The sequence below is a fragment of the Sphingomonas sp. Leaf407 genome, assembly GCF_001425385.1.
Taxonomy (GTDB): domain Bacteria; phylum Pseudomonadota; class Alphaproteobacteria; order Sphingomonadales; family Sphingomonadaceae; genus Sphingomonas.
In genome coordinates this window covers 168,257-224,570 of record NZ_LMQO01000001.1, presented here as the reverse complement: position 1 = coordinate 224,570, position 56,314 = coordinate 168,257, and the positions used below count along the sequence as shown (strand labels likewise).

The 56,314-nt window shown below is 64.6% G+C and carries 59 protein-coding genes and 1 tRNA gene (2 of these 60 cut by a window edge); 28 read left to right on the top strand and 32 right to left on the bottom strand.

The annotated features are described in order from the left end of the window. The 4 genes from ASG37_RS01065 to ASG37_RS01050 all read left to right on the top strand — a co-directional run. On the top strand, nt 1-468 hold the final stretch of the coding sequence (locus ASG37_RS01065; protein ID WP_055755432.1) for a radical SAM protein. Its footprint begins 663 nt before the window's first position; only the last 468 of its 1,131 coding nucleotides appear in the window; its start codon lies beyond the left edge, outside the window; the stop codon is at nt 466-468. Between the two features lie 26 nt (nt 469-494). Continuing rightward, on the top strand, nt 495-1,481 hold the full coding sequence (locus ASG37_RS01060; protein ID WP_268795733.1) for a glycosyltransferase: 987 nt from the start codon (nt 495-497) through the stop codon (nt 1,479-1,481). 82 nt (nt 1,482-1,563) lie between these two features. Continuing rightward, nucleotides 1,564-2,799: a GTP-binding protein gene (locus tag ASG37_RS01055; RefSeq protein ID WP_055755430.1), complete on the top strand. Its 1,236-nt coding sequence runs from the start codon at nt 1,564-1,566 to the stop codon at nt 2,797-2,799. Next, a complete protein-coding gene (locus ASG37_RS01050; RefSeq protein ID WP_055755429.1) occupies nt 2,796-3,380 on the top strand; it encodes a DUF1826 domain-containing protein in 585 nt (194 codons plus the stop codon). Before ASG37_RS01055 ends, ASG37_RS01050 begins: the two co-directional genes overlap by 4 nt. A gap of 194 nt (nt 3,381-3,574) precedes the next feature. On the opposite strand, the gene ASG37_RS01045 is transcribed toward ASG37_RS01050, so the two are convergent. From ASG37_RS01045 to ASG37_RS01030, 5 genes are all read right to left on the bottom strand, one after another. After that, a complete protein-coding gene (locus tag ASG37_RS01045) occupies nt 3,575-4,825 on the bottom strand; it encodes an arsenic transporter (RefSeq protein WP_055755428.1) in 1,251 nt (416 codons plus the stop codon). Further along, nucleotides 4,822-5,949 (bottom strand): metallophosphoesterase family protein, encoded by a 1,128-nt coding sequence (locus tag ASG37_RS01040; RefSeq protein ID WP_055755427.1) that lies wholly within the window; start codon nt 5,947-5,949, stop codon nt 4,822-4,824. The genes ASG37_RS01045 and ASG37_RS01040 overlap by 4 nt, the downstream gene beginning before the upstream one ends. Beyond that, nucleotides 5,946-7,196 carry an MFS transporter gene (locus tag ASG37_RS01035; RefSeq protein WP_055755426.1) on the bottom strand — a complete coding sequence of 417 codons (1,251 nt, stop codon included), beginning with the start codon at nt 7,194-7,196 and terminating at the stop codon, nt 5,946-5,948. Before ASG37_RS01035 ends, ASG37_RS01040 begins: the two co-directional genes overlap by 4 nt. Before the next feature lie 1,132 nt (nt 7,197-8,328). Then, nucleotides 8,329-8,679 (bottom strand): hypothetical protein, encoded by a 351-nt coding sequence (locus ASG37_RS17505; protein WP_156348994.1) that lies wholly within the window; start codon nt 8,677-8,679, stop codon nt 8,329-8,331. 1 nt (nt 8,680) lies between these two features. After that, nucleotides 8,681-9,145, bottom strand: coding sequence for a hypothetical protein (locus tag ASG37_RS01030; RefSeq protein ID WP_055755425.1), 465 nt, complete (start codon nt 9,143-9,145; stop codon nt 8,681-8,683). On the opposite strand from ASG37_RS01030, the gene ASG37_RS18215 reads away from it, so the two are divergent. Next, nucleotides 9,086-9,466, top strand: coding sequence for a helix-turn-helix domain-containing protein (locus ASG37_RS18215; protein WP_414887721.1), 381 nt, complete (start codon nt 9,086-9,088; stop codon nt 9,464-9,466). The genes ASG37_RS01030 and ASG37_RS18215 overlap by 60 nt on opposite strands. Here ASG37_RS18215 and ASG37_RS17500 read toward each other — a convergent pair. The 3 genes from ASG37_RS17500 to ASG37_RS01010 form a co-directional block, all read right to left on the bottom strand. Continuing rightward, on the bottom strand, nt 9,459-10,877 hold the full coding sequence (locus ASG37_RS17500) for a hypothetical protein (protein ID WP_156348993.1): 1,419 nt from the start codon (nt 10,875-10,877) through the stop codon (nt 9,459-9,461). The genes ASG37_RS18215 and ASG37_RS17500 overlap by 8 nt on opposite strands. A 407-nt stretch (nt 10,878-11,284) precedes the next feature. After that, complete coding sequence (locus ASG37_RS01015) at nt 11,285-11,470, bottom strand: hypothetical protein (protein WP_055755422.1); 186 nt, start codon at nt 11,468-11,470, stop codon at nt 11,285-11,287. Continuing rightward, a complete protein-coding gene (locus tag ASG37_RS01010; protein ID WP_055755421.1) occupies nt 11,467-12,039 on the bottom strand; it encodes a recombinase family protein in 573 nt (190 codons plus the stop codon). Before ASG37_RS01010 ends, ASG37_RS01015 begins: the two co-directional genes overlap by 4 nt. Before the next feature lie 260 nt (nt 12,040-12,299). Here ASG37_RS01010 and ASG37_RS01005 point away from each other — a divergent pair, with 260 nt between their 5' ends. The 5 genes from ASG37_RS01005 to ASG37_RS17215 are packed head-to-tail and all read left to right on the top strand — an operon-like array spanning nt 12,300 to nt 20,814. Continuing rightward, nucleotides 12,300-14,495, top strand: coding sequence for a type I restriction-modification system subunit M (locus tag ASG37_RS01005; RefSeq protein ID WP_055755420.1), 2,196 nt, complete (start codon nt 12,300-12,302; stop codon nt 14,493-14,495). Then, nucleotides 14,492-15,778, top strand: coding sequence for a restriction endonuclease subunit S (locus ASG37_RS01000; RefSeq protein ID WP_082447907.1), 1,287 nt, complete (start codon nt 14,492-14,494; stop codon nt 15,776-15,778). Before ASG37_RS01005 ends, ASG37_RS01000 begins: the two co-directional genes overlap by 4 nt. After that, entirely contained in the window at nt 15,775-16,362 is a 588-nt protein-coding gene (locus ASG37_RS00995; protein WP_055755418.1) for a hypothetical protein, read from the top strand. Before ASG37_RS01000 ends, ASG37_RS00995 begins: the two co-directional genes overlap by 4 nt. A 7-nt stretch (nt 16,363-16,369) precedes the next feature. Then, nucleotides 16,370-19,456, top strand: coding sequence for a type I restriction endonuclease subunit R (locus ASG37_RS00990; RefSeq protein WP_055755417.1), 3,087 nt, complete (start codon nt 16,370-16,372; stop codon nt 19,454-19,456). Further along, nucleotides 19,453-20,814, top strand: a complete 1,362-nt coding sequence (locus ASG37_RS17215) for a phospholipase D-like domain-containing protein (protein ID WP_082447906.1) — start codon at nt 19,453-19,455, stop codon at nt 20,812-20,814. Before ASG37_RS00990 ends, ASG37_RS17215 begins: the two co-directional genes overlap by 4 nt. Before the next feature lie 156 nt (nt 20,815-20,970). Here the strand turns inward: ASG37_RS17215 and ASG37_RS00985 are convergent, their stop codons facing one another. Further along, the gene (locus ASG37_RS00985) at nt 20,971-22,572 is read right to left on the bottom strand and encodes a DUF6538 domain-containing protein (protein ID WP_235525118.1); all 1,602 of its coding nucleotides are present in this window, start codon (nt 22,570-22,572) and stop codon (nt 20,971-20,973) included. Nucleotides 22,573-22,680: 108 nt separating this feature from the next. Beyond that, nucleotides 22,681-22,770: transfer RNA gene (locus ASG37_RS00980), tRNA-Ser, on the bottom strand. Nucleotides 22,771-22,910: 140 nt separating this feature from the next. Here ASG37_RS00980 and hspQ point away from each other — a divergent pair. Continuing rightward, on the top strand, nt 22,911-23,276 hold the full coding sequence (gene hspQ / locus ASG37_RS00975; protein WP_414886715.1) for a heat shock protein HspQ: 366 nt from the start codon (nt 22,911-22,913) through the stop codon (nt 23,274-23,276). Nucleotides 23,277-23,309: 33 nt separating this feature from the next. Here hspQ and ASG37_RS00970 read toward each other — a convergent pair whose 3' ends face one another. Further along, nucleotides 23,310-25,880, bottom strand: a complete 2,571-nt coding sequence (locus ASG37_RS00970) for a TonB-dependent receptor plug domain-containing protein (RefSeq protein WP_055755414.1) — start codon at nt 25,878-25,880, stop codon at nt 23,310-23,312. 257 nt (nt 25,881-26,137) lie between these two features. Between ASG37_RS00970 and rplU the strand changes: the two genes are divergently transcribed. From rplU to ASG37_RS00955, 3 genes are all read left to right on the top strand, one after another. Then, a complete protein-coding gene (rplU, locus tag ASG37_RS00965) occupies nt 26,138-26,464 on the top strand; it encodes a 50S ribosomal protein L21 (protein ID WP_055755413.1) in 327 nt (108 codons plus the stop codon). 30 nt (nt 26,465-26,494) lie between these two features. Next, a complete protein-coding gene (gene rpmA / locus ASG37_RS00960; protein ID WP_055755412.1) occupies nt 26,495-26,764 on the top strand; it encodes a 50S ribosomal protein L27 in 270 nt (89 codons plus the stop codon). 154 nt (nt 26,765-26,918) lie between these two features. Next, complete coding sequence (locus ASG37_RS00955) at nt 26,919-27,440, top strand: GNAT family N-acetyltransferase (protein WP_156348990.1); 522 nt, start codon at nt 26,919-26,921, stop codon at nt 27,438-27,440. 209 nt (nt 27,441-27,649) lie between these two features. On the opposite strand, the gene ASG37_RS00950 is transcribed toward ASG37_RS00955, so the two are convergent. Next, the gene (locus ASG37_RS00950; RefSeq protein ID WP_055755411.1) at nt 27,650-27,847 is read right to left on the bottom strand and encodes a hypothetical protein; all 198 of its coding nucleotides are present in this window, start codon (nt 27,845-27,847) and stop codon (nt 27,650-27,652) included. A gap of 38 nt (nt 27,848-27,885) precedes the next feature. Next, a complete protein-coding gene (locus ASG37_RS00945) occupies nt 27,886-28,734 on the bottom strand; it encodes a metal-dependent hydrolase (protein WP_055755410.1) in 849 nt (282 codons plus the stop codon). Nucleotides 28,735-28,780: 46 nt separating this feature from the next. Between ASG37_RS00945 and ASG37_RS00940 the strand changes: the two genes are divergently transcribed. The 11 genes from ASG37_RS00940 to ASG37_RS00890 all read left to right on the top strand — a co-directional run bounded on the left by ASG37_RS00940 (nt 28,781) and on the right by ASG37_RS00890 (nt 38,966). Further along, a complete protein-coding gene (locus ASG37_RS00940; protein ID WP_055755409.1) occupies nt 28,781-29,368 on the top strand; it encodes a TetR/AcrR family transcriptional regulator in 588 nt (195 codons plus the stop codon). Then, the gene (locus ASG37_RS00935; protein WP_055755408.1) at nt 29,362-29,844 is read left to right on the top strand and encodes a GNAT family N-acetyltransferase; all 483 of its coding nucleotides are present in this window, start codon (nt 29,362-29,364) and stop codon (nt 29,842-29,844) included. The genes ASG37_RS00940 and ASG37_RS00935 overlap by 7 nt, the downstream gene beginning before the upstream one ends. 51 nt (nt 29,845-29,895) lie before the next feature. Then, complete coding sequence (obgE, locus tag ASG37_RS00930; RefSeq protein WP_055755407.1) at nt 29,896-30,936, top strand: GTPase ObgE; 1,041 nt, start codon at nt 29,896-29,898, stop codon at nt 30,934-30,936. Then, complete coding sequence (gene proB / locus ASG37_RS00925) at nt 30,921-32,063, top strand: glutamate 5-kinase (protein ID WP_055755406.1); 1,143 nt, start codon at nt 30,921-30,923, stop codon at nt 32,061-32,063. The genes obgE and proB overlap by 16 nt, the downstream gene beginning before the upstream one ends. Nucleotides 32,064-32,068: 5 nt before the next feature. Further along, nucleotides 32,069-32,959, top strand: a complete 891-nt coding sequence (locus ASG37_RS00920) for an NAD-dependent epimerase/dehydratase family protein (protein WP_055755405.1) — start codon at nt 32,069-32,071, stop codon at nt 32,957-32,959. 33 nt (nt 32,960-32,992) lie between these two features. Further along, complete coding sequence (locus ASG37_RS00915) at nt 32,993-33,238, top strand: acyl carrier protein (RefSeq protein ID WP_055755404.1); 246 nt, start codon at nt 32,993-32,995, stop codon at nt 33,236-33,238. Between the two features lie 18 nt (nt 33,239-33,256). Further along, nucleotides 33,257-34,516, top strand: coding sequence for a serine palmitoyltransferase (gene spt / locus ASG37_RS00910; protein WP_082447905.1), 1,260 nt, complete (start codon nt 33,257-33,259; stop codon nt 34,514-34,516). 93 nt (nt 34,517-34,609) lie between these two features. After that, a complete protein-coding gene (lptF, locus tag ASG37_RS00905; RefSeq protein ID WP_200909684.1) occupies nt 34,610-35,803 on the top strand; it encodes an LPS export ABC transporter permease LptF in 1,194 nt (397 codons plus the stop codon). Continuing rightward, nucleotides 35,803-36,894, top strand: a complete 1,092-nt coding sequence (gene lptG, locus ASG37_RS00900; protein ID WP_055755403.1) for an LPS export ABC transporter permease LptG — start codon at nt 35,803-35,805, stop codon at nt 36,892-36,894. Before lptF ends, lptG begins: the two co-directional genes overlap by 1 nt. 96 nt (nt 36,895-36,990) lie before the next feature. Next, entirely contained in the window at nt 36,991-37,749 is a 759-nt protein-coding gene (locus tag ASG37_RS00895) for a sterol desaturase family protein (RefSeq protein ID WP_082447975.1), read from the top strand. Nucleotides 37,750-37,817: 68 nt separating this feature from the next. Further along, nucleotides 37,818-38,966 (top strand): hypothetical protein, encoded by a 1,149-nt coding sequence (locus ASG37_RS00890; protein ID WP_055755401.1) that lies wholly within the window; start codon nt 37,818-37,820, stop codon nt 38,964-38,966. A gap of 6 nt (nt 38,967-38,972) precedes the next feature. Here ASG37_RS00890 and ASG37_RS00885 read toward each other — a convergent pair whose 3' ends face one another. The 9 genes from ASG37_RS00885 to ASG37_RS00845 form a co-directional block, all read right to left on the bottom strand. Further along, nucleotides 38,973-39,215 (bottom strand): hypothetical protein, encoded by a 243-nt coding sequence (locus ASG37_RS00885; protein ID WP_055755400.1) that lies wholly within the window; start codon nt 39,213-39,215, stop codon nt 38,973-38,975. A 63-nt stretch (nt 39,216-39,278) separates the two neighbouring features. Beyond that, nucleotides 39,279-39,521, bottom strand: coding sequence for a hypothetical protein (locus ASG37_RS00880; protein ID WP_055755399.1), 243 nt, complete (start codon nt 39,519-39,521; stop codon nt 39,279-39,281). 21 nt (nt 39,522-39,542) lie between these two features. Continuing rightward, nucleotides 39,543-39,821 carry a hypothetical protein gene (locus tag ASG37_RS00875; protein WP_055755398.1) on the bottom strand — a complete coding sequence of 93 codons (279 nt, stop codon included), beginning with the start codon at nt 39,819-39,821 and terminating at the stop codon, nt 39,543-39,545. 300 nt (nt 39,822-40,121) lie between these two features. After that, nucleotides 40,122-40,874 (bottom strand): transporter, encoded by a 753-nt coding sequence (locus ASG37_RS00870; RefSeq protein WP_055755397.1) that lies wholly within the window; start codon nt 40,872-40,874, stop codon nt 40,122-40,124. Then, a complete protein-coding gene (gene xth / locus ASG37_RS00865) occupies nt 40,856-41,626 on the bottom strand; it encodes an exodeoxyribonuclease III (RefSeq protein ID WP_055755396.1) in 771 nt (256 codons plus the stop codon). Before xth ends, ASG37_RS00870 begins: the two co-directional genes overlap by 19 nt. Before the next feature lies 1 nt (nt 41,627). Further along, nucleotides 41,628-41,963 carry a HesB/IscA family protein gene (locus ASG37_RS00860; protein WP_055755395.1) on the bottom strand — a complete coding sequence of 112 codons (336 nt, stop codon included), beginning with the start codon at nt 41,961-41,963 and terminating at the stop codon, nt 41,628-41,630. Nucleotides 41,964-42,299: 336 nt separating this feature from the next. Then, nucleotides 42,300-43,490: a M23 family metallopeptidase gene (locus tag ASG37_RS00855; protein ID WP_055755394.1), complete on the bottom strand. Its 1,191-nt coding sequence runs from the start codon at nt 43,488-43,490 to the stop codon at nt 42,300-42,302. A gap of 252 nt (nt 43,491-43,742) precedes the next feature. Further along, nucleotides 43,743-44,204: a peroxiredoxin gene (locus ASG37_RS00850; RefSeq protein ID WP_055755393.1), complete on the bottom strand. Its 462-nt coding sequence runs from the start codon at nt 44,202-44,204 to the stop codon at nt 43,743-43,745. Next, nucleotides 44,201-46,876, bottom strand: a complete 2,676-nt coding sequence (locus tag ASG37_RS00845; RefSeq protein WP_055757149.1) for a bifunctional [glutamine synthetase] adenylyltransferase/[glutamine synthetase]-adenylyl-L-tyrosine phosphorylase — start codon at nt 46,874-46,876, stop codon at nt 44,201-44,203. Before ASG37_RS00845 ends, ASG37_RS00850 begins: the two co-directional genes overlap by 4 nt. Nucleotides 46,877-46,980: 104 nt before the next feature. Here ASG37_RS00845 and ASG37_RS17495 point away from each other — a divergent pair, with 104 nt between their 5' ends. Further along, nucleotides 46,981-47,157, top strand: a complete 177-nt coding sequence (locus ASG37_RS17495) for a hypothetical protein (protein WP_156348989.1) — start codon at nt 46,981-46,983, stop codon at nt 47,155-47,157. 51 nt (nt 47,158-47,208) lie between these two features. On the opposite strand, the gene ASG37_RS00840 is transcribed toward ASG37_RS17495, so the two are convergent. The 3 genes from ASG37_RS00840 to ASG37_RS00830 form a co-directional block, all read right to left on the bottom strand. Continuing rightward, nucleotides 47,209-47,844, bottom strand: a complete 636-nt coding sequence (locus ASG37_RS00840; protein ID WP_055755392.1) for a sigma-70 family RNA polymerase sigma factor — start codon at nt 47,842-47,844, stop codon at nt 47,209-47,211. Nucleotides 47,845-47,938: 94 nt separating this feature from the next. Further along, nucleotides 47,939-48,076, bottom strand: coding sequence for a hypothetical protein (locus tag ASG37_RS17870; RefSeq protein ID WP_055755391.1), 138 nt, complete (start codon nt 48,074-48,076; stop codon nt 47,939-47,941). A 41-nt stretch (nt 48,077-48,117) separates the two neighbouring features. Then, nucleotides 48,118-48,921, bottom strand: a complete 804-nt coding sequence (locus tag ASG37_RS00830) for a response regulator (protein WP_055755390.1) — start codon at nt 48,919-48,921, stop codon at nt 48,118-48,120. A gap of 201 nt (nt 48,922-49,122) precedes the next feature. On the opposite strand from ASG37_RS00830, the gene ASG37_RS17955 reads away from it, so the two are divergent. Beyond that, complete coding sequence (locus ASG37_RS17955; RefSeq protein ID WP_156348988.1) at nt 49,123-49,353, top strand: NepR family anti-sigma factor; 231 nt, start codon at nt 49,123-49,125, stop codon at nt 49,351-49,353. 71 nt (nt 49,354-49,424) lie between these two features. Beyond that, entirely contained in the window at nt 49,425-50,951 is a 1,527-nt protein-coding gene (locus tag ASG37_RS00820) for a sensor histidine kinase (RefSeq protein ID WP_055755388.1), read from the top strand. 3 nt (nt 50,952-50,954) lie between these two features. On the opposite strand, the gene queE is transcribed toward ASG37_RS00820, so the two are convergent. From queE to ASG37_RS00785, 7 genes are all read right to left on the bottom strand, one after another. Next, the gene (gene queE, locus ASG37_RS00815) at nt 50,955-51,590 is read right to left on the bottom strand and encodes a 7-carboxy-7-deazaguanine synthase (protein ID WP_055755387.1); all 636 of its coding nucleotides are present in this window, start codon (nt 51,588-51,590) and stop codon (nt 50,955-50,957) included. Continuing rightward, nucleotides 51,587-52,285 carry a 7-cyano-7-deazaguanine synthase QueC gene (queC, locus tag ASG37_RS00810; protein ID WP_055755386.1) on the bottom strand — a complete coding sequence of 233 codons (699 nt, stop codon included), beginning with the start codon at nt 52,283-52,285 and terminating at the stop codon, nt 51,587-51,589. The genes queE and queC overlap by 4 nt, the downstream gene beginning before the upstream one ends. A 190-nt stretch (nt 52,286-52,475) precedes the next feature. Beyond that, on the bottom strand, nt 52,476-52,886 hold the full coding sequence (locus ASG37_RS00805; RefSeq protein WP_055755385.1) for a hypothetical protein: 411 nt from the start codon (nt 52,884-52,886) through the stop codon (nt 52,476-52,478). A 25-nt stretch (nt 52,887-52,911) separates the two neighbouring features. After that, nucleotides 52,912-53,826: an Hsp33 family molecular chaperone HslO gene (locus tag ASG37_RS00800; RefSeq protein WP_055755384.1), complete on the bottom strand. Its 915-nt coding sequence runs from the start codon at nt 53,824-53,826 to the stop codon at nt 52,912-52,914. A gap of 224 nt (nt 53,827-54,050) precedes the next feature. Further along, nucleotides 54,051-54,968, bottom strand: coding sequence for an ornithine carbamoyltransferase (argF, locus tag ASG37_RS00795; RefSeq protein ID WP_055755383.1), 918 nt, complete (start codon nt 54,966-54,968; stop codon nt 54,051-54,053). Between the two features lie 48 nt (nt 54,969-55,016). Beyond that, nucleotides 55,017-56,207, bottom strand: a complete 1,191-nt coding sequence (locus tag ASG37_RS00790) for an aspartate aminotransferase family protein (RefSeq protein WP_055755382.1) — start codon at nt 56,205-56,207, stop codon at nt 55,017-55,019. A 97-nt stretch (nt 56,208-56,304) separates the two neighbouring features. Continuing rightward, nucleotides 56,305-56,314: the 3' portion of an ABC transporter permease gene (locus ASG37_RS00785; protein WP_055755381.1), read on the bottom strand. The gene runs 827 nt beyond the window's last position; the window shows 10 of its 837 coding nt (coding positions 828-837); its start codon lies beyond the right edge, outside the window — the gene reads right to left on this strand; it ends in the stop codon at nt 56,305-56,307.

Here is a 56,314-nt window from a genome sequence, read left to right as displayed (position 1 = left end):
GTCGACGTCGTCCATTACTCGCTGCCCTATTTTCAGGAGGGGCCGGAGCGCGAGTTGCAGTTCCGGCCGGAGGACAAGCCGGCGATCGACCGCGTCATCGACCATCTGCTGAAGCTGAAGGCGGCCGAGCCCGACCTGCTGACCGAGTCCGCCCCGGCGATCGCCGCGTTCGCCGACTGGGCGATGGAGCAGCAGGGGATGCGCATCCCGTGCGATGCCCGCAAGCTGTTGTGGGTCGGGGCCGACGGGTCGGTGATGCTCTGCTACGTCACCTTCCCGCTCGGCAATCTGCATGAAAAGCGGCTGGCGGACATTCTCTACACCCCCGAACATCACCGCGCGGCGCGCGATGCGTTCCAGCTCAACTGCCCCAATTGCCATTGCGAGGCGGGCGCACGGGTCGAGAAGCACGCCCCGTCGTTCCGCAAATACCGCCGCGACGCGGCCGATCGGCTCGCGCGAACGTGATCCGCGTCGCGCACGTCCTGCCACATATGGCGGTGGGCGGACGTGAGCGCATCGTGGCCGATCTTTGCCGATCCGCGCCGCGCCACGGGGTGATGCCGGTCATCGTCACCTTCGACGCGGCGACCGGCGCGGTTGTCGAACCGGAGGCCCCGGTCGTTTCGCTCGATCGCCGGTCCGCGACCTTCGCCCGGTCGCTGCACGAAACGATCGCGGCGGAGCGGATCGACGTCGTCCATGCACATGGCCATGTCACCGCCGCGCTGTTGCCAAGCCTTGCCGTGCCGGTCGTTACGACGCTGCATGTCGCGCTGGGCAGCGGCTGGCGCTGGCTTCCGGCGATCACGGCCGGGCTTCGACGCAGCGCCGCGATCACCGCCGTTTCGGACGATCTCGCCCGCCGCTTTCGCTGGGCCGGGCGTCCGATTAGCGTGATTGCGCCGGGGATCGATCTTGCCCGCTTCGCCGGCGTGCAGCGGGTCGGCGACGGCGGCTTCACGCTCGGCATCGCCGCCCGGCTCCACCCGGTCAAGCGGCACGGCGACCTGATCGCCGCATTGCGCCTGCTCGACCGGCGGGGCCAACGTTACCGGTTGCTGATCGCCGGCGATGGCCCAACCGGCGACGCGATCCGTGAGGCAGGCGCGGGGCTCGACGTCACGCTGCTCGGCGCGGTCGATGATGTCGCGGGGTTTCTCGGCCGGCTCGACGGCTTCGTGCTGCCGTCCGATCATGAAGGTACGCCGGTGGCATTGATCGAGGCGATGGCCGCCGGCCTGCCCATCGTCGCCTCGGCGGTAGGTGGCATCCCGGCGCTGGTCGGCGATGCCGGCCTGCTCGTCCCCCGGCGCAGCCCGCGCGCGCTGGCGGAGGCGATCGAGCGACTGGCGACCTCGCGTGACTTGCGACACCGCCTCGGCAGCGCGGCGCGCCAGCGGGTTGCGGGCCATGGGCTGGACCGGCAGGCGGACGCCTATCGCGCGGTATATCGGAACGTCGTGCCCCACCGCGATTGAACCCGACCGGTAATCGTCGACGTGGACAGCGGTCGATCCATCCGCTATGTAATGTTGTAACATTACTATCTGGACTATCGCTATGGGTATCTCTGCTGCCGTGGACCGCCGCCTCCCCGTTACCGTATTGTCGGGCTTTCTGGGGGCGGGCAAGACGACGTTGCTCAACCATATCCTCGCCAATCGCGAGGGACGGCGGGTGGCGGTGATCGTCAACGACATGAGCGAGGTGAACATCGACGCCGACCTCGTCCGCGGCGGCGAGGCGGCGCTGTCGCGATCCGAGGAAGCACTGGTCGAGATGACCAACGGCTGCATCTGCTGCACGCTGCGCGACGACCTGCTGGCCGAGGTGCGCGCATTGGCCGAGGCGGGACGGTTCGACTATCTGGTGATCGAAAGCACCGGCGTTTCCGAACCGCTACCGGTGGCCACGACCTTCTCGTTCCGCGACGAGGAGGACGTGTCGCTCGGCGACGTCGCGCGGCTCGACACGATGGTGACGGTGGTCGACGCGGTGAACCTGCTCGCCGATTATTCGAGCCAGGATTTCCTTGCCCAGCGCGGCGCGGCGATGGGCGACGAGGATGATCGCAGCCTCGTCGGGCTGCTGGTCGAACAGATCGAGTTCGCCGATGTCGTCGTGGTCAACAAGGCATCGTCGGTTTCCCCCGAACAACTGGCGATCGTCAAGAAGCTGGTCGCCAGCCTCAACGCCGATGCGCTGATCGTTGCCGCCGACCATGGCCGGGTCGACCTCGACCAGGTGCTGGCGACCGGCCGGTTCGACGAGGAGATGGCGTCGCGCCACCCGCTGTGGGCCAAGGAACTCTATGGCTATGCGCAGCATCAGCCGGAGACCGAGGAATATGGCATCGAGAGCTTCGTCTATCGCGCGCGTCGCCCGTTCGATCCGGCGAAGTTCCACCGCTTCCTGACCGATGGCGAGCTCGACCATGTCGTGCGCGCCAAGGGGCATTTCTGGCTGGCGACCCGCCCCGACTGGGTCGGTGAACTGGCAGTGGCGGGCAGCCAGACGACGACGTCGCGCATGGGCAAGTGGTGGGCGGCCCTCCCCAAGCACCACTGGCCCGACGACGGCCGGTTCGAGGAGTTCGTCGCCCGCCACTGGGATGGCATCTGGGGGGATCGGCGGCAGGAACTGGTGTTCATCGGCATCGGCATGGATGAGGGACGCATTCGCGATCACCTCGACGTCTGTCTGGTCGCGGCGGACGGCTTCATCCCCGAACGCTGGCGGGACCTTGCCGACCCGTTCCCGCAATGGGGCCAGCCGCAGCCGGAGCTGGCGGCATGACCGTGACGACGCTGCCCCGGCAGGTCGTCGCCGGCACCGATGCCGCCGCGCTCGATGCGATCGCCCGGCCGGAAGTCGCGCTCGTGCTCTGGTCGCGCGGACTCGACCCGGCGCTCCGCGATGCGCTCGACGGGCTCGACTATGCGACGATCGACGACGTCCGGCTCGATTGCCGCGCGGGCGATGCGGTCGACGGCGACCTGCGGGCAGCCGGCTATGGCGACATGCTCGCGGATGTGCTGGGGCGGGACATTGCGATGCTCGTCGCCCGTCATGCCGCGCTGACCGGCGAGGACCGGCTGCGGGTCCGGCTCGACGTGATCGAGACCGACTCCTGCCGCCGGTTTCACGCCGATTACGTCACGCTGCGGCTGTTATGCACCTATGCTGGGCCGGGGACGCAGTGGTGCGACGCCGACGAACCGGACGCGGTTCGCGATGTCGCGACCGGGTCGGTCGGAGTGTTCAAGGGCCGGCTGCTGCTCGACCCGCCGAGCGTCCTGCACCGGTCGCCACCGATCGTCGCGACCGGCGGCCGTCGCCTGATGCTCGTGATCGACCCCTGCCCCATCGTCCCCTGAGGAACGCGGCCAGCATGAGGCAGCGGGGTTCGTCACTCGGCGGCAGCGGAAGCCTGACGCCACGACCGTGCGGGTCGATCGGACCGAACCCGGCCGGCGTCTGACAGTAATTCCGCACAAGAATCGAAGCGATCGGGAACGATGGCCGTTTGCCGGCAACTCGCGCCGCTCCGGCACGCCGATGGGTGGTCGCGTCAGCCCAGCGCGATCCGCGTGCCGAGCGCCGCCACAAGCGCCAGCGGCATCGCGACGGCCCCGACCTTCAGGAAGCGCCAGAAGCCGACGTCCTGCCCCTCGCGGCGGATTGCCTGCAACCATAGGATCGTCGCCAGACTGCCGGTGATCGACAAATTGGGGCCGAGGTCGACGCCGATCAGCAGCGCGTCGACCACCAACCGCGGCGGCTGCGCCTGTGCCACCGCGGTACTGGCGACCAGCCCGGCGGGCAGGTTGTTCATCAGGTTCGATGCGAAGGCGAGGATCGTGCCCGACACTGCCGCTGCCCGGACCGGATCGGACGAGGCCGCGCGCAGCGCCGCCGCGACCTGTCCGATCACTCCGGTCAGGTCGAGCGCCTCGACCAATATGAACAGCCCGGCGACGAGCGGCAGCACGCTCCACGACACGTCGCGCAGCAACGTGACCGGCGACGAGCGGGCGATGGCGCAGACCACCAGCGTCGTGGCGATCCCGGCGATCGCGGTCGGCAGCCCCAGTTCGATGTCGAGCGCCGACACCACCAGCAACACCGCCGCCGTGGCGACGATACCGACGAACGCGGCCTTGCCCCCCAGTGTCAGCGGCGTGCGCTCGACGGTGCTGATGCACGTTCCCGCCAACCGGTCGCGCTCCAGCCAGCGCAGGACGAGGAACGTCACCCCGATCGCCGCCAGCGACGGCCAAGCGAACGACGCGAACCATTGCCCGAGCGGCGGCATCTTCCCGCCATACAGCACGAGGTTGGCGGGATTGGAGATCGGCAGGACGAAGCTGGCGGCATTGGCGATCAGCGCGCAGGCGAACAGCAGCGGCAACGGATCGGCCTTCGCCTTCTTCGCGGCGGCATAGACCGCCGGGGTCAGCACGACGGCGGTCGCGTCGTTCGACAGGAAGGTGGTGGTGACGATGCCGGTGACATAGACCAGCGCGAACAGCCGGGTGGGCGACCCGCGCGCATGGATCGCAGCGGTCGCCGCCACCCAGTCGAACAGTCCTTCGGCGCGCGCGACCTCGCTCAACAGCATCATGCCGATCAGGAACAGATAGACGTCGCCGCCCTTCGCTACCGCCCCCAGCGCCGCCGACACCGGCAGGAGGCCGAGGATCAGCAGCAGCGCGGCACCGGCCAGTGCCCAGACCGCTTCGGGCCAGCGGAACGGCCGCGCGATCACCGCCGCGGTTGCAGCCGCACAAATTCCCCAGGTCGCCCCGGTCGCGAGGATCACCAGTGTCGTCCGTTCTTGTTGGGGCCGAGTTGCGTGCCCATGATACCATGGTCGGGCCATGCGCCGATGGTGTGGAGGTCGCGGCCGGAAGCGATCGGCGCACCGCGCCGGGGAGTATCGGCCTCGCCGCGCACCAATATCCCGATCACGTCGCGGTCGTCGCCGGCGGTCACGGCGATCCGGTGCGCGCCAGCCGCCAGTTCGACCGCCGCCGACCATAGCCCGCCCTCGCCGGCCGCGACCATCGGCGTGTCGGAGCCGCCGTCGACCGACAACAGCACCGGGCCATCGGTATCGCCGAACAGCCTGGCGACGATGCTGACCGTGCCGGGGCGCGGCACCTGCGTCGGATCGGCGGGGCGCGTCACCAGCCGGATGTCGGCGGGGGCGACGATCTGCACGAACGGCCAGGCGCCACCCGTTTCCTTGAACCGCCAGCTCGGCACGCGGTCGTGGAGCGTGACGATCGAGAAGCCGGGCCGGCCGTCGCCTTCCTCGATCTCGCCGGTCGACCGGGTCGCGCCATAGACGACGCGGCCGTCGTTCAGCAGTTCGTTATAATGGGTATGGCCGGTGTCGACGAACGCGACACGGGCATCGGCGAGGAAGCGGGCGATCTCCTCGCCATCCGCCGCAAGGTCGCCGGGATAGGCGTGCATGAAGACCACCGGCACCTGCCCCGCCGCCTCCGCCCGCGCCAGTTCGGCCCGCAAGCGGTTGCGGTGGTGCATGGTCAGGCGGAAGTCGGGGCCGCCCGCGCCAGCCGACACGATGTCGAGGAAGATGCAGCGATGACCGGCGATCACTTCCACCTCTGGCCGGTTTTCCACCGGAAAGGCCGCCTCATACCGTGCAAGATCGCCCGTTTCGTAATCATGGTCGCCGGGGATCACGCGGTACGGCAGGCGCAGCGACGCCAGCGTATCGGTTATCACGCGATATTGTTCGGCGGTGGCATGGTTTGCATTGTCGCCGGGCAGGTAGACGAAATCCACGCCGTCACCGACATGGTCGTTGATCTCGGCAACGATCGCCGCCAGCCGGTCGCGACTTTCCCAGCCGCCCGCCTCGTCCATATGCAGGTCGCCGATATGGACCCAGCTCAGCACCGCCGGCTGGGTCATTTGTGCGTTTCCGGCATCGCGATCAGGTACAGGACGAAGCCGACGGCGGCGATTCCGGCCAGCGTCAGGAATCCGGCGCTATATCCCGCCCACACGATGATCGATCCGGCGAGCGTCGCCGACAGTGCCGCGCCAAGCCCGAAGACGCTCGACACCACTCCCTGGCTGACATTGAACCGGCCCGACCCCTTGGTCAGATCGGCGACGATCACCGGGAACAGCGCGCCGAAGATGCCGGCCCCGATCCCGTCGAGCGCCTGCACCCCGACCAGCCACCACGGATCGTTCGATACGGTGTAGAGCGCACCCCGGATCGCGAGGAAACCGAACGCGACGAGGAACATCGGCTTGGTGCCCCAGCGTTCGGTGTTGCGGCCGACGACGATCGCGACCGGCACCATCACTAGTTGCGCGGCGACGATGCACGCGGCGGTCAGCGACGTCGCCTTGTCGGTGCCGACGGTGCGCCCCAGCAACTGGCTGACCGACGTCAGCATCGCCGCATTGGCGAGGTGAAAGGTGAAGGCGGCGAGCGCGAAGATCATCAGCGGGCGATTTTCGAGCAGCGTCTTCCACCCGCTCGGCTCCTCGCACCCCGCTTCGGGTTCGCAGTCGAGGCCACGCGCGACGGCGTTGTCGATGTCGTCGTTGTTCAGCCGCGCCGACACCACGACGCTGGCGACGGTCAGCGCCGCCATCAGCCAGAAGACGACGACCGGTCCGAACGACCAGGCAAGCACGCCTGCCAGCCCGGCCGACACCGCGTTGCCGGCATGGTTGAACGCTTCGTTGCGACCGACGCGCTTGGCGAACAGCTTGGGCCCGACCAGTCCCAGCGTGATCGCCGAGATGGCGGGGGCGAACACCGCACCCGCCGCCGCCGCGATCGACTGGGTGATCGTCACCATCGTGAAGCCGGAAACGATCGGCAGCGACAGGCTGCTCGCCGTCACCAGCAGCGCGGCGGCGATGACGATGCGCGGCTTGTTCTTCGCCCGATCGATCAGCCCGCCTGCCGGCGTCTGCGACAACAGGCCGACGATCCCGGCGATGGTCAGGACCAGCCCGACCGTCGCCTCGTTCCAGCCATGCGACGGCCCGCGCACCACCAGCAGATAGATCGCCAGATACGGACCCAGTCCGTCGCGCACATCAGCGAGAAAGAAATTGAGCGCATCGAGCGTACCGGTCGGCGTCGTGCCCCGCGAGCTTCGGGCGGTGCCGGAAGGGACGATTGCCGTTGCCATTACGTCTCTCCGACTTGTCTACACATCGATGGCGACGACGCTTCTACCGAAGCGCCGCCCAAATCCGACCAAACAGGATTTGGCTCAATGCTTGCGCAAGACTTCCTGATGGAAGTCGTGCATGGGCTTGGGTGTCCGAACCTAGTTGAACCCGCATGGTCCGCAGCTAATCGTGCAACATACCGCATCGGTTCCGAAGCAATATGGAAATAATGCTATGCCGGCTTGGTTACGTTCTGGGTATTCCCGAAAATAAGCTGCAATATTATACAATGCACGTAAATGGAAAACGGGTATTTTCTGTTTAAAATTCTTGATAGCTTCAATTTAAATCACTTTTATCATAACATTACTTACCGATCAAAATCGAAACGCGCGGGTAAGTCATATAATTATTTCATAAATATTTTTCGATATTACAAGCCACCGAAAATTATCGCGCATTCGTGCGTGATATTTGGTTCAGAGAATGATGAAGATAATTTCCGACCAAAACGGTTCGCAGTCAACCCGAACCATGTAGAACAATGCTCGTCAGGACATCGTTCTCCCAAGTATATAGCTTGGCAGAATACGATAGACTGCTGGCTGTTCGCTGGCGATCTCCCGCATCGGCGAATGGCAAGTCAGCAACACATTTTCGATCAGGACCCGATCGGCCTCATTGCTCCTTGCACGGCTTGCGCAAGGACGTGGCACGTCGCCCGACGAAGAAACAGGCCGGCCAACCGGCAAGGCCGCATTTTTACCGAAGACCAGAACAACCGCATGGTTGACCGTTCTATGGCGAAAGCGAATCGCCAAGATTGGCCACATGCCTGACGGGCTAGCGAGAGATCGCCGAGCCGCCGGATTTCATGCGTGTAGTGGCGGAGAGGGAGGGACACTCAACAGTTTCCTAAATATTATTATTTTACAATGGCATAAAGCTCAGCCCATCATGCTGTTTGTAGGGGTTTTTGTAGCATCTAGCTTGGCCAGAAAATTGAAAAATCTAGCAGAAGACATGACCCATACCCTCTCTCACTCTCTACGATCTTCACTCCACCGAGATGATCGCCAACATGCAAAAAGCAGCGTTATGTTCTTTATTCGCTACGATGTTCACGAAGGGGAACGCCCCTCGCTTGGCCTACAAGCAGCCTCTGACGCGAGGAACGATCCCGCTCTTGCTTCCACCACCACCCCATAGCGTGACATCCGTACCGCCTCCATTTCGGGGGGACAGTCTTGCAAGCGTGAACTGCGTTTTGACGTAGACCGAACCGCCAGCCGGGAAGGCCCCGGCGTTCATGTCATGATGCCAAAGCGCGCTAACGACACAAAGGGTCAGTTCATCCGGGGTCTTCGTCGAGGAGCCTTCCCAAAACGGTTGCTCCCGCATGATCGCGAGAAGCCCTTCTTTGTTCGGATCAATCGGCGGCGCGTCGTACTTCGAGGCAGACTGCGATGCCAACGCAGCGGCTAAGAGGATGGCAATCATGTTAGAGGCCCGCCCCTGCCCGCGATACCAGCGGCGCATACTGCAACTCGCAGAAGCTATCGCCGTCCAAGATGATGACGATCCGATTATTGGACGGCCTATCGGCCCACATCAGTCTTTCGACCGAGCCAGGATCGCGCTCCACCGGCTCTCCATATTTTGCCAAAAGATCGCGCCGCAAATCGAGGCACCGCCGCTCCCCCGTAGGTGACAACGTGACCTTCTGGAGGCCAATGGCGTCGAACCAGAAACTGGCGCGAAATACGCGGTCACCCGTGCTGTAATCCGTTTCTACATCACGGGTGGTGTCACCCTGCACGGACTTGTCGCCCGCCGCCGCCTTCGCTTTGCCATTACCAGCCGCGATTACCTGTGCAGGTGTCATTCCCCACTTGGCATACTGCCAATGGGCCTGCGCGGGCGTCGCAGCCAGCAGAGCCACACCGGCGATAATCAGGTTTCGCATAGTTCCTCCCAACAAAACAGTTGTATCCCATGGTCTACAGAGCGCTCGGTTGCTGGCAACAAATATGTAGACTATCGGCTGTCGTTCTATCGGAGACACTGTGGTCCATCGTCGCCGATGGACATCAGGGAGCGATTTGGCCGGAACGTGAAGTCGCTGCGCGAGGCAGCGGCTATCTCACAGGACGAGTTTGCGGATATGGTCGGCGTTCACCGGACCTATATGAGCGGGATAGAGCGTGGAAAGCGTGCGCCGACGATCATCGTCGTCGAGAAGCTAGCACTCGCGTTGAAGGTCGATCCGGGCGTTCTGTTTAAATAGCGCGGGTCATGTCTGCACCGGATTGGCCCGATATGCCCATTAGCATCCGTTCACGCAGGGACCGATAAACGCCAACCAGCCTATACCGAGCGATCTGGGATGGGCTGTATCTGTGACGTATCCGCCCTTTCTCGATCACGCCTGCCCGCTCCAGATAACGGATGGCAGTTATACTGATCTGGGGGTTGATCCCTATCGCCAATCCACCATCGACCAACAGCCTTTCCGTCAGCAAGTCGAACAGCTCTGCCGACCCATTCGCTGCACGAAAGATGGCCCGCATGACATAGGCGAGATCGCCGATGCTAGGCAGGTCCGGTTCATCGAAAAACTCGAAGAGCTCGGTCCATCGAATTAGCCGGGCAGCATCTTGGCGCTCGACGGTCAGCAAAATGTTGACCAAACGCGCCATGTGCGGGGGGCAGCTTGCACCCCTATTTCCAATCGCATCCGACCCGTAGCGACCTCGCCGCTGACGGCGCACCTCAAAACGGATGCGGGAAGGCGTCTTGGCATAAACGGATAGAGTATGCCGACCATCAACCGTTGATGAGATCGCGGCGGTCAACGCCAGACGATCACCATGTCGTTCCAGACTGGGCTGCTCCTGATATGCCGGGTACAGCGTAACACGCGAAGCGGTGTCCGCGTCGAGTATGGACACAGCGGCTCCCCTGACAGCGGGTATAGCGTTCCGGTGGAACCTCTCGAAATAGGTTTCGATTTGCGGAACCGCGACTTGTCCCCAACTCAGTCGGATCACGCCGTCCGGCGATGCGATAACTTGATCGCTTCCGTCGAACCCGAACCCACCGTCGTATTCCGACAGCGTTCGGCTTAGCAGGATCTGCAACTGCGCGATGTAAGTGGGAATGAACGTGGCAAACGGATCATCACCAAGGAGGCTGCGGACAGGAGGACGATCCGGCAAATAGTTGTCTGAGCCATCAAGGCTGCGCGGGATGCCAGATGGTTCGACCGCGACGCCGAAGAAAGTCAGGACATCCATTGAGAATATCCGCGCCCGAAAATCCTCCTGATCGCCAAACCTCGCGATCAACGACGCGAGGGTGCGCGTGGGGTTCGCTGACAGCTCAGCGACGATTGCTCCCTCCGTCTCGCTGCAACGCGTTGCCGAAATCTTCAAGGACAACGTCAGCAAGGAGGATTGGACAGTCTCGACAGTGACAGCCCCCCTATTCGCATCATGATTGCGTAGCCATGGCAGTGCAGGGTCGGACAACCGGTTAGCAAAAAAGGCGCGGCCATCCGCCAGCGTCGTGCGCCACTGCCCTGTCAGTTTCAGTTGCAGCTTGTCGATGCCCCATTCGCGCGTTTGTGGCGGGAAGTTACGGTCGAAGCCGGGCAGTGAAGATGCGCGATCACGGTGCCTTGCCCTTACGATCCTCACCGCTGGTGGTCGCAATCGGATTTCCTTCCTGCCGTTAAGTGCTCGCGCCCCACAATAGTAAGGGCATCGCCGCCGACGCCAGACGCGAAATCACAAACGCTGACGCATGGGCGTGACAGCGAGATCATGCACCCACGTTTTTGCGCCAAGCTCCCGCAGGAAGCGTTGCCAATAGTCCGGGCGGCGGAAGCGGATGTGCACCGCGTAATGGCATCGTCGACAGATTGGATATGCGGACAGGGGAGCCGTGTAGTCCTCAAGGTGCCAATGGTGAGACAGCCCCAGGCCAGCACGGCACACCGAACAGGAGGAAGAAGGACGCAACCCGCCCTCTGCCAGCGCCTGACGGATAGCGCGACCACCGGCCCGACGTTCGGCAGCGGTAAAGCCGTTGTAGCTGTGCCCGCTCATCGGTTTAGAACGACGGCGGCGGCGATTTGACGCGCCAGAAGCCGAGTGTTCGTTCGCATGCGTGCGACCAACGGCTTCACCTCATCAAGCGGCAGCTCGGGGGCCTGCCCCTCAACTGCAACCGCGTACATGCCCCCCAGCGCGGCGGCGATAGCCGAGAAGGCAATGGCAACCCGGTTCACGCTGCCACTCCCGGCTGATTGGCAAGGATGCGGTAAACCGATGCCCGGGAAATGCAGAGCTTGGCCGCAATGGCGCTTGCACCCACACCTGAGTTTGCGAGTGCGCGAACATCTTGAGCCTTGGCCCGAGCGGTCGGTGCCCGACCTCGGTAGCGCCCCTCAACCTTCGCTTTGGCGATGCCCTCGCGCTGTCGGGCCAACATGATACTCCGCTCGAACTCGGCGACGGCGGCGAACATGGTCAGCAGCATCCTGCCGCTCGGCGATTTCGTGTCCATTTCCGAGCCGCCAAAATCGAGAACGCGAAGCGCGACCCCTTTACGCTCCAACGTCGAGACAATGGACAATAGATCGGTCGTCGAACGCGCCAACCGATCAAGCCGGGTGACGACCAGCGCGTCGCCTTCGCGCACGAACTCCAGCGCCAAATCGAGTTGATCGCGGGCAGCGACCGACGAAACCTGTTCAGAGAACACCTTCGTGCAACCCGTTGCAACAAGCTGGCGCTGCTGCGCCTCCAGTCCGGCGAGCTGCTCCGCCGTGCTGGTCCGGGCATATCCAATCAACATGGTCGATCCCCTTTGTTTACAAGAGGATAGCCGCCTGCCGAGCGCAGTCCAGACCTGCGTTATTGTTTTATATGGATTTTCATTGACTTCTAAAACCTATGAGACAGCGTTTCATTGGCGAGGATCGGACCTGTGTGAGACAGCGATCATCGTTCGCCATGCTGTCTCACTGGAGCAAGGGCATATGGGAAACTCGATGATCCACTCGTGACACCGCGTTGCTCGAATGGCAGAGCCTCTCCCCAATATGGGGATAAAATTTGCTTACTGAACGCCACAAGCTCGTCGCTGGTAAAATTTGGGAAATCGCAAACCGACTGCGTGGCCCGTATCGCCCCCCGCAATACCGCCTCGTCATGCTGCCGATGGTAGTGCTGCGCCGGTTCGATTGCGTGCTGGAGCCGACCAAGGAAGCCGTGGTCGCGGAGTATGCGCGCCTAATTGCGGCCGGGACGCCCGAACGCGCCATCCCCAAGCTGCTGAACAAGATCGTCGATCCGGCGCGTCGTCGCCAGCCGCTCTACAACACCAGCCCCTACACCTTCGCCAAGTTGCTCGACGATAGCGAGAACATCGCGCCAAACCTCGTCGCTTATATCAACGGCTTCTCGGACACCGCCCGCGCCATCTTCGATCGCTTCAAATTCAGCGAGCAGATCGAGAAGCTCGACGCCAGCAACCGGCTCTTCAACATCGTGAAAGCGATGGCCGATGTCGATCTGCATCCCGACGCGGGCATCGACAATCTTCAGATGGGCTATCTGTTCGAGCATCTCGTGATGCGCTTCAACGAGCAGGCGAACGAGGAGGCCGGAGACCACTTCACCCCGCGCGAGGTCATCCGGCTGATGACCCACCTCGTCTACACCGGCGAGGAGGATGTCTACAAACCGGGCGTCTACCGCGAGATTTACGATCCGGCTTGCGGCACCGGCGGCATGTTGTCCGTGTCGGAAGAAACCATCCGCGCGGGCAACGAAAAGGCCAATCTGGGCCTCTACGGACAGGAATATAACGACGAAAGCTGGGCAATCTGTTGCTCGGACATGCTCATCAAGGATGAAGACACCGACAACGTCGTCCTCGGCGACACGCTGGGCGACGGCAAGACGCGCGACGGCTTCCCGGAAAAGAAATTCCACTACATGCTCGCCAACCCGCCCTTCGGCGTGGAGTGGAAGGATCAGCAAAAGGTCGTCGCCAAGGAAGCGGAAGAGCTTGGCTTCGGTGGCCGCTTCGGCGCTGGCCTGCCCGCGATCAACGACGGCTCGCTGCTGTTCCTGCAACATATGATGTCGAAGATGCACCCCAGCCCCACCAAAGGCGGCGAAGGGTCAAAGATCGCGATCATCTTCAACGGATCACCGCTGTTCAGCGGCGATGCCGGGTCCGGCCCGTCCAATATCCGACGCTGGATCATCGAAAACGACCAGCTCGACGCGATCGTCGCGCTGCCCGATCAGCTTTTCTACAACACTGGCATCTTCACCTACATCTGGCTTGTTACAAACCGGAAGCCACCGGAGCGGCGCGGCAAGGTCCAGCTCATCGACGGCACGCGCTTCTTCGACCGAATGACGAAGAGCCTCAATAACAAGCGCAATGAGTTATCCGTGAAGCCTGGCGGGCATATTGATCAGCTAACGGAAATTTACAGTAACTACCGCGATGGAGAGACTGCACGGGTCTGCACTGACATAAGGGCTGGAACCTGGGAAAACCGCGTCGTCAGCCGCATCTTTGAAAACCGCGAATTTGGCTTTCTGAAAGTCACGGTCGAACGCCCCCTGCGCCTGAATTTCGAGGCGACGACAGAGCGGATCACGCGGCTAAACGAGCAATCGGCCTTCATCAATCTGGCCGTGTCGAAGAAGCGCAAGGACGCCAAAGCCGCCGAAGCAGAGGAAGCCGAAGGCCGCGCGTTGCAAGAAGCCATCCGGGCGATGCTCCGCACGCTCGCGGGCAACGGGCTATACAAGGACCGGGGCCGCTTCGAGGCGGCGCTGGAGGCCGCTGCGAAGCGCGCGAAACTCAAGCTGCCCACGCCAATCAAGAAAGTAATCTTCGCCGCCCTGGGCGAGCGCGACCCCACGGCGGAAATCTGTCGCGACAGCAAGGGTCGGCCGGAGCCGGACAGCGAATTGCGCGACACCGAGAATATCCCCCTGCCCCTCGGAACCGCGCTGCCCCTGCCGATGAACTTCGGGCCGGAGATTCCCAATCACGATCTGGTCGCGGCGATGAAACCCGCCATTGATGCCTATATCGCTGCCGAAGTTCTGCCTCACGTCCCCGATGCTTGGGTGGACTATGCCAAGACCAAGATCGGCTACGAAATCCCGATCAACCGGCATTTCTACGTCTACAATCCGCCGCGCCAATTGGGTGAAATTGAGGCGGACATTACGGCACTGGAAGGTGAGATTGCAGGCTTGCTCAAGGGTCTGGTGGCGTGAACGCCTCGCCCGCAGTCGTAAATGGGCAGCCCTTGCCAGATGGCTGGAAGGCGATAGCTGTCAGGTGGCTGTCTCGTCGCTATTCCGGGGGCACGCCAGACAAGAACTTTTCCTATTACTGGAATGACGGAACCATCCCCTGGCTCAACTCTGGCGCAGTCAATCAAGGTGTCATTCGCCAGCCGTCGGATTTCATCACGAAGGAAGGCCTTGCCAATTCCAGCGCCAAATGGATGCCGCGTGGATCGGTTGTCATGGCCTTGGCCGGACAGGGCAAAACCAAAGCGATGGTCGGCTATCTCGACATCGAAACGACGGGCAACCAGTCACTCGCGGCGATCGTCCCAAGCGCGATTGAAGGTAAGTTTCTATATTGGTGGCTCACAAGCCAGTATCGCCACATTCGCAATCTCTCCAGTCAAGACGGCCGGGATGGCCTGAATTTGGAGATGCTCGGCAGCATCCGCTGCCCTGTTCCCTCACCGGAAGCGCAAAAACGTATATCCGCCTTTCTCGATGAAAAGACCGCAAAGATCGACGGGCTGATCACGAAGAAACAGGCGCTGCTGGAACACCTCGTCGAAAAGCGGCAGGCGATCATCACCCAAGCCGTCACCAAGGGCCTTGATCCCGCCGCGCCTATGAAAGACAGCGGCATCGACTGGCTCGACCAAATCCCCGCGCATTGGGAGGTGAAGCGCCTATCATTCGTGTCTCAGGTAATCGACTGCAAGCACAGGACGCCAGAATATATCGACGATGGCATTCCGCTTGTAAGCACTACCGAGATTTCTCCGTATGCAATCGACTATCACACCAAGCGACAGGTCAGCGACGATGAATTTACAATGATGTCGGAAGGTGGACGACGGCCTCAAGTTGGCGACATCATCTACAGTCGCAATGCGTCCGTGGGCTCCGCCGCCCTTGTGCGGGATGATCGGACGATATGCTTGGGACAGGACCTGTGCCTTATCAGGCCGTCTATCATCCGCCCCGAATTTCTTGAGCATTTCCTGAACTCAACAGCCTGCTTGGTACAGTTGCGGAGCTATCTTGTCGGTGCGACCTTCAAGCGGGTCAATGTCGATGTAATTAAAAAGTACATGCTTCCTCTGCCGCCGCCGGAGGAGCAAACGGCTATCGCTGAACAGGTCAGCGTCGCTATCGCGAAGGCCGAAGCGATCGAACGCAAAGTTTCAATGAGCATTTCTGCATTAAGGGAATACCGATCCGCCGTCATCACGTCCGCAGTCACGGGACAGATAGAGGGGCTTCAATGAGCCTCGACGCATCGAGCTATTTCGATCATCTGCGTGCCTATATCTCGGACGATTACGTCATCGACAATGGGTCTACAGGCTATTTGACACTGACAGAAAAATACTTTCGCGAAGGGGAAACAAAGAAATCGACCCGCAGGGTTACGCTGCCCTTCAATGGGAAAGCTTTTGCCATAAAGTTGGATGGCCGCAAGGAAGCCCTGTTTCATTTCCTCGATGACAACGGCAAGCAGTGGTCAAAGCGGTGCGATTTCATCATATTTCAAAGCCATCGCCGCTGCATCAATGCCTATCTAATCGAGTTCAAGACCAAGAGCCTTGATGCTAGCTCAATCATCGATCAGCTTAAATCTGGCGCACATTGGTGCGCCAGCCTCCGCAAGATCATCAACCATTATACCGGCGATGACCGCAGCATTCGCGTCCGAAAATTCGTGTTCACGGAAAACGAAAACCCTGCAGCCTATCTCGATCCCGCCGGGCAGTATCTGGCCCGCGATCCATCCATTCGTCATTATCATTATGATCAGCTCGCTGGGCTGACACTCGACACGCTAGAGAATACGTCTGTCAGGACGGTTTGAGGGGACTATGGCGGGCCACACCGAAACCGATTTTGAACGAGCCATTGAATATGGCCTCATCATGAACGATCGCTATCGGAAGGGCGACCCCAAGACGTTCGATCCGGTAACGGCGCTGTTCCCCGACGATGTGATCAGCTTCATCCGCGCCAGTCAGCCTGTGCGGTGGGGACAGCTAGAGGCGATGCTCAAGGATCGCACCGCCGCCATGATCATCGACAGCCTGACCAAGGAGCTGGCGAGCAAGGGCAGTCTGGGCGTGCTGCGCCACGGCTTTAAATGCTACGGTAAAACGCTGCGCCTCGTCTATTTCCAGCCCAATTCCGGGCTAAACCCGGAGAGCGCCGCTCGCTACGCAGCCAACCGGCTGACGGTCACACGGCAGGTGCGGTTCAAATCCGACGTTCTGAAACAACCGGACGGTCGCGCTCGCGAATGCGTGATCGACGTGGTGCTGGCAGTAAACGGACTGCCGGTCGTCACGGCGGAACTAAAGAACCCCCAGACCGGCCAGCGCGCCGAAGATGCCTGCACCCAGTATATGCGGGATCGGGACGGCCGTGATCTGCTGTTCCGCTTCAAGGAACGCGCCTTGGTGCATTTCGCCGTAGATCCCGACGAGGTGTGGATGGCGACGCAGTTGAAGGGGGAGGAGACCTACTTCCTGCCCTTCAATCGCGGGCACAACCACGGCGCGGGCAATCCGCCGGTCGATGGCAATTGGAAAACCCATCATCTGTGGGATGAGGCGCTTCGGGCTGACAGCCTGCTCGATATTCTCCAGCGTTTCATGCACCTGGATGTCAGCGAACGAACGGTGGAGACGTCCACTGGCTTTCGGACGGTCCGCAAGGAAGTGATGATCTTCCCGCGCTATCATCAACTCGACGCAGTGCGGAGCCTGGTCGGCCACGCGGCGGCGCATGGATCGGGACACAATTATCTGATCCAGCATTCGGCCGGGTCGGGCAAGTCGAACAGCATCGCGTGGCTGGCTCACAGGCTAGCGACGCTCCACGACGCCGAGGATGAGAAGGTGTTTCATTCGGTGGTGGTGATCACCGATCGCCGCGTCCTCGACCAGCAATTGCAGAACACCATCTATCAATTCGAGCATAAGACCGGCGTGGTCGAGAAGATCGACGAGAATACGCAGCAACTCGCCAAGGCGCTGTCGAACGGCACGCCGATCATCATCTCGACTATCCAGAAATTCCCCTTTATCTCACAGGCGATCAAGACGCTGGAGGCCAAGGGCGAAGGCGTGGCGATAGACACTCGCGATCGCCGCTTCGCCGTGATCGTGGACGAGGCGCATAGCTCGCAATCCGGTGATACGGTCGCGGCGCTCAAGGGCATTCTCAACAAGGACGGCATTGCCGACGCCATTGCGGCTCAGGCGGGCGACGAGGAGGATGACGATCTTTCCGAAGAGGCCAAGGCCGCGATCCGCCAGCAGATGCTGCAACGCGCCCGCCAGCAGAACTTGAGCTTCTTCGCCTTCACGGCGACCCCCAAGTTCAAGACCAAACTGGTGTTCGACGAACCGGGTCCGTCCGGCTCCGCGCCATTCCACGAATATACGATGCGGCAGGCGATTGAGGAGGGCTTCATCCTCGACGTTCTCCAGAACTACACCACCTACAAACGCTTCTTCGGACTGGTGAAGCAGGTCGAGAATGACCGCGACGTGCCGAAGAAGAAGGCGGCGAAGGCGCTGGGGCAGTACCTGGAACTGCACCCGACCAATATCGGGCAGGTAGTTGCGATCATCATCGAGCATTTCCGTCTGCGCGTGATGCATGAACTGGGCGGCCGGGCGAAAGCGATGGTCGTCACCGGATCGCGCCTATCCGCCGTGCGCTACAAGCAGGCCTTCGATCGCTATATCCGCGACAATGGCTATCAGGGCATTCGCGCGCTGGTCGCCTTTTCCGGTACGGTAGAGGACCCGGCCGATCCCGGTTCCGCCTTCACCGAAGTGGGCATGAACGACGGCTTGCCCGAACGGGAATTGCCGGAGCGGTTCGCGGGCGAGGATTACCGTGTGCTCATCGTCGCGGAGAAATATCAGACCGGGTTCGATCAGCCGCTGCTCCAGACCATGTATGTGGTGAAGAAGCTGGCGGGCGTTCAGGCGGTCCAGACGCTGTCCCGCCTCAACCGCACTGCACCCGGCAAGACACGCACGTTCGTCCTCGATTTCAACAACGAAGAGGCCGACATCTATAAGGCGTTCAAACCCTATTACGAGACGACGCCCGTTGGTGAAAATGCCGACCCCCAACGACTGAATGAACTGCATCACAAATTGCTGCAACCTGCCGTGTTCACCCCCGCCGATGTCGATGAATTTGCGGAGGTCTGGTTCAAGCGACGGCGCGATCATACAGGGCAGGATCACCGGACGATGAACGCAGTTCTCGACCGCTCGGTTGATCGCTTCAACAGGCTGGAAGAGACCGCTCAGGAGGAGTTTCGCGGACAAATGACCGCGTTCAACAACCTCTATTCCTTCCTCTCGCAGATCATGCCCTATTTTGATGAGGGGCTGGAGCGGCTCTATGCCTTCCTTCGCAACCTATCGCCCAAACTTCCCCGGCCGGGCGATGGATCTAAATTCACGCTCGACGACGATGTCGCGCTAAAATTCTTCCGGCTCAGTCAGGTGAACGACGGCACCATTGATTTGACGCAGGGCGACGCACTGCCGCTCAAGGGGCCGACCGATGTTGGCACCGCTCGCGAGAAGGATACCGAAGTTGCCCTGTCATCGCTGGTCGAGAAGCTGAATGAGCGGTTCGGGACCGATTTCACCGAAGCAGACCAGCTCTTCTTCGATCAGGTGCGGGCTACGGCTGAGCGCGATGAGAAAGTGGTCGAGGCCGCCCAAGCCAACAACTTCGCGAATTTTTCCGCCTTCTTTGGCCGCATCCTCGAAGATTTGTTCATCGACCGCATGGAGGGAAATGAAGAGATCTTCGGCCGCGTGATGAAGGACCGGAGCTTTCGAGGTGCCGCTCAGGACCACATCGCGCGCGAGGTCTACGAGCGCATTCGTAAGACTGAAGCGCCGCAGGTGGGTGAAGAATGAAGCTCGTTCTGGGCGGCATCAATGGCATCTATCTTCGCAATTTCATCGAGCAGGCCAGTCAACCGGTCGATGGCAAACTACAAACCGAAGCTGTCTGGGCGGCGGTCGCTTACGCGACAGACACGGGGCTTCTTTTCGATTGGTGTTGGGACAAAGGCGTGCCGCTTCGCTTCTGGGGGCGGCTGGACGACGAAGTCGCCGTCACTGTCGGCGTTCTCAACAGTTTCCTTTCTCGGCGATCACCGAACTTCGTCTGCAAGCTTGTACAGCATCATCATGCGAAGGTGATTTGGTGGCGCGGGTTCGGGGTATATATCGGATCGGCAAACCTGACGTCGAAAGCTTGGTATAAGAATGTCGAGGCAGGCTGCTTCTTCCCAGAAGCAGAGATCGACGACGAATTAGACCGCCAGATTTCTGACCTGTTCGCTCAGCTTGATGCACAAGCTACGCCGCTGACCGAGGAGCTTCGGGATTGGATGATCGCGCGAGCCAAGAAGCTGGCCGCGACGAAGTCTGATCCAAGCCCCTTCTGGCAGCACCCGAGTATCAAGCAGTGGTCGGGCCTAGTTCGGACAGCCCCCAAGGCGGCAAGTAATCGACAACGGCAGGCGTTCTTAAATGAATGGCGCTCGACGCTTCAAACGCTTCGAGACATTGGTGCTACTGTCAGCCAGATTGGGAACAGGCCAGCGTGGGTTAATCCAGAAGCAGCGGCGGGCGCTCAAGCCGATCAATTTCTTCATGCGCACTACTACATGCGCACGTTCGATGGCCGTCGAGCTGACTTCGAACGCTACTATGAGCAATTCCGCCTCAATCCGGCGAAAGGCCTTAACGAAGCGGTGGAATGGTGGAAGGCGTCTGCCAGATTGGAACAGGAGGCGATTGCGATCAACGAGACCGCGCCTCGTTTGCGCGACGCGCTTCGTTCCGACAGCCTAGCTCGAATGAAGTTTGCCGAGTTTCGAAAGGTTGCGGAGCACATTCATGCGATGCGTGAATATTCGCGTCGCGTCGCAAACCGTACCGTCGGCCTTCCCTCTACTGGAACACAATTTTCGATCCCCGAAAAGCTAGATGCACTCACGAAGCACATCTGGACGAGCCGAACCGCATCGGGCGCATCGGTCACTGAGGTAATCCAATACATCCTATACGGCGGTCCGATTGATTTGCTCCCCGATCGGCTGTGGGACGCGATCTCCGAGCCATCTTGGAAACTCGATTGCATGGGCGTATCGGCCTATGGCGAACTCGTCGGATGGGCAATGCCCGACCGCTTCCCGCCACGAAACGGCCGAACATCAAAGGCCCTCCGCTCATTGGGATATGATGTTCGCGTGCATGTCGGCTAATTGGCCACTGCAGAATGCAACCAGTTGCAAGTATTGCAAGTCTACATACCAAAATGAAAGCGTCTGACTTGAAAGGATTAATATCCGCACAACTCACATGACGACGCGCAAAAATCTTTCAGGATATAGCAGCGTGTTAAGCTGGCCACATCAGTATTATTGACACAGTATATCATACTTTGGAAGCAGAGAAACTTCCCGTAATGTTGCCTGCGGCGATACGTCGCCGTACCCTTCCCCTTCGGTTCTCGGCGCGTGACCCTGAATTCGATCTCTAATCTCCGGGTCCATCCGCACATTCCGACTGACCGTTTTGAACCGATGCCGCCATCCGTGATTGGGCTGAACGTCAGGATCATCGACGCCGATCTCTCGCACCCAATCAGCGAGAAACTCGCCGACCTTCTTGGATTGCGGATTTTCGTCCGACCCTCCCCTACGCCGCAAGGGATCAAAAAAGAGGTAGCCCGTCGCTTTGCGTGCGACCGCCGGAAATCCCTGTTCAACGAGATGTGGATGCAGGGCCACCGTCCGCGCTACTGACGTCTTGATCGGTCCCGCCTCCGGCGTGATGTGTATCGTCCAGATGCCATCAACTTGCGCCACGTCCTGAGCGCGCAATTGAGTGATCTCGTTCACGCGCGCCCCTGTGTAGGCACAAATCCACGGCACCCAACGTCGTGCCAATGCGCGTTCCGGGGACAGCCGGGGCGGCGGCGGCGTGAGCGTCGCCTTCAAAATCTGGTTGGCTTCCTCGTCGGTCAAACCTGGCCCGCGCTTGCGAACCTTCTTCGCCCCGCGCACGCGGGTGGTCTCGGCAGGATTGTTAGGTAGCTTGCGGTTCTCGACGGCCCAACGGAGTGTGGTTTTCAAAGCCGAGAGATACGTTTCCCCAACGGTCTTGGCGCTCAACCCGGAACCGTCTTTGCCTGCCTTGTGAAGCAGGTGGTCCTTCCATGCCACGACGTTCTCCGGCGTCACCTTGGCGGCGTCATCATGCCCGACGAACGCCTTGAAGGCTGATAGCTGACGCCGCCACGCCTTGATCGTGGCCGCAGCGGGCTTCCGCTCTTTGGCATAGCCATCGAACAGCCCCATCATAGACACCGGGGTCCGAGCCATTCGTTCGCGTTGGCGCTCAGCATCTAACCGATATTGCTCGGGCGAGAAAGTGTCATCCAACACGCGGACGGGATCGCCATTGGCTTCCTGCGCGAACCGACGCGCAGCCTCCATCTGACCGCGACCAACGAGTTTCGTCAGTCGACGGTGCAACGAGGTGCTAGGGGCGATCTGCCAACCGAAACGCTCTATCAGCGCCTCGACGATCCAATCGGTCATCATGGCGCTTTCACTGCCGATCCTCATTCCGGCGGCGGCGTCTCCCGATAGGGCATCATAATCCTGCATAAGGTCGACCGCCCGATCTTCATCGGTGATCGTATTCACCTCATCGATCAGACGACCGACACGCTCCGCGAACCACAGACGCACGCCTTCTTCGGCTTCTTCCGCTGTCGGCTCTCGCTTGATGGTATCAAGAACCACGGCTGACGATCTGGTGCCGGTCGCCTCGGCCAGCAGGCGGTCAAACTTTTCCAGTTGGCGGGCGAGCAAGTGCCGAGCCTCGGAAATGCTGCCTGTCCCCAAGGACGTCAGAACCTCGGTTTTCCCAAAGGCGGCACGAGCACGCTTGGGCACGCCCCGCCGAAAGACAAGATACTCCCCACGCCGATACAGGTAACGATGCCCCTTCACCCGCTTCAAGGATTTCTCCCCTTTTTGTAGCAGATTTTGTAGCAAGCATCGCTGCAGAAAGCCCGGTTTTCAAGGATTTTAAGGCTTATCAGCAGCTTGTCAGGTAAATGGCGGAGAGGGAGGGATTCGAACCCTCGGTACCCGTAAAGGCACGCCGCATTTCGAGTGCGGTACAATCGACCACTCTGCCACCTCTCCGCAGAGGTTTCTCGCTCCATGCCGCAGGTCAGCGCGGCACGGTGGTCAGCGAGGGGGGCCGGTTAGCCCAAGGTTTCGGGACTTGCAAGCGCCTCCTTGCTGCAATCGCCCCGACACCCTAAATATTTCGCATGAAGGCCATGACCGCCAAGCCCCTCGACCTCGGCACGCCGCTGCCGCCGGTCGCCCATGCCCGTTTCTCGATCGGCGACGTCGTGCGCCATCGGATGTTCGATTTCCGCGGTGTGATCTTCGACATCGATCCGGTCTTCGCGAACAGCGACGAATGGTATGAATCGATCCCGATGGAAGCCCGCCCGCGCAAGGACCAGCCCTTCTATCACCTGCTCGCCGAAAATGCCGAGGCGTCGTACGTCGCCTATGTCAGCCAGCAGAACCTGATCGTCGACGACAGCGAGGAGCCGGTCGACCATCCGGCGATCACCGGGCTGTTCGACGATTATGCCGGCGGCCGCTATCGCCTGCGCCGCGAACATCGCCATTAAGGCGGGCGGGGTTCTCCCCCGCCCGGCCCGGCATCAGAACTTCACGCCGGCGCGCGCATAGAGATAGCGCCCGTTGAACCCGAACGGCGAGAAGCTGCTGTAGGGGATGAAATAGTTGTTGATCGCCGCCGCGCCGAGGATCGGGTTGCGCGTCGGATACACGTCGAACAGGTTGTTCGCGCCGATCGCCAGCTCGAACTGGCCCGGCGTCGCCCGCAGTTCGAGGTCGGTCAGCCACTTGGGCGTCAGCACGACATCGGTCGCCACCGCCCCGCCCGGGGACAGCGTGTTGCCGTACCGGTTGGTGCGCGCGGTCAGCCCGAAGATGCCCTGCGACCAGTCGGCGCCGAGGTTGATCTTCGAACGCGGCTGGCCCTGCGTCAGCCGCAGCGATTCCTGCCGCCCGAACAGCGTGACGCCGGGGATCGCCGACAGCGTCGAACGGTCGGTGATGTCGGTCTGGTTGTAGTTGTAGCCGGCGGTCAGCGTCACGCTGCCGATGCCGAGATCGGGCACGCGATAGGTGCCGACCACTTCCACACCCTGCGTCCGGGTATCGATGCCGTTGATGAAGAACCGCGCCGAGGTGATGTCCTGAATCCCCGCGCCGCGCAGCACCGCGACGACCGCCGCGCCCTGAAGATTTTCCGACAGGATGACGCGGTCGTTGATCTTGATGTTGTAATAGTCGGCGGTCAGCGTCAGCCCGCGCAGCGGAGTCAGCGTCAGGCCGCCACCGATGTTGAGCGACTTTTCCGCCTCCAACTGCCGCGAACCCAGCGCGCGCGCCACCGGATCGCCGACGCGGAACGTGCCGATCTCGACAAGGGTGCCGCCGATGTTCTGCGTCGCGAACGACGAGAAGAACTGCTGCGCAAGGCTTGGCGCGCGGAAGCCGGTGGAGATCGATCCGCGCGCCGCGATCCATGGCGTCGGGGCGAAACGGGCGGCGACCTTGCCGTTCACCGTGTTGCCGAAATCGCTAAAGTGTTCGAACCGGCCGGCGGCGACGACGTTGAACGCATCGCTGAACTTGCCGTCCAGCTCGACATAGCCGGCGATGCTGTCACGCGATGCATCGACCGCGCTGTTCGGCGAGAAGCCGGGGAAGCCCTGCGATCCGGCGGCCGCGCCGTTGCTGAACGCGAACGGGCCGGCGGCGTAGCTTTGCAGTTCGCCGGCGAGGATCTTGTAGTTCTCGTTGCGATATTCGCCGCCCAGCGCCAGCGACAGGTCGGACAGGAAGCCCACCGACAGATCGCGTTGCAGATCGAGGTTCACCGTCTGCTGGCCGAAGCGCGTGCCGCCCGCCTTGAACGCGCGCTGCGATTGCGGACCATAGGAGGCGTTGAAGCTGTTCTCGATGCGGAAGTCGAAGGCGTTGGTGCCATAGACATAGGACAGGTCATAGGCGAAGCCGCCCAGATCGCCCTTCACGCCGACCGCCGCCGCGAAATCCTCCATCTGGCTGGTGATGAGCGGCAGGAAGCCATCGGCGTAGAACGGCGTGCAGACCGTGCCGGTGAAGGTGCAGTTACGCAGATCCTGGATATTGCTGTTGGTATCTCGGCCCGAGGCACGACGATAGAAAGCGGCGCTTTCGCCGTCGCGGATGCCATAGCTGCCGAATACGTAGAGTTCGGACGTGCTGCCGAGATCGACACCGCCGTTCAGGAAGAAGTTGAAATCGGTGGTCTTGGCGTCGCCGTAGCGGTGGTTGACCCGGTCATAGGTGAATTCGCGCGAATCGACCGTGCCGTTCGCCTGCAGCGGATAGTTGCGGCGCGGGTCGAAACCGGCGCGGTTGGTCGGCTCGCGATCACGATATTCGCCGGTCAGGTTCAGATAGCCCGATTCGCCGACCGGCAGACCCATGTTGGCGGCGAAGGTAACGGTGCGGCCGTCGCGCACGTCGCGGTCGTCGCCGGTTTCGTTCAGGACATAGGTGCCATCGGCGCGCACCTGCGGCTGGCCGTTCGTCTGGGTGGCGATGCCCGATACCTGACCGACGCCGTCCATCGTCGTGACGTATTTGCCATAGGTCATCGTCGCCCGGCCGCCCTCGCGGCGCTTGAGCTGCACGTTGATGACACCGGCGATCGCGTCCGAACCATATTGCGACGAGGCACCGTCGCGCAGCACGTCGATCCGTTCGATCGCGAGGCTGGGGATGGTGTTCAGATCGACCGCCGACGAGCCGCGCCCGACCGATCCGTTGGCGTTGAGCAGCGACGTCGAATGGCGTCGCTTGCCGTTGACCAGCACCAGCGTCTGATCGGGCGACAAGCCGCGCAGCGTCGCGGGACGGACCACGTCGGTGCCGTCGGTGATCGACGGCTGCGGGAAGTTGAACGAGGGGACGAGCTGGTTCAGCAGCTTGTTCGTCTCGGTATAGCCGGCGTTGACCAGGGCATCGCCGGTGATGACGTCGACCGGGACCGGGCTTTCGGCGACGGTGCGGCCCTGCGCGCGCGTGCCGACGACGACGATCTCCTCGCCGGCCGGTACGTCATCGGCGGGCGGCGGCGTCGCGATCTGCGCATTGGCCGGAATGGCGACGAGTGCGCTCGTCAGCACCAGCGCGTTGAAAAGGGTGTTACGCATCAAAATCTCCCCCGAACGATGTTTCCCGCATCGTCGTTGCGCCCTGAGCGTCCGGCACCCGCTTTTACAATACAAGCCGCTCGATAGAGGCGTCATGCGAATGTCACAGCGCTGTTGCCGCGCTGCAACAACGCTTTCCTACACCCGAATCGGTGTTCGGCATTGACAGCCGGGAACGCTTTACGTAGGTCCAGCGCTACTTGCCGCGTGGGGTATCTCCACGCGGACATATTGCATTTGGGAAAGAAGCAAGGGCCATGTTCGCAATCGTGCGCACGGGCGGCAAGCAGTATCGCGTTGCCGCAGGAGACAAGATCGTCGTCGAAAAGCTCGATGGCGAAGCTGGCAGCAGCGTGACGCTCGGCGACGTGCTTCTTGCCGGTGACGGTGCCGACCTGAAGTCGGTCGACGGACTGACCGTATCGGCCGAAATCGTCGCACAGGCGAAGGGCGAGAAGGTCATCGTCTTCAAGAAGCGCCGCCGTCACAACTACCGTCGCAAGAACGGTCATCGCCAGCAGCACACCATCCTGAAGATCACCGCGATCGGCGACCAGCGCGCCGACGACAGCGCCGCCGCATAAGCGCCTGAGCGAATACAAGGAGTTTGAACCATGGCACATAAAAAAGCAGGCGGTTCGTCGCGCAACGGTCGTGATTCGGCCGGCCGTCGCCTTGGCGTGAAGAAGTTCGGTGGCCAGGAAGTGGTCGCGGGCAACATCATCGTGCGCCAGCGTGGCACGAAGTTCTATCCGGGCGTGAACGTCGGCATGGGTAAGGACCATACGCTGTTCGCGCTGGTCGATGGCCGCGTGGCGTTCAAGGAAGGCAAGCTCGGCCGCAAGTTTGCGTATGTCGAGATGCAGGCGCAGGCCGCAGAATAACGGGCTACTATCCGGGTAGCCCACCAGGGTGACCCGGGTTCCGGCAACGGAACCAGCCAACAAGAGGGAGGCGGGTCATCCCGGCTCCCTTTTTCTTTGCTCTCTCCGGTCCCACCGCGCCGCACAATCTGTGCCGCGCTTCAGGAGAGAGCCCGTGTTCGCCCGTACCGAACGGTTGACCCTGCGCCCCGGCTGGCCCGAGGACGCCCCTGCCCTGGCCAGCGCGATCGGCCATGAAGCGGTCGTACGCAATCTGTCGCGCGCGCCATGGCCCTATACGCTGGCCGATGCGCAGGCCGCGATCGCCAACGGCTATGCCACGTCCGGTCCGCATTTCCTGATCTTCGCGCACAATGGCGGCAAATGCGCGCTGATCGGATCGATCGGGATCGGCCCGTTCGGGGATATATCGCACAATCTCGGCTACTGGATCACGCCCAGCGCCTGGCGGCGGGGCTATGCGACCGAAGCGGCCCGCGCGGTGCTGCGGCTGGCGGCGGCGCTCGGCGTGGAGCGGGTGGCGGCGGGACATTATGTCGACAATCCGGGGTCGGGCGCGGTGCTGCGGCGGTTAGGATTTGCCGCCACCGGCGAAACGCTGTCGACCTATAGCGCCGGGCGCGGCTGCCATGTCGAATCGATCGAATATGTGATCGATCCCCGGCTGGTCGCATGACCGGCGGCGGGAACGAGCGACGGGTACGGGCGGTTGATACGCACGGCACCCCCGCCGTCCCGCGAAAGGCAACCGGCCGATGATCGATCCAGAAACCCCGAACGAACCCAAGGACATGGAAGAGGCGCAGGAAGAAGCCGCCGAGGAACGCGAGGAAGAGGGCGGCTATCAATAAGCCAGACCGGGGCGGCCATGACCGCCGCCCCGCACTATCCCTCGATCAGATCGAGATAGGCGACGACGTCGCTGCTCGTCTGAAGATACAAGCCGCCCTGAACCGCCTCCGGCTCATTGGCCGCCGCTGCCAGCGCCTCCGACAATGTCCCGTACAGGATGGTCGTCGCCACCCCGCCCTCGTCGTCGAGATGATAGAGCCGGACCGCCGCGTCTTCCGATACCGTTCGCATCGCTTCTCCCTGCGCCGATGCCGCCGACAGGGCAAGCGTCAGGCAGGCGCCAGCCGTGCCGCCGCGAACTCGCTGTCGACCAGCCCGATCAGCGCGCGATCGTCGAGGTTCCATGGGTGGAAGCCCGGCAGGAAGAATGCCGCCCATGCGCCCAGAACCCGCCGCGCCATGCCCGGCCGGCCGAACGCATAGCCGAACAGCCGCCACTTTACCCCGGCACCGGTCAATCCATCCTGCGCCAGCAGGTCGAGCATGCCGGCGGTGCGTCCACGAAAGAATTTGACGGTCACGATCAGCATCACCAGCGCCTTGATCCGCCAGCGCCGGAACCGGCTCCAGTCACGAGTAGCATGGACCCAGGTGTCGTAGGCGACGCCCTTGTGCTCGATCTCCTCGATCGCGTGCCAGCGCCAGAGGTCGGCCACCTGCTGCTCGCCGCCCGCCAGATGGCGGGGATCGGCGACCAGTTCGTGCGCGAGGATCGCGGTGAAATGTTCGAGCGCCATCGTCGCCGCCAGATTGGCGATCGGCGGCTTGCCTCGAGTGATCGACAGTTCATGGTCGACTCGCGCGTCCAGCCGCGACGTGTCATAGCCATGATCCGTGACCTGCCGGTTGAACGCCATATGCTCGCGCGTATGGATCGCCTCCTGCCGGACGAACGCGCGGATTTCTTGCGCCAGCCGCGGGGGCACCTGATCCTGATACGCCCGCACGCTGTCGATGAAATAGCCCTCGCCCTTGGGAAACGTGACCGACAGCGCGTTGTAGAAGGCGGTGGCGTACGCGTCGCCGTTCAGCCACCAGCGTCCGGGCGCACGGTCCCGCCCGAAGCGGACGTCGCGCGGGGTGATGGTCAGATCGTCGGGAGTCTTTGCTTTCGCCACGGTTCTGCTCCAACTAACCGATGCGAAATGTGATCTACTTACAGTGATGTCAATAGCTCGCCGTCGCCTGTCCCCCGAAGCGTCGCGCGATGCCGCGCTCGATGCCGCGCGCGATCTGCTGATCGAAGCCGGGCCGCAGGCGGTGACGCTGAAGGCGGTCGGACTTCGGATCGGGCGGACGCACGCCAATCTGCTCCACCATTTCGGGTCGGCATCGGGACTGCAAAAGGCGCTGGCCGAGCGGATGGCGACGACGATCACCGCATCGATCGGCGCGGCGGTGCTGCGCGCGCACGAAGGCGATCACGATCCGCGCGAGGTCGTCGACCTGACGTTCGATGCGTTCGATCGCGAAGGCGCCGGCGCACTGGCGAGCTGGATGATCCTGTCGGGCAACGACGATGCGCTCGACCCGATCCTCGATGCGATTCACGCGCTGGTCGACCGGCTGGGCAGCGAACAGGCGCTTAGCGAACTGCCGTTGGCGGAGGAGACGCTGCAACTGGTGCTGATGGCACTGGGCGATGCGCTGCTCGGCGGGGCGATGGCGAAGGCGCTCCGCCTGCCGCGAGAAAAGGCGCGCGACCTGGCGACCCGCGCATTGTTGCGCACGCGCGGCGACCTGCCGTGCTGATCCGGCCGGCGATACCCGATGACGCATCGGCCATCGCTGACATCCTGATGCCGATCGTCCGCGCCGGGGAAAGCTATGCGCTCGACCGCGACCTGCCGGTCGATGCCGCGCTCGCCTTCTGGCACGCGCCGGGCAACGCGGTGTTCGTCGCCGATGTCGATGGCCGGGTCCTCGGCAGCTATTTCTGCCGGGCGAACAAGGACGGCGGCGGACGGCATGTCGCAAACTGCGGCTATGCGACGCATGGCGCGGCGACCGGACGCGGCATCGCCCGCGCGATGGCACTGCATTCGTTCGATCACGCCCGCGCCGCCGGCTTCCGCGCGATGCAGTATAATTTCGTGATCGCTACCAACGTCCGCGCGATCGGGCTGTGGTTGTCGCTGGGGTTCGAACAGGTCGGGCGCTTGCCCGGCGCGTTCGACCATCCGGCGCTGGGCGAGGTCGACGCGCTGGTGCTGCACCGGTGGCTCTGACACTCAAGGAACACCCTTCCCCCATCGCGCGACTCCGACTAAGCGGATGCCATGCATTTTCTCGACCAAGCCAAGATCTTCGTCCGTTCGGGCGTGGGTGGCCCCGGCGCCGTCAGTTTCCGGCGCGAAAAGTTCATGGAGTATGGCGGCCCCGACGGCGGTAACGGCGGCAAGGGCGGCGACGTCATTTTCGAAGCGGTCGCCGGCCTCAACACGCTGATCGATTTTCGCTACACCCAGCATTTCCGCGCGCCGCGTGGTTCGGGCGGTTCGGGATCGAACCGCACCGGAGGCGGCGGTCGCGATCTCGTCATCCGCGTGCCGGTGGGCACGCAGATATTGTCGGAGGACAAGGAAACCGTCCTCGCCGATTTCACCCATACCGGCCAGCGCGAGATATTCCTGCGCGGCGGGGACGGCGGACGCGGCAATGCCAGTTACAAGACGTCGACCAATCGAGCCCCGCGCCAGCACGGCACCGGCTGGCCGGGCGACGAGGCGTGGGTATGGCTGCGGCTCAAGCTGCTCGCCGACGCCGGGCTGGTCGGGCTGCCCAATGCCGGCAAGTCCACCTTCATCAACGCCGTGACCAACGCGAATGCCAAGGTCGGGGCCTATGCCTTCACCACCACCCGCCCGCAGTTGGGCGTGGTGAGCCACCGCGATCGCGAATTCGTGGTCGCCGACATTCCGGGATTGATCGAGGGCGCAGCGGAAGGCGCCGGGATCGGCGACCGCTTCCTCGGCCATATCGAACGGTGCCGGGTGCTGCTCCACCTGATCGACAGCCATGTTGACGATCCGGTCGCCGCCTATCGCATCGTCCGGCAGGAACTGGAGAATTACGGCGCCGATCTCGCCGAGAAGCCCGAGGTGATCGCGCTCAACAAGGCCGATCTGCTCGACGAGGAACTGACTGCCGCGCTGATCGCCGAACTGGAGGCGGAGAGCGGCGCGACGGTACTCCCGCTGTCGGGCGCGACCGGGCAGGGGCTGGAGGCGGTGCTCGACCGGCTGCTCGCCGCGATCGGCCCGTCCGAGATGCACGCCGGGGAAGCCGACGGGGAGCCGGGCGAATGGTCGCCGGTCTAGCCGACGCCCCCCGCCCCGACGCCGACCTGTTCGGCCCGCGCCTGGTCGTCAAGGTCGGTTCGTCGTTGCTCGTCACGGCCGACGGCACGGTCCGGCGCGACTGGCTCGCCGGACTGGTCGCCGACATCGCCGCACGGGTGAAGGCGGGGCAGCAGGTCGTCGTCGTCTCGTCGGGGGCGATCGCGCTTGGTGCGCGGCGGCTCGGGCTGCCCAGGGGCGGCCGGGCGAGCCTAGAGGATGCGCAGGCCGCCGCCGCGACCGGACAGATCGCGCTGTCGAGCGTCTGGGCCGAATTGCTCGGCAATCATGGCCTCACCGCCGCGCAACTGCTCGTCACGCTCGACGATCTGGAGGACCGCCGCCGCTATCTGAACGTCGCCGCGACGCTCGGCCGGCTGCTCAAGCTGGGCGTCGTGCCGGTGGTGAACGAGAACGACAGCGTCGCTACGGAAGAAATCCGCTTCGGCGACAACGACCGGCTCGCCGCACGGGTCGGCGCGGCGGCGCGCGCCAACGGCGTCATCCTACTGTCGGACATCGACGGGCTGTACGACAGCAATCCGCACGCCAACCCCGATGCGCGCCTCATTCCCCATGTCGAGACGATCGACGCGACGATCCTCGGCATGGCCGACAGCCGATCGTCGTCGGGCATGGGATCGGGCGGCATGGTGTCGAAGGTGGAGGCGGCGCGTATCGCCACCGCCGCCGGCGCGACGCTCGCCATCGCCAGCGGGAGGATCGACCATCCGCTCGCCCGCTTCGCCGCGACCGGCCATGGCACGGTGTTCGCCGCCCCACGCCATGCCCCGGCGCGCAAGGCATGGCTGTCGGGCGGGCTGACCGATCGCGGGGCGATCCGCGTCGATGCCGGCGCGGTCGCGGCACTCGCCTCGGGGCGCAGCCTGCTCCCCGCCGGGGCGGTATCGGTCGAGGGCGATTTCGCACGCGGCGATCTGATCCGCATCGTCGCCACCGATGGTCGCACCGTGGCGCGCGGCCTCGCCGAATATGACGCGGTCGACGCCGCGCGGATCGTCGGGCGGCGCAGCGACGAACTGGGCGACCTGCTCGGGTACGCGCCGCGTTCGGCGCTGGTCCACCGCAATCATATGGCGTTGCTGTGAAGACAATGGCGCTGACCGGCGGCACCGGTTTCGTTGGCCGCCGCTTGATCGCGCTGGGTGCCAGTGCCGGCTGGCACATCCGCGCGCTTACCCGCCGGGCGCAACCGGCCGAGCCGAACGTAAGCTGGGTACGCGGCGCGCTCGACCGGCCGGAGAGCCTGAACGAACTGGTCGGCGGGGCACATGTCGTCCTGCACCTCGCCGGCGTGGTGAGTGCGCCGGACGCGGCGGGGTTCACCGCCGGCAACGTGACCGGCACGCAGGCGATGGTCGATGCCGCGCTGGCCGCCGGGGTCGGCCGGTTCGTCCATGTCTCCTCGCTCTCCGCCCGCGAGCCGCAGCTATCGGCCTATGGCGCCTCCAAACGCGCCGGTGAAGCGGTGGTCGAGGCGAGCGATCTCGACTGGACGATCGTCCGCCCGAGCGGGGTGTATGGTCCAGGCGATACCGAATTGCGCGACATGTTCCGCATGGCGAAGATCGGGCTCGCGCTCCTGCCGCCGCCCGGCCGGCTCGCGCTGGTCGCGGTTGATGATCTGGCGCGGTTGCTGCTCGCCCTCGCCGATCGGCCCGGTGCGCACGATCTGTACGAGGTCGACGATGGCAACCCGCTGACCCATGCCGAACTGGCCCGGCTGATCGGGCGGGCGGTCGGGCAGCGCGTGCTGCCGTTGCACCTGCCCGAACGGCTGCTGCGATTGGGTGCGCGCCTCGATCGCAGGTTTCGCGGCAGCGGGGCCAAGCTGACCCCCGACCGCGCCCGCTATCTCGCCCATCCCGACTGGACCGCCGACCCGGCACGCCGTCCGCCCACCGAGCTGTGGGAACCGCGCATCGCCACGCCACGCGGCCTTAGCGATACGGCGGCATGGTATCGTGCGCATGGTCTGCTATAGGCCCGCGCAACCACGCATATTGGAAAGACCCGCATGAGCGACCGTGCCGCCACCCTCGCCACCATCACCGGCCTGATCGACCCCTTCAACAAGAAGGGCGTGGCGCTCACCGACGCGACGACCTTTGCCGGCGATCTCGAATGGGACAGCCTGACCGTCATGGATTTCGTGGCGGCGGTCGAGGATGAATTCGACATCGTCATCACCATGAACATGCAGGCCGAGATCGAGACGGTCGGCCAGTTGGCCGATGCCGTCGAGAAGCTGAAGACCGCCTGAAGACATAAGGCCCCGATCATGACCGAAGCCGCCGCCACCCCGCACGCCCTGCCCGCCGACCCGACGCCGGTCGCGCCCGAACGTGACCTGTTCAGCAAGTTCGACGCGCTGATCGCCGAACGCGAGGCGCTGCTGGCGACCGGCGTGCGCGATCCCTTCGCGATCGTGATGGACGAGGTGAAGTCACCGACCCAGGCGGTGATCCGCGGCAAGGACACGATCCTGCTCGGCACCTACAACTACATGGGCATGACCTTCGACCCGGACGTGATCGCGGCGGGCAAGAAGGCGTTCGACGAGTTCGGATCGGGCACCACCGGCAGCCGGGTGCTGAACGGCACGTATGATCCGCACAAGGATTGCGAAGCGGCGCTGCGCGAATTCTACGGCACGACCCACGCCATGGTGTTCTCGACCGGCTATCAGGCGAACCTCGGCATCATTTCGACGTTGGTCGGCAAGGGCGAATATATCATCCTCGACGCCGACAGCCATGCCTCGATCTACGACGGCTGCGCGCTCGGCAATGCCGAGGTCGTGCGCTTCCGCCACAATTCGGTCGAGGATCTCGACAAGCGGCTCGGCCGGCTGCCGAAAGAGCCGGGCAAGCTGGTGGTGCTCGAAGGCGTCTATTCGATGCTCGGCGACATCGCACCGCTGCCCGAAATGGTCGCGGTGGCGAAGAAGCACGGCTGCATGGTGCTGGTCGACGAGGCACACGGCATGGGCTTCTTCGGTCCCAACGGCCGCGGCGTGTATGAGGAACAGGGCGTCGAGGCGGATGTCGATTTCGTCGTCGGCACCTTCTCCAAATCGGTCGGTACGGTCGGCGGCTTCTGCGTCTCCAACCATCCGAAGTTCGACGTGATGCGGCTGGTGTGCCGGCCCTATGTCTTCACCGCGTCGCTGCCGCCGTCGGTGGTCGCTACCGCCGCGACCTCGATCCGCAAGCTGATGCACGCCGGCGACAAGCGCGCGCATCTGTGGCGCAATTCGAAACGGTTGCACGGCGGGCTGAAGGATCTGGGGCTAAAGCTCGGCACCGACACGCCACAATCGGCGATCATCGCCGTGATCCTCGAGGATCAGGCCCAAGCGGTGGCGATGTGGCAGGCACTGCTTGACGGCGGCCTGTACGTCAACATGGCGCGTCCGCCCGCCACCCCGGCCGGCACCTTCCTGCTGCGCTGCTCGCTGTGCGCCGAACACAGCGCCGAACAGGTCGAGACGATCATCGGCATGTTCGAGGCGGCCGGCAAGGCGGTCGGCGCGATCTGATCCGATCTGCTCCCCTCCCTTGTCGGGGAGGGGAGCAGTAGCACCCTCGCAACGGGACTAGCTTCGCCCGCAACCTCCGCTATAGCCGTGCCCATGCCATCGATCGATCGCTACATGGCCCGGCTGATCGCGGTGCCGCTGTTCTCGACCCTGCTCATTTCGGCGATGCTGCTCGTGCTCGACCGGATGCTGCGGTTGTTCGACTTCGTCGCGGCCGAAGGCGGGCCGGTCAGCGTCGTGTGGCGCATGCTGGCCAATCTGCTGCCTGAATATCTTGGCCTCGGCATCCCGATCGGGCTGATGCTCGGCATCCTGCTCGCCTTTCGCAAGCTCGCCACCTCGTCCGAGCTCGACGTGATGCTCGGCGTTGGCATGAGCTATTGGCGGCTGCTGCGCGTGCCATTTTATTATGCGACGGTGCTGGCGGCAGCGAACCTTGCGATCGTCGGCTTCGTCCAGCCGCTCGCGCGCTATAATTACGAGGCGCTGCGCTTCGAACTGCGCTCGGGCGCGCTCGGCGCGTCGATCAAGGTCGGCGAATTCACCAAGCTGGGCGACCGGATGACGCTGCGCATCGAGGAAAGCCGTGGGTCGGGTGCCGACCTGCGCGGCATCTTCGTACAGGCCAGCCAGCGCGACGGCCAGTGGCTGGGCGTGACCGCCGAGCGCGGCCAGTTCCTGCGCACCGACGATCCCAACACGATCATCTTTCGCCTGACCAATGGCACGCTAATCCACAACGCGCCCGATTTCCGCGTGCCGCGCACGCTGACCTTCACCGCGCACGACCTGCCGATCGATCTGCCCAAGTTCGGCAACTTCCGCCCGCGCGGCGGCCGCGACCTCGAACAGACGCTGCCGCAGCTCGCCGTGGCCGGCCATGATCCCAAGGTCAGCGAGGAGGATCGCGACGCGGCGCGCGCCAATTTCCACTTCCGGCTGGCGGAGGTGGCGACGATGTTCCTGTTGCCGCTGCTGGCGCTGGCGCTCGGCGTGCCGGCCAAGCGATCATCCTCGGCGCTCGGCGTGTTCCTGTCGATCGTGCTGCTCGTGACCTATCACAAGGTCAATGAATATGGCGAAGCGGTCGGCGGCCTCGGCCGGATCGATCCGATCATCGCGCTGTGGGGGCCGTTCCTGCTGTTCGCCGCGCTGGTGTTCCGGCTCTATTATGTCGTCGCCTATGTCCCCGGCGGCCAGCCGATCGGCGGGCTGGAACGCGGTGCCGCCAAGCTTGGCAAGCTGATCGGCCGGTATCTGCCGGGCAAGCGCAAGGCGGCGGCGTGATGCGTGCGCTGTTCCCCTCGACCACGATCGCCGTCTATATGGCGCGGCTGTTCCTCGTGCGGACCTTCGCGATCCTGTTCGCGCTGGTGCTGGTGTTGCAGGCGCTCGACCTGCTCAGCGAAAGCGGCAAGATCCTTGCCCAGCCGGGCAATGGACAGGCGGAAATCCTGCGCTACGTGTCGCTGCGCACGCCGCAGATCGTCGCCCGCTTCCTGCCCTTCTCGGTCCTGCTCGGCACGATCCTGACGCTGACGCAGCTCAATCAGAACAGCGAGATCATCAGCCTGAAAGCCGCCGGCCTGTCGGCGCATCAGGTACTCGCCCCGTTGATCCTCGCCAGCTTCGGCGTCGCCGCGCTGTCGTTCGGTTTCAACGAACGGGTCGTGGCGCGCGCCACCGCGACGCTCACCGCATGGGACAATGTCGACTATGGACCGATGCCGGTCGACCGTGGTGATCGCACCAACGTGTGGGTGCGCGACGGTGACAATCTGATCCAGGTCCGGCAGGTGTCGGGTCGGGGCGAGGCCACCCGGCTGCGCGGAATCACCGTCTACACCCGCGAAGGCTCCTCGCTCCGCGCGCTCGTTACGGCCAGCGCCGGGCGGCGCGAGGATGGTGCATGGCGGATCGAAGGAGCGGAGCGCTTCACCGTCGCAAGCGGACTGCGCGAACGGCTGGGCACGCTGCGCATCGCGGGCGGGGTCCGGCCCGACCAGTTCACGCTCCAGAACGTCGATCCCGATGGCCTGTCATTCACCCAGCTATCGGTGGCGATCGACGATCTGACCGAAGCCGGTCGCCCGACCAAGGCGCTGGAAGGCGCGTTGTGGCACAAGCTGTCGGGGCCGTTGTCGGCGGTGCTGATGCCGCTGCTGGCGGCGGTCGCGGCATTCGGCGTGGCACGATCGGGCAAATTGTTCGTCCGCGCGGTCATTGGCATGGCGCTTGGCTTTACCTATTTCGTGGCGGACAATTTCGCGTTGGCGATGGGGAACCTGGGTGCCTATCCGCCGTTTCTGGCGGCTTGGGCGCCGTTCCTGTTGTTCTTCCTGATCGGTGAGGCCGTGCTGATCCGTACCGAGGAATAGACGCGATACCGTCCCACTTTGGCCGCAAAGCGTCGCCAAAGCATCACGATGGGCGTTACATGCCCGGTCAAGGAATCGTTTGAGGAAGTTGTGCCGATGACCGCGATCACCGAGAAGCAGGGCTTCTGGAAGAAGTCGCACCATCTCGACAAGATGACCTTCAAGGAGTTGGTCGTCGCGTTTTTCCAGTATCCGGCGATCATCGCCTATCTGGCGCTGTCGGTCGTCGCGGTCGGCCTGTTCATCTGGTCGCCCGCGCCGCTGGTCCCGACGCTGGCGTCGATCGGCATCGCGATCGTCGCCTATCCGCTGGTGTGGTATGTGCTGCACCGCTGGGTGCTGCATTCCAACTGGATGTTCAAGTTCGCGCCGCTCGCCGCAACGTGGAAGCGCATCCATTACGACCATCATCAGGACCCCAACCATCTGGAGGTCCTGTTCGGTGCGCTCCACACCACGCTGCCGGCGATCGCGATCGCGACCGCACCGGTCGGCTATGCCATCGGCGGGTTCGGCGGGGCGATGGCGGCGCTGGCGACCGGCCTGCTGACGACCTGCTTCTACGAATTCTGCCACTGCATCCAGCATCTGGCCTACAAGCCAAAGAACAAGCTGCTGGTCGCATGGAAGCGCAAGCACATGGCGCATCACTTCCACGACGAACATGGCAATTTCGGCATCACCAACTTCTTCTGGGACAAGATTTTCGGGACCCATTACGAGCGTTCGGAACGGCCGGAGAAGAGCCCGACCGTCTTCAACCTCGGCTATACCGAGGATGTCGCAAAGAAATATCCGAAGGTCGCCGAACTGTCTGGCGGCGTCGCCAAGGGGCACCCGCGTTACCGCGGATGACCGATTTGTCATTTGATGTTTGATACGGGGCGGCGCATTGCCGCCCCGTTGTCGTTTGGGGGGAAGCCATGTCGATCACCGTCCGTCCGGTCCTGTCCGCCGCCGATCGCAAGGCGTTCATCGCCCTGCCCTATCGCCTGTATGCCAATGATCCGCACTGGGTGCCGCCGCTGAAATCGGAAGTCGCCGCGACGATCGATCCGAAGAAGAACGGCTGGTTCAGCCATGCCGAGGGGCAGCTTCATATCGCCGAGCGCGACGGCCGGGTAATCGGCCGGATTTCGGCGCATCTCGACACGCTGGCGCTGACGATGCCCGCCGACAAGGGCTTCGGTCCCGGTGTCGGCTTCTGGGGCATGTTCGAAGCGGAGGATGGCGAGACCGCATCGGCGCTGATCGCGACGGCCGAGGAATGGCTGCGCGGCAAGGGCATGACCAAGACGATCGGGCCGTGCAGCCTGTCGATCTGGGAAGAGCCCGGACTGCTCATCAAGGGACATGACCATAGCCCGACCGTGCTGATGGGCCATCACCTGCCGCAATATCAGGGGTGGATCGAGGCGGCGGGCTATCAGGGCGTCAAGCAGCTCGTCACCTATGAGCTGGACATCACCAAGGACTTCCCGCCGATCGTCCAGCGCATCGTCGCGGCGGGCGAGAAGAACCCGCGCATCCATATCCGCCGGGTCGACAAGTCGAAGTTCGCCGACGAGGCGGCGATCATTCTGCGCATCCTGAACGATGCGTGGTCGGACAACTGGGGCTTCGTACCGCTGACCCAGCCCGAGGTCGACGACGTCGGCAAGAAGCTGAAGCCGCTGGTGTTCGGCGACCTGATCCGTATCGCCGAGCTGGACGGCGAACCCGTCGCCTTCATGATTACCCTGCCCGACATGAACGAGCCGCTCAAACCGATGAAGGGCAATCTGTTGCCGTTCAACTGGGCCAAGCTGCTGCTGTGGCTGCGGGCGCCCAAGGCGCGGACGATGCGCGTGCCGTTGATGGGCGTGGTCAAGAAATTGCAGGCGTCGCGCATGGCGAGCCAGCTCGCCTTCATGATGATCGAATATATCCGCCGCGACGCGGTGGCGAAGTTCGGCGCGTCGCGCGGCGAGATCGGCTGGGTGCTCGACGACAATCAGGGCATGAACGCGATCGCCACGACGATCGACAGCCGCATCAACCGCATCTACCAGATGTACGAACGCCAGCTTTGACGGCGTTTAGCGAATGCGGCGGGCCAGTGCGGGATCGATGCCGTCGCGCAGCCAGCGGGCGTAGCTGCGGCACAGCTTGGTCGGGGTGATCGATCCCGTCCGCGCGTTCTTGAAACAGACGCGGGTCGTCGGGCGGATCGGCGTGCCGTCGGCAAGCTGGATCGTCGTGGTGGCAAGCGTGGCGGCGGCAGGGGTTGCCACCTGTGGCGCAGCGAGGAGCAGCGCCGCGAACAGGGTCGCGATCGGCATGGGTGTGTTCCGTCGATTAAGGGGTTGGTGCCGGGCTTTTCGTCCCGTGCCGGCGGGCGGGGTTCAGCGGATGCGGCGCAGCTTCGTGGGGTTGACGCCTTCGGCCAGCCAGTCGGCATAGCGCCGGCATTCGACGAGCGGGAGGTGCGATGCCGGACGGGGGCTGCGGATGCAGATCTTCGTCCCGGCGGAGAGCGGCGTGCCGTCGCGCATCGCGCCGGTGAGCGGGGCGGTTACCGTCACCGTCGCGGCGGTGGATGGGGCGGCGGTGAGGAACAGCGCCGCGATCAGGGTCGAGAAGGCCATCGGATCGGTCCTTTTTCGGGATCAGCGGCGGCTGGTCTTGAGCATCGCGTCAATATCGACGCCCATCGCCTGCCAGTTGCGGCGGGTTTCACAGCGGAAACGGTTGATCCGGGTGCCGGTCAGGTCGAGCTGGACGCAATAACGAGTCTTCGATGCGGGCAGGATCGACGCTGCGGTCGTGGTGCCGGCAGCGGTGGCGGCGGTCGTCGTGGTCGCGACGGTATCGGGTTCGGCGGCGATCGCGGGGGTCGCGATGGCGAGACCGAGGACGAGCGAAGCGACGAGGCGGATGGTGGTCATGATGCTGTCTCCCTGTGCAGTCCGGTGTTTCACCGGGCTTGCTCATAGCATTGCACCTGCCGTGCCAGTTTTACGATCCTTTATAAATCAATGTCTTACATAATGACTACAGTTGTAGCTGTGGGAAATGCAACCAATTCGCGGCGAATTACGCCATTGGTTGGGATAGCCATACGACCGCCAAAGTTTACAAAGTTTACACTTGCCCGCGTTTTTTTGCGTAGCATTCGCAATAGCGCCCTGCCCGATCAACCATGACGATATGGCGCGGCGCGCGAGTGTAGGACAGCGCCGTCAAGGTCAGAATCGGCGCGAGATACCGCTGTAGCAGCGCAGCGACGGCGCGGCGGCATTGAGGCCGACCACGCCGCCGGCATCGAGGAACAGGTCGTCGGACAATTGCCATGCCACCGACAGCGCAGCACTCGCCTGCCCGCGATGGTCGGCGCGCTGCCATTGCAGTTCCGCCGTCGTCGTCAGCTTCTTGGCCAGCGCGATGTCGAGGCCGAGCACCGCCCCCGGATCGACCTCACCGTTGGTCACGGCGACCTGTGGCGAGAATTGCACGTTGAACGTCTTGCCCAGATCATAGGCGATCGGGGCGATGAGCGCCGCGCTCCAGTGGCCATCGCCGATCGGCGCGCGACCGATCGGTATCGTCAGCGAGGGTTGCAGGCCATAAGACAGGCCGCTGCCGTCGGGATGGTGGAGATTGATCCGGCCCCCGAGCGTCACGTCGCCGCTGCGCGCCGTGCGACGGCCATCATCACGGTCGCGCGCGATGCCGAGCGGGGTCCAGCCGATCTGCGCCTCGACCCGGTCGGTCAGGCCGATCCGCAACAGGCTGTCGCCGAACAACACGGTGTCGCTGTCGTCGTCGCGCTCCCAATCCGACAGCGCGGTTTCGATCGCGACCCGGCCGGGATCGAGCACGCACGCCGACTGGCCGAGGCTCGGCCGGGTCGAGCAATAGTCACGCGCCTGCGCCATACCAGGCAGCAGCAGGGCAGCCAGCGCCGCCACCGAAAAGCGGATCACCGCAGGCGGACCCACGTCGGCGCGTGGTCGCTGGCCCGTTCCCGGCCGCGATGCGCCTTGTCGACCCCAGCATCGACCAGCCGGTCGGCGGCGGTCGGGCTGAGCAGCAGATGATCGATGCGGAAGCCGGCGTCGCGTTGCCACGATCCCGCCTGATAGTCCCAGAAGGTCCACACCCCGCCCTTGGGGAACCGGGTGCGCAGCGCATCGGTCCAGCCCTGCGCCAGCAAGGCGCGGTAGCCGGCACGCGATTCGGGCTGCATCAGCGCGTCGCTGGTCATCGCGCGGACCGAGAACACGTCGTCGTCGTTGGGGATGACGTTATAGTCGCCCGCCAGCACGACCGGATGCTCCTGCGCCAACAGATCGGCGGCGCGGGTGCGCAGGCGGTCGATCCAGCGGAGTTTGTAGTCGAACTTGGGGCCGGGCTGCGGATTGCCGTTGGGCAGGTAGATCGAGGCGACGACCAGACCGTTCACCTCCGCTTCGAGATAGCGGCTGTGCGCATCGTCATCCTCGCCGGCGAGGCCGCGCTGGCGCTCGACCGGATCGACACCCTTCGCCAGCACCGCGACGCCGTTGAAGCCCTTTTGCCCATGCCACAGCGCGCCATAGCCGGCGGCGCGGATTTCGGCTTGCGGGAAGGTTTCGTCGCTCGACTTCAGTTCCTGAAGACACACAATATCGGGCGCTTCCTCGGTCAGATATTCGATCAGCCGGGGCAGTCGCGCCTTGATGCCGTTGACGTTGTAAGTGACGATCTTCACGTCAGACGGCGAAGCTGGTGCCGCAGCCGCAGCCCGAGGCCGCCTGCGGATTGGTGACGCGGAACGCCGCGCCGCCGAGCGATTCGACGAAATCGACCTCGGCCCCGCGCACCAGATCGATGCTGACCGGATCGACCACCAGCCGCACCCCGTCGGTTTCGGCGATCAGGTCGTCGCCATCGGGCGCATCGGCGAGGCCGAAACGGTACTGAAAGCCCGAACAGCCGCCCCCCTCGACCGAGAGGCGTAGGATCGCGGGCTTCGCCTGTTTGGCGGCGATCGCCGCCACGCGCGCGGCGGCGGCGGGCGACAGGGTGACTTCGGGGATGGCGTCCATGGGAGGGAGATAAGCGCCGGGACGGCCGGGGGCAACTGCGGCTTGCGACAAGCTTTGGCGACCCAACGGTTTGCTAAACCGGTAACGTCATTCCCGCGCAGGCGGGAGTCCATAGACGTTGCCGCAAAAAATCTGGCCGAACCGTCAGCGTGGATCAGGACCGATATACATTAGGTCGGACAGCGTTGCTTGGTACCTCCCCTCCCTGACAAGGGAGGGGCCGGGGGTGGGTAGGCTCGAGAGGGAATGCAAGCGCTCCACAACGAGCCTACCCACCCCCAACCCCTCCCTTGTCAGGGAGGGGAGCAAGAAAGCGCTTCGCTGAATATCGAACCGTCAGTTCGCCGGGCCGCCCATCCCCAGCCGCTGACGCTGGGCGCGGTCGGCGGCCATCGCCAGTTCGCCGGCCTGCAGATAGGGGGCGGGGTTCACCGCCGAGCCGTCGATGCGGACTTCGTAATGGAGGTGGCTGCCGGTCGAGCGGCCGGTCGAGCCCATCAGGCCGATCAACTGGCCGCGCTTCACCCGGGCATGGTCGGACACGAGGATCTTGGAGAGATGGCCGTAGCGGGTGGCAATGCCCTTGCCGTGGTTCACTTCGATGAGGTTGCCATAGCCGCCGGCGCGTTCGGCGCGGGCGACGATACCGTCGGCGGTGGCATAGACCGGGGTGCCGATCGGGCCGGGGATGTCGACCCCGGCGTGCATCGCAGCGGTGCCGCGGAACGGGTCGGAGCGGACGCCGAAGTTGCTGGTGAACGCCATGTGTGCCACCGGCTGGAACGAGGGGATCGAGATCGCCGCCTGTTCGATGCCGTCGAGCTTCTTCCAGCTCAGGAACAGCGCGCGGAACTGGGCGTCGGCGGCGGCATCGGCGGTCGGCGCATTGGCGGTGGCCGCCGCGGCCGTCGCGGCATCGACAGGTTCATAGGGACCGCCCATCGCCGGGGCGACGCGGCGCGGATTGAGGCCGAGGCGCTTCATCGAACGCGCGGTATCGGCATAGCGGGCGTCGGCCATCGCCTTCGCCTGTGCCGCCATCGTCGCCTGACGGCGGGCGACGCGATCGAACGGGCGGGTGACGATCGGCGCGGCATCGACCGACGGCTGGGCAAGCGCGGCGAGGACGAGCTGGTCGGCGTCGTCCGATCCGGTGAGCACGGCCGCGAGCGCCTGCTGGCGGCGATCGATCCGGGCGGCATGGGCGCGGGCATCGGCGCGCAGGCGGACGACGTCGGCGCGCATCGCCTTCACCTGCTGCTGCATCGCGGCGACGCGGGTTTCGGCACTGGGGCCATCGACCAGCCCGGCGGCGGCGGCGGTGCCGAGCGCGGCATGGCCCATGCCATAGCCCGAGAAAGCGACGGTGATGGCGGCGAAACCGGCGGCGAGTGCCTGTGCCCGGCCGGGGATCGACAGGCGGCGCAGGCGGCGGCCGTCGTGCAACAGAAAGTCGCGGGTACGGAAGAAATCACGGAACCGGCTGACGATCGCGGTGTTCGTGTTCGATACAGACGTATTCGGCATTATGGTTTCGCGACCCAGCGTTGCGATCGTGCCGGTAGCCCGACACGTTCGGTGAACCCTTGTCTCGACAGCAGCCCCTCCGCGCCTCGACGGAACGAGGGAATGACCGACTCTGTGCCCTTTATGCAACGGGGCAAGGGGTTCGCGCGCGGCCAACCGCCGCCATCGCGCGGCGAAGCGTTAACGATGCGATGCTTGGGCGGGTCATCCGCATCACGACGCGGTTGGTAGCGGTATCGCAATCGATTCGGATCAACCCGCGTGGCGCACCGCAGCGAGCACGGCGGCGGCGTGGCCGGGGACCTTTACCTTGCGCCAGACATGGGTGAGGCGACCATCGGCGGCGACCGCGAAGGTCGCGCGTTCGATACCCATATAGGTGCGACCGTACATCTGCTTTTCGCCCCATGTGCCAAAGGCTTCGCAAACCGATCCGTCCTCGTCCGACGCCAGCGGGACGGTGAGATCATGTTTGGCGGCGAAGCGCGCAAGCTTGGCCGGGGTATCGCGCGAGACGCCGAGGACCCCGAAACCGGCGGCGGCGAACTCGCCCTCAGCCACGGAAAAGTCCTGCGCTTCGCGGGTGCAACCGGTCGTATCCGCCTTGGGATAGAAATAGACGATGAGACCGCTACCGATCCGGTCGTGGAGGGCAAAGGGCGTGCCGTCGCTGCCGGTCAGGCGGACCGAAGGTGCCATGTCGCCGATGTTCATTGTCCGTCGCTCCCCTGTCGTACCGCGGCCCATGCGGCGGACACCGCCTGCCGCGTGGCGTCGAGCGTGGCAAGGCTTGCCGCCCAGTCGGGCTCGCCGAGCGCCGCCGCGAGGATCGGGCGGGTGGCGGGCGCGGGCGGCTGCGCGTCGGGCGCGACGAGGCGCATCGCGACGATCAGTCGGGTGAGGAAGTCGTGCGCCTGCCGCATCGTGTGCGGTAGCAGCCCGGCGGCGACCAGCGCGTCGATCGCCGCGCCCAGATCGGGGGTCAGGCCGATGTGGTGGCGCAGTTGCAGGACGTGGACCGTGAATTCGAGGTCGACGAGCCCCCCCTCCCCGAGCTTCGCATCGAGCGGGCCGGCGGGCGGCTTGTGGCGGGCCATCTCCTCGCGCATCGCCGCCGCGTCGGCGGTCACGTCGCGCAGCGGACGGTCGCCGCGCAGCACCCGGTCGATGATCGCCGCCGCCTGCCCCCGCGCCGCCGCCGATCCGGCGATCGGCCGGGCGCGGGCGAGCGCCATATGCTCCCATGTCCACGCATCCTCGCGCTGATAGCGTTCGAAGCCGGCGAGCGAGACGACCAGCGGCCCCTGCGCGCCCGAGGGACGCAGGCGGGTGTCGACCTCATACAGCGGACCGGCGGCGGTCTGGACCGACAGCGCGGCGGTCAGCCGCTGGGCGAGGCGGTTGTAATAGAGGACCGCGCCGAGCGGCTTGGCTCCATCCGATTCGGCGGAGAAATCGCCGGTGAAGCAATAGACGAGGTCGAGGTCGGAGGCATGGGTCAGCGCGCCGCCGCCCAGCCGGCCGAGCGCCAGCACCACCAGTTCGCTGTCGGGAACGCGCCCGTGGCGGCGGGTGAAGTCGGCCACGGTCGCCTGCGTCAGCACCTCCACCGCCGCCTGCGCGACGCGGGCATAGCCGCCCGCCACCGCCAGCGGATCGCCGGTGCCCGCCACCACCTGCACGCCCAGCATGAAGCGCTGTTCGTTCACCACGTCACGGACATGGTCGAGCAGGCGTTCATAGCCCTCGCCCGCACGGGCCTGCATCGTCGCCACCAGTTCGGCGACGCTGCCGACGGGGTCGAGCGCGCGGGCATCGATCAGCGCGTCGAGCAGTGTCGCGCGCCGCGCCAGCGCGTCGGCCAGCGTCGGGGCGTGGCACAGGATGGTGCTGAGCAGGCGGGCGAGCGCCGGTTGCGCTTCGAGCAGGCGGAACAGGTTGATGGCGCTGGGCAACCGCGCCAGCATCGCGTCGAGCCGCAGCAGCGCGGCATGCGGATCGGCGGCGGTGGCGAGGCCGTCGACCAGTTGCGGCAGGCTGTCCTCCAGCGCGGCGCGCGCGGCGGGGCTGCGCAGCGCGGGATAGGCCCCGCCGCGCCAGTCGCCGATCCGCCGCGCCGCCGCCTCGCCATCGGCGAACCCCGCCGCCGCCAGCCGCCGGGCGAGCGAGGCGGGTTCGGCCGGAAGCGTCGTGCCGCCCGCCCCGTCGAGCCGGTCGTAGACCGACGCGACCGCCGTGACGTGTGGGCGGAGCAGGTCGAGCAGCGCCGCGCCATCGGCCAGGCCGTGGAGCCGGGCGACATTGTCGAGCGCGCCTCCTTGCGCGGGCAGGCTGTGCGTCTGGCGATCGTCGACCATTTGCAGGCGGTGTTCGATCGTGCGGAACAGCGTGTAGCCTTGCGCCATCGTCACCGCTTCGTCGGGTGCGATCCGGCCTGCCGCCGCCAGTGCCGCCAGCGCGTCGAGCGTCGCCGGCGCGCGCAGTGCCGGGTCGCGCCCGCCGTGGACCAGTTGGTGGACCTGCGCGAAGAACTCCGTCTCGCGGATGCCGCCGCGGCCGCGCTTCAGGTCATAGCCGGGGCCGAATGCCTGCCCCTGCGCATAATGGTCGCGGATGCGGCGGGTGATGTCGCGAATCTCGCCAATCGCGCCGTAGTCGAGCGCGCGTCGCCATACGAACGGGCGGATCGCTTCCAGAAACCGACGGCCAAGCGCGATGTCGCCCGCCGCCGCCCGGGCGCGGATGAAGGCGGCGCGCTCCCATGGCAGCGCGGCGGATTCATAATAGGAGACGGCGGCATCGATCGGCAGCGCGATCGGCGTCGCTTCGGGCGAGGGCCGCAGACGCAGGTCGACCCGCAGGACATAGCCATCGCCGTCGCGGGTCTGGAGCAGTTCGGTCGCGCGCCTGGCGATGCGCACCGCCGCCTCGGCCGGGTCGTCGCGCTCCCGCCTAGGCAACGTCGCCGGATCGTAGAGCAGGATCGGATCGATGTCGGACGAATAGTTGAGTTCGCGGCTGCCCTGCTTGCCGAGCGCGATCGCGGCAAAGCCGGTCGGCGCGGCGCCCGGCGTGCGCTCCTCGATCGCGGCATGAATCGCGCGGGTCAGCGCATGGTCGGCGAAGTCGCTCAGCGCATGGGTGACGGCGGCAAGATCATAGGCCCCGGCAAGATCGCCCAGCGCGACCAGCAGCGCCAGCCGCCGCCGCTCGATCCGCAGCCGCTGGCCGATCGCCATCGCGGGGTCGTCGACCGCAACCGCCGCCAGCGGATCGACATCGAATCCGGCAAGCCCGTCGAGAAAGGCGGCCTCGCGGTCGAGCAGCGTCGAAAGGAACGACGATCCGGCCCGGACCCGGTCGATCAGTTCAGCAGGGAAGTGCATCGTCACCGTCTCCTGCGCCACCGGGACCCGCTGTGGCACGGCATCATGATTTCGTCTTGCGATCCGGCAAGCAACGATTCGCAACAGCGGACGTTGAAACCGTTATGGCACCGAACGATCCATCCCTGCACAAATCCGCGATTGCGGACCAGATCGTCCGTGGGCCGACACGCGCCGACGGGATCGGCCATGCGCTGCGGCGCAGTTTCGATCCGGCGGGGGATTTGCCCGAAGAATGGCAGGACTGTCTGCGCCGGCTGGGTCGTACCGCGCACCACTGAGCATCATGGCGTCGGTTTCGTCCGACGGGCCGAAACGATCGCTCGCCCGGATCAGCGATCCCTGCTCAGATCGTCGACCTCGCCCATGATCGTGTCGAGCACGGTCTGTCCGCCATTGTCCGGCTGCGATGCGCGCGACGGCAACTGACCCTCGGTCATCAACGCTTCTAGCGCGACGCGGCCACGGGCCACGCGGCTCTTGATCGTGCCGACCGCCACGTTGCAGATTTCCGCCGCCTCTTCATAGGCGAAGCCACCTGCGCCAACGAGGATCAGCGCCTCGCGCTGCGGTTGCGGCAGGTGGAGCAGGGCGCGCTGCATGTCGGCCAGTTCGACATGGCGATCCTGGCTGGCGGGCGCGGCGAGAATCCGGTCGGCGACCAGATCGTCCCACTCGCCCTTGAAGCGGGCGCGGCGCATCTGCGACAGATACAGGTTGCGCAGGATGATGAAGGTCCACGCACGCATGTTGGTGCCGGCCTGAAACCGCTGGCGCGCGGCCCATGCCTTCAGCAGCGTTTCCTGCACCAGATCGTCGGCCAGATCGCGGCTGCCCGACAGCGACCGGCCAAAGGCGCGCAGATGCGGGATCACCTGTGCCAGTTGTTTCTTGAATTCCGGGTCGGAGAGGGCGACGTGCTCATGCACCTCGACATCCGCGTTCTCGGCACTATCGGGTTCGGTCATTCTTATCCGTTCGATACGCGGTCGGCCAACGGCCCGACCCGAACATAGGGTCGGCCGCCGCCGATTGAAAGCGGCGGCCGGGACATCGGTCCGGTCAGGACAGCAGGATATAGGCCATGACGATAATCACCGCGGTCAGCGATACCGCCAGCACATAGCGCGTGACGCCGGGGGTCGACCCGGCGCGGGCGTCGGTCTTGCTGACATGGATGCGTTCATTGTCGTTTGCCATGCCTGCTCCAACCCCCGAGTTTCGTTTTGGGTCCGTAATCGTTATGCCTGACCGGGCACCGTCGCTTCGTCGAAGAACAGCGCCTGGCTGATCGCCGCCTTCACCGTCGAACGCTGGAACGGCTTGGTGATGAGGAACGTCGGCTCGGGACGCTCGCCGGTCAACAGCCGTTCCGGGAAGGCGGTGATGAAGATCACCGGCACGTTGAATTCGGACAGGATGTCCTTCACCGCGTCGATACCCGAACTGTCGTCGGCGAGCTGGATGTCGGCGAGGACGAGGCCCGGCCGGTCCTGCATCGCCAACGCGACCGCCTCGTCGCGGGTGACGGCGACGCCGGTGACTTCATGGCCCAGATCGCGGACGATCTGTTCGAGGTCCATCGCGATCAGCGGCTCATCCTCGATAATCATCACCCGCGAGCGGGTCTGCTGCTCGATCTCGCGCAGCGCCTCGGCGACCAGTTCCTCGACCTCGTCATGGGTCGAATCGATCAGATAGGCGGTATCTTCGTTGGTGAAGCCTTCCATCGCGGTCAGCAGCAGCGCCTGGCGCGACAGCGGTGCGATGCGCGACAGGCGCGCCTGCGCGATCACTTCATTGTCCGATCCGCCAAGGCTGCCGTCGCCGAACGCCTCGGGCTGCGACGAGCCCCAGATCGCCTGGAAGGTGCGATACAGGCCCAGCCGGGGATCGACGTCGCGCGGGAACTCTTCCGGTGCGGCGACGATCGCCTCCAGCGTCGCGCGGACATATTGATCGCCCTCGCTCTGGCTGCCGGTGAGCGCACGGCCGTAGCGCCGCAGGAAAGGGAGGTGCGGCGCAAGCTGCTGTCCGAGCGACATGGTCAGTCAATTCTCCTTCGTCCCGCCACCGGTCCGACGTATCGGCCAAATGGCGAGCGTGCAAAAACAGATCGATACGGGACCGGGAAGGACGCCTCCCCCGAAACGCATCGACCCATGGAACCATCGAGCACGTCTTTTGTTTCCATGGGCGCCCGACCAGCTTGTCCAAGCCTGTCTTGACCTCTGCGGGGAGCGGGTTTGGTTTTAGCCGGCATCGGGCCGGGCACCGGGGGAAGGCTTACATTCGTGCAGGATGGTGAAAAGGCGGCGAAGCAGCCCAGCGCGACATCGACGGTCGCGTCGCAGGCCGACAAGACCGACCGGAAAGACTCTTCCGTTTTGGGGAATGCGTTGCGTGCGGTCTATCAGGACGCGATCGGGGAATCTGTACCCGATGAGATGCTGGACCTGCTCAGCAAGCTGAAATAGCCGTCGTCCGCGTGACGACCTCCCCCTCCGTTCGCCGACATCGCGCCAGCCCGGCCGTCGCCCTTCGCCGCATGGCAACGGGCGCGAAGCTGGTGCTGATCCTCAGCGGTGCGTTGCTGCCGCTGGCGCTGATCGCGCTATATGCCACGTTCCAGACCGCGCGGACCGCCGATCTCGATACGCGCGCGCGCCTGCGCGTCGCCGCGACCGAGGCGTCGCGGGCGATCGCGATCGAACTGGTCGGCGACATGACCGCGCTGCGCGTCGCGACCAATGCGCTGGCGCTCGATCCGGCCAACACGCCGGGCTGCGCGCGCGTCGAAGGAGTATTCGCCCAGCAATCGACCAGCGGCGCGCGGTTCGCGATCCGGGGCCTCGACGGGCGGCTGGTCTGCGGCACCGACATTCCGACACCGCAGCGCGGCAAGCCCGACGCCAACGGCCTGCGCGCCCAGTTGGGCGACAAGGGGTTGCTGGTCGATATTGCGGGACCGGGCGGCCGGTCGCGTGCCGTCGCCTTTTTCCCGGCCGCGATGTTGCGCGATCTGGCGCAGCCCAGTGGCTATGCCGCGCCCTTCTCGGCGCTGCTCCGGCAGGACGGCGACGGCGATGGCGCGCTGCCGCTGGAGACGATGCCGGTCGAATCCGGGTTCCAGCGGCTCGAACGGATCGACATTCCGCTGGGGCTCGACGATCTCGAACTGGAAATGGTGGTGCGCAAGGCACCGATCACATCCTCGGCGATCGTCGCGATGCTGCTGCCGCTGGTGATGTGGATCGCCGCCACCGGCATCGGCTGGCTGGTCGTCGACCGGATGCTGATCCGGCCGTTGCGCCGGTTCCGTGACGACGTCGGCCGCTATCGCCCCGGCGAGCCGCTCGCCCCGGTCGATCTGGGCAGCATTCCCGCGCAGGAAATCGCCGATCTGGGCGAGACGTTCCTCGAACTCACCCGCACGGTCGAACGGCACGAACAGTCGATGGCCGACGGGCTGGTGCGTCAGACCAAGCTGACGCGCGAGGTACATCACCGCGTCAAGAACAACCTGCAGGTCATCGCCAGCCTCATCAATTTCCATGCCCGCAGCGCGCATGGCGAGGCGGCGTCGGACGCCTATGCGACGATCCAGCGCCGGGTCGACGCACTGGCGGCGGTGCATCGCCATCATTATGCCGAGATGGAGGAAAATCGCGGGCTGGAACTGAAGGCGGTGGTCGGCGAGCTGGCGTCGAACATCCGCGCCACCGCGCCCGACGGATCACGGAGCATCGGCATCACCCTCAACGTCGAACCGGTGTTGGTGACGCAGGACGTGGCGGTCGCCGTCTCGTTCCTGCTGACCGAATTGATCGAGCTTGCCGGATCGGTCAATCCGCAGGCGCCGATCGGCGTATCGGTGCGGCAGGTGGCGGACAGCGACACCGCGCTGCTGCGCGCGGTATCCCCCGCGCTGGTCGAGAGCGATGCGCTCGAAACGCTGGTCAAGCAGCGGTACGGGCGGATCATCCTCGGCCTGTCGCGGCAGTTGCGCGCGCCGCTGCACCATGATCCGCTGACCGGTGCCTATGAGATCACGATCGCGGCCAAGCCGGGCTGACGTTTACCGCAGGCCGAGCAGCTTGTGCGTCTGAAGCGACAGCCGCCAGCGTGGCCGCGCCATCGCCAGCGCGACCGCCACGTCGCGGTTGGCGACCTCCTGCCCCGCCGCGTCCATCGGCTGGATCAGATGGTTGGCGAAGTCCCAGTCTTCCAGCACGACCGGATCGATCCCCGCCTGCGGCCAGACCAGTTTCAGTTCGTCGCCGTGCCGCTGGACGACCTCGCTGCCGGCCTTGGGGCTGATGCAGACCCAGTCGATGCCGGGATGCACCGCGATCGTGCCGTTGCTTTCGATAGCGATGGTGAAGCCGGCGGCGTGCAGCGCGTCGACCAGCGCATCGTCGACCTGCAACATCGGTTCGCCGCCGGTCAGCACGACGAAGCGACGCGCCGCATCGCCATCCCAGTGGCCGACCACCGCCTGCGCCAGTGCCTGGGCGTCGACGAACTTGCCGCCGCCCACGCCATCGGTCCCGACGAAATCGGTGTCGCAGAAGCGGCAGATCGCCCGTGCCCGATCAACCTCGCGCCCGGTCCACAGGTTGCACCCGGCGAAACGGACGAACACCGCGCGTCGGCCGGCGTGGACCCCCTCCCCCTGCAGGGTGAGGAACATTTCCTTCACCGAATAGGTCATGCCGCCTCGAGGGGCGTCTGCGCATAGTCGGTCGGATCGGGCAGGCCGGCCTCGGCGAAGCCCTTGGCGCGCAGGCGGCAACTGTCGCAGCGACCGCAATGGCGCGCGCCGACCGGATCGTAGCACGACCAGCTCAGCCCGGCGTCGATCCCCAGCCGCGCGGCTTCGGCGGCGATCTGCGCCTTGGTCATGTGCTGGAGCGGGGCGTGGATGCGGAAGCGATCACCCTCGGTGCCCGCGCGGGTGGCGAGTTCGGCCAGCGTTTCGAACCCGGCGATGAATTCGGGGCGGCAGTCGGGATAGCCCGAATAATCGAGCGCGTTGACCCCGATCCACAGGTCGCGCGCGCCCGCCGCCTCGGCCCAGCCGAGCGCGAGGCTGAGGAAGATCGTGTTGCGCGCGGGGACATAGGTGATCGGAATATCGGCACCGACGCCTTCCTTGGGCACCGCCAGCGCATCGTCGGTCAGCGCCGATCCGCCGAATGCCCGCAGGTCGAGCGGCAGGACGATATGCCGCTCCGCCCCGAGCATGTGCGAGATCCGCCGCGCGGCGGCCAGTTCAATATGGTGGCGCTGGTTATAGTCGATCGACAGCGCGAGCAGGCGATGCCCCGCCTCCCGCGCCAGTGCCGCCGAAACCATCGAGTCGAGGCCGCCCGAGACGAGGACGACGCTTAAAGGTGCTTCCATCATAGCGGGTCAGCTAGGCCGGGTGGGGCAAAGGCGCAACCGCTCCCAAAGAACGGGCCGCTGCAAAGCGGCCCGGAGGAGGTTTCATGTCTTAGGGAAACATGCGCATCCATGGGGATACCGGACGGATATGGCATAATTAAGCTAAACCACCGCTTAACGGGCGATTTGCGAAAAACCGCCGACGTCGCGCTCAGCAAGTGCCCAGCCGCCGCGCCTCGATCGCGTCGGAAAAGGGCATCCCGTCGGCGATGCCCTCGCTTTCGATGAACAGGACGCGCGGCGTGTCGATCCGCAGGCGACTGCGGACATGGCCGGCACCGGGGCAGGTGTAATGCACCGTCGCGCCCTTCGCCGAATCGTCGATCACGAACCGGCTGCATGTCGCGGCGCGGTGATGGAGGCGCAGCAGGATTGCCGGGTCGGCGACGCAGCTCACCCGCGGCGGTACGGTGGAGCCAGGCATGCGCAATTCCCAGCGGCCGGGCGTCACCCCCTGCATCGCCTGCAACGTCGGCGCGCGCGTGCCCTGCGCGGTCGCGACACCCGTCACCGCCAGCGACACGGTGACGATCCAGCGCCGCCAACCCCAACGACCCCCCATGATCTTGTCCCCCTTCCGCCCCCGATCAGGCCGTTATATCGGCCAGCGCCAACGGAAATTTGGTCGCGCAGAACGCGCAGTCGACGGTGATGATGCCGTTCTCATCGGCCATGTCGGTGCGTTCCTCGACCGGGAATTTGGCGATGACGCCGGCGATATAGTCACGGTCGCAGCGGCAGCCGCGCACCAGCGGCGTGCTGGCGAGCACGCGCACCTCGCGTTCCTCGTTGAACAGCCGCCAGACGATGGTTTCGAGCGGCACCATCGGGTCGGCCAGCTCGTCGGCACCCATCGTCGCGCCCAGTGCCTCGACATGATGCCATTCGGGATGGTCGAGCCGGGTGTGCAGCCGTTCGCGCCCCTCCTCGCCTTCGGGCAGATGCTGGAGGAAGATGCCGCCGGCGATCCGCGCGCCATTGTCGTCGAACCCGAGGCCGAGCCGGACGAGCGACGGGATCTGCTCCGACTGGAGGAAATAGCTTTCCGCCGCCGCCGCGATCGAATCGCCGTCCAGCGGCACGATGCCCTGATAGCGCTCACCCGACGTCACCTGATCGAAGGTGATCGCCAGATACCCCTTGCCGAACAGCGCGAACAGCGACGGTTTCTTTCCCAGTTGGGCCAGCCGTTCGCGATCGAAATCGACATAGCCGCGCAGCTCGCCGTTCTTGTAATCGCACACCATCAGCCGGACGATCCCGCCCTGCGTCTGCGCCTGGAGCGTCAACTGCCCTTCGGCATCCTTCAGCGTCGAGCCGAGCAGCGCGGTCAGCGCGAGCGACTCCGCCAGCAACCGCTCGATCGGTGCGGGATAGGCATGGGCGTCGAGGATCGCCTGCGCCGCCGGCCCGAGCCGGACGACTCGTCCGCGCGCATGATGGTCGGGCAGGGTGAAGCCGATCGCACGATCGAGATCGGGCAGGCGGACGGTATCGGTCAAAACGAGAAGCTCCCCTTGCCCGTTGACCGGGCAAACTGTGATCGATCGCTCACATGGGAAGCTGCAAGTGGTTTCGCAAGCGTTTTGCGATGGGGAAAGAGGATTACTCCCCTCCCTGACAAGGGAGGGGTTGGGGGTGGGTTGGTATGGGGCGGGCGCGCCGGTCCCTCGCGGGCCTAACCCACCCCCGACCCCTCCCTTGTCAGGGAGGGGAGAGGAAGGACTTACCCGATCTGGCCGAAGCACCAGCGCAGGATCGCCTTTTGCGCGTGGAGGCGGTTTTCCGCCTCGGGCCAGATCAGCGATTGCGGGCCGTCGATCACGTCCGCCGTCACTTCCTCGCCGCGATGCGCGGGCAGGCAGTGGAGGAATACCGCGTCGGGCTTGGCATGCGCCATCAGCGCCGGACTGACCTGATAGGGGGTCATCGCCGCCAGCTTCGCCTCGGCATGCGCCTGCCCCATCGACACCCAGGTGTCGGTGACGACGACGTCGGCGCCCCGGACCGCCTCGACCGGATCGCGGGTGATCGTGGCGCGTCCGCCCGCCGCCTCGATCACGTCGCGCGCCGGATCATAGCCTTCGGGACAGGCGGCGACGACGTCGAAGTGCAGCAGCGCGGCGGCCTCGACGATCGAGTGCAACACGTTGTTGCCGTCGCCCAGCCACGCCCATTTCAGCCCCGGCAGCGACTTGCCCGCTTCGATCACGGTCAGCAGGTCGGCGACGATCTGGCACGGATGCGAATGGTCGGTAAGGCCGTTGATGACCGGGACCGAAGCATAGCGCGCCATTTCGTCGAGCTTCGCCGGATCGTCGGTCCGCACCATGATCGCGTCGCAATAGCCCGACAGGACGCGCGCGGTATCGGCGACCGTCTCGCCGCGCCCGAGCTGCGTCGTGCCGGCGTCGAGCACCAGCGCGCTGCCGCCCAACTGGCGCATCGCCATGTCGAACGACACGCGGGTGCGGGTGGATGATTTTTCGAACACGCAGGCCAGCGTATGCCCGGCGAGCGGGGCGGCGGCATCGGCGCGGCCCTTGGGCCAGCCCTTGCGCGCGGCCTTGGCGTCGAGCGCGTCGTTCAGAATGGCGGCGATGCCGTCGGCACCGGCCGAGGCGAGGTCGAGGAAATGGCGCATGGGAATAGGTCCTCTCCCTCCCCGCACAGGCGGGGAGGGTCGTTCAGATCAATCGTCGGCGACGGGCACATAGACCCGGGCGGCGGCCGACAGCTTTTCGATCGCCTGCGTGATGTGACTCTCGTCGATCACCAGCGGCGGCAGGATGCGGACGACATTGTCGCCCGCCGCCACCGTCAGCAACTGATGCTGATCGCGCAGGTGCGCCACGAACCGGCGGCTGTCGGACTTGAGCTTGACGCCGAGCATCAGCCCCATGCCGCGCACCTCCTGAAACAGATGGTCGTGGTTCGGGATCATCTGTTCGAGGGCACCGCGCAGCCGGTCGCCCATCGCCTTCACATGGAGGAAGAAGTCGGGTTCGAGCATCACGTCGAGCACCGCCTGCCCCGCCGCCATCGCCAGCGGATTGCCGCCATAGGTCGAGCCGTGGGTGCCGAACACCATGCCCTTGGCCGCTTCCTCGGTCGCGAGGCAGGCGCCGAACGGGAAGCCGCCGCCGATACCCTTGGCCGCCGAGACGATGTCGGGCTTCACGCCATAATGTTCGTGCGCGAAGAACGTGCCGGTGCGGCCATAGCCGCACTGGACCTCGTCGAGCACCAGCATCAGGCCATGCTCGTCGCATGCCTTGCGTAAGCCCGTCAGGAATTCGGGCGTGGCGGTGCGCAGGCCCCCCTCACCCTGAATCGGTTCGACCAGAAAGCCCGCCGTGCTGTCGTCGATCAGCGCCAGCGCGCCGTCGAGATCGTTGAACTCGGCATATTTGAAGCCGGGCAGCAGCGGTTCGAACCCGTCGCGCATCTTCGACTGGTTGGTGGCCGAGATGGTGCCGAGCGTACGGCCATGGAACGCCTGGTTGAAGCAGATCAGCGTGTGGCGCTGCGGATTGCCATTGGCGAAATGGAACCGGCGCGCGGTCTTGATCGCGCATTCGACCGCCTCGGCACCCGAATTGGTGAAGAACACCGTGTCGGCGAAGCTGTGGTCGACGATCCGCTGCGCCAGTGCCTCACCCTGCGGCGAACCGTAGAGGTTGCTGACGTGCATCAGCGTCGCGGCCTGTTCCTGGATCGCCTTGGTCAGATGCGGATGGCCATGGCCCAGCGCATTGACGGCGATGCCGGCGGCGAAGTCGAGATATTGCGTGCCGTCCTCGCCGTACAGGTAGCAGCCCTCGCCTCGGACCGGACGCACGCCGCACCGTGGATAGACGGGCATCAGTGCGGGGGTCGTCATCGAACTGCTCCTTTGAGAAAAATCGGCGTTGTAAACGCAAAAGGGCGGCCAACCGGGCCGCCCGGAGGCGCGCTGTACCGCCCCCTGCCCCGTTACGTCAATTCTTG

Coding starts and splice junctions, on each gene's coding strand:
- argF (WP_055755383.1), bottom strand. CDS start 54,968: ATGCGCCATTTCCTCGACCTCGCCTCGGCCGGTGCCGACGGCATCGCC.
- ASG37_RS00885 (WP_055755400.1), bottom strand. CDS start 39,215: ATGCCGATCGCGACCCTGTTCGCGGCGCTGCTCCTCGCTGCGCCACAG.
- rplU (WP_055755413.1), top strand. CDS start 26,138: ATGTTCGCAATCGTGCGCACGGGCGGCAAGCAGTATCGCGTTGCCGCA.
- ASG37_RS00860 (WP_055755395.1), bottom strand. CDS start 41,963: ATGGACGCCATCCCCGAAGTCACCCTGTCGCCCGCCGCCGCCGCGCGC.
- ASG37_RS00995 (WP_055755418.1), top strand. CDS start 15,775: ATGAGCCTCGACGCATCGAGCTATTTCGATCATCTGCGTGCCTATATC.
- ASG37_RS00895 (WP_082447975.1), top strand. CDS start 36,991: ATGACCGCGATCACCGAGAAGCAGGGCTTCTGGAAGAAGTCGCACCAT.
- ASG37_RS00970 (WP_055755414.1), bottom strand. CDS start 25,880: ATGCGTAACACCCTTTTCAACGCGCTGGTGCTGACGAGCGCACTCGTC.
- ASG37_RS00880 (WP_055755399.1), bottom strand. CDS start 39,521: ATGGCCTTCTCGACCCTGATCGCGGCGCTGTTCCTCACCGCCGCCCCA.
- ASG37_RS01010 (WP_055755421.1), bottom strand. CDS start 12,039: ATGTTGATTGGATATGCCCGGACCAGCACGGCGGAGCAGCTCGCCGGA.
- ASG37_RS01050 (WP_055755429.1), top strand. CDS start 2,796: ATGACCGTGACGACGCTGCCCCGGCAGGTCGTCGCCGGCACCGATGCC.
- ASG37_RS00890 (WP_055755401.1), top strand. CDS start 37,818: ATGTCGATCACCGTCCGTCCGGTCCTGTCCGCCGCCGATCGCAAGGCG.
- ASG37_RS17215 (WP_082447906.1), top strand. CDS start 19,453: ATGAAGCTCGTTCTGGGCGGCATCAATGGCATCTATCTTCGCAATTTC.
- ASG37_RS00940 (WP_055755409.1), top strand. CDS start 28,781: ATGTCAATAGCTCGCCGTCGCCTGTCCCCCGAAGCGTCGCGCGATGCC.
- queE (WP_055755387.1), bottom strand. CDS start 51,590: ATGACCTATTCGGTGAAGGAAATGTTCCTCACCCTGCAGGGGGAGGGG.
- ASG37_RS00830 (WP_055755390.1), bottom strand. CDS start 48,921: ATGTCGCTCGGACAGCAGCTTGCGCCGCACCTCCCTTTCCTGCGGCGC.
- queC (WP_055755386.1), bottom strand. CDS start 52,285: ATGATGGAAGCACCTTTAAGCGTCGTCCTCGTCTCGGGCGGCCTCGAC.
- rpmA (WP_055755412.1), top strand. CDS start 26,495: ATGGCACATAAAAAAGCAGGCGGTTCGTCGCGCAACGGTCGTGATTCG.
- ASG37_RS00805 (WP_055755385.1), bottom strand. CDS start 52,886: ATGGGGGGTCGTTGGGGTTGGCGGCGCTGGATCGTCACCGTGTCGCTG.
- proB (WP_055755406.1), top strand. CDS start 30,921: ATGGTCGCCGGTCTAGCCGACGCCCCCCGCCCCGACGCCGACCTGTTC.
- ASG37_RS17505 (WP_156348994.1), bottom strand. CDS start 8,679: ATGATTGCCATCCTCTTAGCCGCTGCGTTGGCATCGCAGTCTGCCTCG.
- obgE (WP_055755407.1), top strand. CDS start 29,896: ATGCATTTTCTCGACCAAGCCAAGATCTTCGTCCGTTCGGGCGTGGGT.
- ASG37_RS17495 (WP_156348989.1), top strand. CDS start 46,981: ATGGCACCGAACGATCCATCCCTGCACAAATCCGCGATTGCGGACCAG.
- ASG37_RS18215 (WP_414887721.1), top strand. CDS start 9,086: ATGGGCCTGCGCGGGCGTCGCAGCCAGCAGAGCCACACCGGCGATAAT.
- lptG (WP_055755403.1), top strand. CDS start 35,803: ATGCGTGCGCTGTTCCCCTCGACCACGATCGCCGTCTATATGGCGCGG.
- ASG37_RS01055 (WP_055755430.1), top strand. CDS start 1,564: ATGGGTATCTCTGCTGCCGTGGACCGCCGCCTCCCCGTTACCGTATTG.
- ASG37_RS00875 (WP_055755398.1), bottom strand. CDS start 39,821: ATGACCACCATCCGCCTCGTCGCTTCGCTCGTCCTCGGTCTCGCCATC.
- ASG37_RS01030 (WP_055755425.1), bottom strand. CDS start 9,145: ATGCGAAACCTGATTATCGCCGGTGTGGCTCTGCTGGCTGCGACGCCC.
- ASG37_RS17870 (WP_055755391.1), bottom strand. CDS start 48,076: ATGGCAAACGACAATGAACGCATCCATGTCAGCAAGACCGACGCCCGC.
- ASG37_RS00820 (WP_055755388.1), top strand. CDS start 49,425: ATGGCAACGGGCGCGAAGCTGGTGCTGATCCTCAGCGGTGCGTTGCTG.
- ASG37_RS00915 (WP_055755404.1), top strand. CDS start 32,993: ATGAGCGACCGTGCCGCCACCCTCGCCACCATCACCGGCCTGATCGAC.
- ASG37_RS01060 (WP_268795733.1), top strand. CDS start 495: ATGGCGGTGGGCGGACGTGAGCGCATCGTGGCCGATCTTTGCCGATCC.
- ASG37_RS00990 (WP_055755417.1), top strand. CDS start 16,370: ATGGCGGGCCACACCGAAACCGATTTTGAACGAGCCATTGAATATGGC.
- ASG37_RS00845 (WP_055757149.1), bottom strand. CDS start 46,876: ATGCACTTCCCTGCTGAACTGATCGACCGGGTCCGGGCCGGATCGTCG.
- ASG37_RS01040 (WP_055755427.1), bottom strand. CDS start 5,949: ATGACCCAGCCGGCGGTGCTGAGCTGGGTCCATATCGGCGACCTGCAT.
- ASG37_RS00790 (WP_055755382.1), bottom strand. CDS start 56,207: ATGACGACCCCCGCACTGATGCCCGTCTATCCACGGTGCGGCGTGCGT.
- lptF (WP_200909684.1), top strand. CDS start 34,610: ATGCCATCGATCGATCGCTACATGGCCCGGCTGATCGCGGTGCCGCTG.
- ASG37_RS00950 (WP_055755411.1), bottom strand. CDS start 27,847: ATGCGAACGGTATCGGAAGACGCGGCGGTCCGGCTCTATCATCTCGAC.
- ASG37_RS00920 (WP_055755405.1), top strand. CDS start 32,069: ATGGCGCTGACCGGCGGCACCGGTTTCGTTGGCCGCCGCTTGATCGCG.
- ASG37_RS00850 (WP_055755393.1), bottom strand. CDS start 44,204: ATGAACATCGGCGACATGGCACCTTCGGTCCGCCTGACCGGCAGCGAC.
- hspQ (WP_414886715.1), top strand. CDS start 22,911: ATGACCGCCAAGCCCCTCGACCTCGGCACGCCGCTGCCGCCGGTCGCC.
- spt (WP_082447905.1), top strand. CDS start 33,257: ATGACCGAAGCCGCCGCCACCCCGCACGCCCTGCCCGCCGACCCGACG.
- ASG37_RS00840 (WP_055755392.1), bottom strand. CDS start 47,844: ATGACCGAACCCGATAGTGCCGAGAACGCGGATGTCGAGGTGCATGAG.
- ASG37_RS01035 (WP_055755426.1), bottom strand. CDS start 7,196: ATGGCAACGGCAATCGTCCCTTCCGGCACCGCCCGAAGCTCGCGGGGC.
- ASG37_RS00855 (WP_055755394.1), bottom strand. CDS start 43,490: ATGCCGAATACGTCTGTATCGAACACGAACACCGCGATCGTCAGCCGG.